The following is a 57149-nucleotide window of genomic DNA, read 5'->3' as shown; positions in this document are numbered from 1 at the left end:
AGCTGGACGCACCGTAGCAAATCATGCGGATGTTGAACGGGTCGAGCACGCCAAACACCTCTTTGCCCACGCCGCAGGCGCGCGACAGCTTGTTGCCGATGATGGCAACCAGCGCCAGGTCTTCTTCGACTTCCACGCGGCACAGCTCAGACAGCTCAATCAGCAGCGACTGCGTCAGCAGGGTATCACCGGTTGAGGTAGAGCCCGTGGTGTCCAGCGTCAGCGCAATGCTCACTTCAGAGGTGGTGATCAGATCCACGGAGATATTGTGGCGCGCCAGAATGCCAAACACTTCCGCCAGGAAACCGCGGGAGTGCAACATATTGTGGCTGTGCAGCGTCACCAGCGTCTGGCGACGGCGCAGGGCAAGGGCGCGGAACAGCGGCGGGTTTTCCGTTTTCTTGCAGACCAGCGTCCCGCCGGCTTTTGGATCTTTACTGGAGCCGACGAAGACCGGAATATCGCTACGTACGGCTGGCAAAAGGGTTGCCGGATGCAGCACTTTCGCACCGAAGGTGGCCATTTCCGCCGCTTCTTCAAACGCGATCACGTCAATACGTTTCGCCGCGGAAACAACGCGCGGGTCGGTGGTGTAAATGCCCGGAACGTCAGTCCAGATATCCACGCGCGTGGCATGCAGGGCCTCGCCCAGCAGCGCGGCGGTATAGTCGCTGCCGCCACGGCCAAGCGTGGTGGTGCGGCCCTTCGCTTCGCTGCCGATAAAGCCCTGGGTGATCACGATACCGTCAGCCAGGCGTGGTGCCAGTTGCTGATTGGTCAGCTCCGCCAGCGCCTCAACGTCCGGCTCGGCACGACCAAAGCGGTCGCTGGTACGCATGATTTTGCGTACGTCAAACCACTGCGCCTGAATGTTACGCTCGCGCATGATTTCAACAAACAGCAGGGTGGACATCAGCTCGCCGTGGCTGACCAGTTCGTCGGTCAGGGCGGTGGAGGTGGCCAGCGAGGCGGCTTCTGCCAGGGTAGTGATATTTTCCAGCAGACGTTCCACTTCCTCACGGATGACGTTCGGGTTCTGCAGACGCTCAAGAATGTCGAACTGAATTTTGCGCAGTGCATCCAGCTTCACGAAACGTTCTGTCGCTTCCAGTCCTTCAGACAGAGAAACCAGCAGGTTCGTCACGCCGGCAGATGCAGACAGCACCACCAGGCGGGTATTCGGATCGGCCAGCACCACATCGGCGCTGCGGTTCATGGCATCGTAATCGGCCACACTGGTGCCGCCAAATTTGGCGACCACAAAACTCGTCATAACAACCTCGTGTCAGGGAATGAATAAGCGACCTTGGCACAAGAGTGAAACGAAAACAGGTGCAGGCGCAAAATACGGCCCTATAAATAAAATGCGGGGGAGGTCCTGTCAATGCTGGGATTATGCGGATTTTTTATGGGGGGGTACCCCTGAGAAACAGGACTTATAACAGGGCCAGATTTTATGCTCCGTTTTAGGGCATTTTGACCGACATTTCACCGCTCCTGGAAGGCGCTTCAGCAGCTATACTTTTCGGGTCTTTTCACCTGTGTTTGATGCAGGCCAGGGCAATGGCATAAAAACCATCACAATTTTTATTTGCAGGCGCTACAATCGACCGCAGTCACAATTCTCAAATCAGAAGAGTATTGCTAATGAAAAACATCAACCCAACGCAGACCGCTGCCTGGCAGGCACTCCAGAAACATTTTGATGAAATGAAAGACGTCACCATCGCGGATCTGTTCGCGAAAGATGCCGATCGTTTCAACACGTTCTCCGCGACTTTCGACGACCTGATGCTGGTGGATTTCTCTAAAAACCGCATTACCGAAGAGACGCTGGCAAAACTGCAGGATCTGGCGAAAGAAACCGAGCTGGCGGACGCCATCAAATCCATGTTCTCCGGTGAGAAAATCAACCGCACCGAAGACCGTGCCGTGCTGCACGTCGCTCTGCGTAACCGTAGCAATACGCCAATCATCGTTGACGGCAAAGACGTTATGCCGGAAGTGAACGCGGTGCTGGAAAAGATGAAAACCTTCTCCGAAGCGATCATCTCCGGTAGCTGGAAAGGCTACACCGGCAAAGCGATCACCGACGTGGTAAACATCGGTATCGGCGGTTCTGACCTCGGCCCGTTCATGGTGACCGAAGCGCTGCGTCCGTACAAAAACCACCTCAATATGCACTTTGTGTCTAACGTCGATGGTACCCATATCGCCGAAGTGCTGAAGAACGTGAACCCGGAAACCACCCTGTTCCTGGTTGCGTCTAAAACCTTTACCACCCAGGAAACCATGACCAACGCCCACAGCGCGCGCGACTGGTTCCTGAAAACCGCGGGCGACAACAAGCACGTGGCGAAACACTTCGCGGCGCTGTCTACCAACGGTAAAGCCGTCAGCGAGTTCGGTATCGACACCGCGAACATGTTCGAGTTCTGGGACTGGGTTGGTGGCCGCTACTCTCTGTGGTCTGCAATTGGCCTGTCTATCATCCTGTCCGTGGGCTTCGACAACTTCGTTGAGCTGCTCTCCGGCGCGCACGCGATGGACAAACACTTCTCCACCACCGCGCCTGAGAAAAACCTGCCGGTGCTGCTGGCGCTGATCGGGATCTGGTACAACAACTTCTTCGGCGCTGAAACCGAAGCGATCCTGCCGTACGACCAGTATATGCACCGCTTTGCTGCGTACTTCCAGCAGGGCAACATGGAATCCAACGGTAAATACGTGGACCGTAATGGCAACGCGGTGGACTACCAGACTGGCCCAATCATCTGGGGCGAGCCGGGTACTAACGGCCAGCATGCTTTCTACCAGCTGATTCACCAGGGCACCAAAATGGTACCGTGCGATTTCATCGCGCCGGCTATCACCCATAACCCGCTGTCCGATCACCATCCGAAGCTGCTGTCCAACTTCTTCGCCCAGACCGAAGCGCTGGCGTTCGGTAAATCCCGCGAGGTGGTAGAGCAGGAATACCGCGACCAGGGTAAAGATCCGGCAACGCTGGACCACGTGGTGCCGTTCAAAGTATTCGAAGGCAACCGTCCAACCAACTCCATCCTGCTGCGCGAAATCACGCCGTTCAGTCTGGGTGCGCTGATTGCTCTGTACGAGCACAAAATCTTCACGCAGGGCGCGATCCTGAACATCTTCACCTTTGACCAGTGGGGCGTTGAGCTGGGCAAACAGCTGGCAAACCGTATTCTGCCAGAGCTGGGTGATGATAAAGCGATTACCAGCCATGACAGCTCGACCAATGGTTTGATCAACCGTTATAAAGCATGGCGTGCGTAATTAAAACGTCATGAAAACGTGCCGGCTTAATGCCGGCATTTTTTTATCGGATAATTCCTGATGTCTGTTAGTTAACTCAAATTCTGGTTCTGAGTTTAATCCGAAAAAGACGCTTAACCCGTTAATTCCCGCGGTTTATTTTAAGAAAATACGTAGAAGTCAGTTAATACCTCTATATTATAACTTATTGATTTTTATTGGTTATATATTTATTTGTTTTTCCTTTCATTTCGATTTTATCCATTAGTCCGAAAACCCTCTCCCTATTTCCCCTTACGGCAAACCCGCGGCAGTAGTTGTGTATACTCGATTCCGCCTGAAATTCTTTTCGGGCAAATCTCCATTCATTCATTGAAGGGAAATTGTTATGAAGAAAGTACTGTATGGCATTTTTGCCATATCTGCGCTTGCGGCGACATCTGTCTATGCAGCTCCGGTTCAGGTCGGGGAAGCGGCAGGGTCGGCTGCGACGTCTGCGTCTGCGGGGAGTTCTACCGCAGCCAGCGCCAGCACCGTAAGTTCAGCTGTGGGTGTCGCGCTGGCGGCAACCGGTGGCGGTGATGGCTCCAACACCGGAACCACGACCACCACGACAACCAGCACCCAGTAATAGCGGGTGTTTTAATCATAACCACACTTCGGTGTGGTTATTTCGCCCCTTCGGAGAAGAGTCGTGAAGCGACCTGCAATCATTCTGATTTGCCTGCTGCTGCAGGCGTGCTCGGCCACCACTAAAGGGCTGGGAAACTCACTGTGGGAAAGCCTGTTCGGCACACCGGGCGTGCATCTGACCGATGACGAACTTCAGAACATGCCCTATGCCAGTCAGTACATGCAGCTTAACGATGGCCCGCAACTGTTTGTGGTGCTCGCTTTCGATGAAAACGGGCAGCAGAAATGGGTGACGCAGGATCAGGCTACCATCGTGACGCAGCATGGCCGTATCGTGAAAACCCTGTTGGGCGGCGATAACCTGCTGGAGGTGAATAATATCGCCGACGACCCGCTAATCAAGCCGAACCAGATCGCCGACGGCGCAGGCTGGACGCGCACGATGGGCTGGACCGAACACAAGCAGGTGCGTTACGCCACGGCACGCTCGACCTTCCGCTGGGACGGCACCGACAGCGTGAAAGTCGGCAGCGACGAAACGCAGGTTCGCGTGCTGGATGAAGAGGTCACCACCGACCAGGCCACCTGGCACAACCGCTTCTGGATCGACGAGGATGGGCAGATCCGTCAGTCCTTACAGTATCTCGGTGCCGGTTTCTTCCCGGTCAAAACCACCCTGATCAAGGCGGCGAAATCATGAAAACGCTCATTCACGTTGCGCTTATCGCCAGTTTTGCCGCGCCGCTGGCATGGTCCGCCGGGACAGTAAAGGTCTACACGCCGGACAGTGAAAAACCCAAAACCTTAACCCACGCCGAACATCTGCTTGATCTTGTCGGACAGCCAAGGCTCGCCAACAGCTGGTGGCCAGGCGCGGTCATCGCTGAACGGCAGAAGACCGCTGAAACGGAACAGCAGCACAAGGCGCTCCTTGCCAGGCTAACGGGACTCGCGGAACAGGAAGACGGCGACGACGCGGCGGCGATTAATAGCGTCCGTCAGCAGCTGCAGGCGCTGAAGGTGACGGGCCGACAGAACGTCAATCTTGACCCGGATGACGTGCGCGTCACGGAAAACGGCAACCCGACCCTGGAAGGGGACTATACGCTCTGGCTTCCGGCGAAGCCGACGACGGTGACCGTGATGGGGCTTATCAGCAGCCCGGGTAACAAGCCCTTTACCCCTGGCCGCGACGTGGCGAGCTATCTCGATGAGCAGAGTCTGCTGAGCGGCGCGGATAACAGCTACGCCTGGGTGGTTTACCCTGACGGCCACACGCAAAAAGCCCCTGTCGCTTACTGGAATAAGCGTCATATCGAACCCATGCCGGGCAGCATTATTTTTGTCGGTTTTGCCGACCATTTCTGGACGAAGGCGTATGACGGGCTTAACGCCGATATCCTTCACTCCCTGATTCAGCGGATACCGGAATAATGAAAAGAACCTATCTCTACAGCATGCTGGCGCTCTGCGTGAGTGCCGCCTGCCATGCAGAAACGTATCCGGCACCCATTGGCCCGTCTCAGTCAGACTTCGGCGGCGTCGGTTTACTGCAAACGCCCACCGCGCGTATGGCGCGCGAGGGGGAAATTAGCCTTAACTACCGTGATAACGACCAGTATCGCTACTACTCGGCGTCGGTGCAGCTGTTCCCGTGGCTTGAAACCACGCTGCGCTATACCGACGTCCGAACGAAACAATACAGCAGCGTCGAGGCGTTCTCAGGCGATCAGACCTACAAAGATAAAGCCTTCGACGTCAAGCTGCGCCTGTGGGAAGAGAGCTACTGGATGCCGCAGGTCTCCGTGGGCGCCAAAGATATCGGCGGTACCGGCCTGTTTGATGCGGAATACATCGTGGCCAGCAAGGCCTGGGGACCGTTTGATTTCTCACTCGGTCTGGGATGGGGCTATCTCGGCACCAGCGGCAACGTGAAAAACCCGTTTTGCTCCTACAGCGATAAATACTGCTACCGCGATAACAGCTACCAGAAAGCGGGCTCCATCAACGGCGACCAGATGTTCCACGGTCCGGCGTCACTGTTTGGCGGCGTTGAATATCAGACGCCCTGGCAGCCGTTACGCCTGAAGCTGGAGTACGAGGGGAATGACTACTCGCAGGACTTCGCCGGGAAAATTGAGCAGAAGAGCAAGTTTAACGTCGGCGCCATTTATCGCGTCACCGACTGGGCCGACGTTAACCTTAGCTACGAGCGCGGCAATACGGTGATGTTTGGCTTCACGCTGCGCACCAACTTTAACGACATGCGGCCGCACTACAATGATAACGCGCGGCCTGCATACCAGCCGGAGCCGCAGGATGCGATTCTGCAGCACTCCGTGGTGGCAAACCAGCTGACGCTGCTGAAATACAATGCCGGTCTGGCGGATCCAAAAATTCAGGTGAAAGGCGATACGCTGTACGTCACCGGCGAGCAGGTGAAATACCGCGACTCGCGTGAAGGGATCGAACGCGCCAACCGGATCATCATGAACGATCTCCCGGACGGGATCCGCACGATCCGCGTGACGGAGAATCGTCTCAACCTGCCGCAGGTGACGACGGAAACGGACGTTGCCAGCCTTAAGCGCCACCTGGAAGGCGAACCGCTTGGGCATGAAACCGAGCTGGTGCAAAAACGCGTTGAGCCGATCGTGCCGGAGACCACCGAGCAGGGCTGGTATATCGACAAGTCGCGCTTCGATTTCCATATCGATCCGGTGCTGAACCAGTCCGTCGGCGGGCCGGAAAACTTCTACATGTATCAGCTGGGCGTCATGGCGACGGCGGATCTGTGGCTCACCGACCACCTGCTGACCACCGGCAGCCTGTTCGGCAACATCGCCAACAACTACGACAAGTTCAACTACACCAACCCGCCAAAAGACTCGACGCTGCCACGCGTGCGTACCCGCGTGCGTGAGTACGTGCAGAACGATGCCTACGTGAATAACCTGCAGGCCAACTACTTCCAGTATTTCGGTAACGGCTTCTACGGTCAGGTTTATGGCGGGTATCTGGAAACCATGTACGGCGGTGCGGGGGCAGAAGTGCTTTATCGTCCTGTCGACAGCAACTGGGCGTTCGGGATTGATGCCAACTATGTCAAACAGCGTGACTGGCGCAGCGCCCAGGACATGATGAAGTTCACCGACTACAGCGTCAAAACCGGTCACCTGACCGCCTACTGGACGCCGTCGTTCGCGCCTGACGTGCTGGTGAAAGCCAGCGTCGGCCAGTACCTGGCGGGCGACAAGGGCGGCACGCTGGACATCTCCAAACACTTCGACAGCGGCGTCGTGGTGGGCGGCTATGCCACCATCACCAACGTCTCGCCGGACGAGTACGGGGAAGGGGACTTTACCAAAGGGGTTTACGTGTCGATTCCGCTGGATCTGTTCTCATCCGGTCCAACCCGCAGCCGCGCGGCCATCGGCTGGACGCCGCTGACGCGCGACGGCGGTCAGCAGCTTGGACGTAAGTTCCAGCTGTACGACATGACGAGCGATAAGAATATTAACTTCCGCTGATGCTTCACGCCGGGCGGCACTGCGTTTGCCCGGCCTACGGTTTTTGTAGGCCCGGTAAGCGCAGCGCCACCGGGCGAACTACAAGCGGCGCAGCAGCCTCGCCGGGTTCCCGGCATAGACTCCTTTCTCGACGATCGATTTCGTCACCACGCTTCCCGCCCCAATCACCGCGCCGTCGCAAATGGAGACCGCCAGAATGGTGGCACCGCTGCCAATCGACACATCATTTCCGATGGTAATGTGACCCCAACTGGTCCGGTCGGCGTTTGGTTTCCCCTCACGAAACATATCATTGGCAAACATCACGCCATGGCCAACAAAGCAACGCTTACCAATGGTCACATACTCACAGATGAAGGTGTGCGACTGAATTTTGCTGTCGTCACCGATGCGCGTATTGCCCTGGATTTCAACAAACGGGCCGACGAATACGCCGTTGCCCAGTACACAGTCGTAAAGATTAGTGGGTTCATATACGGTCACATTGTCGCCGCACGTCACGTTGCGAACCCCGGTTGGTTTACGATCCATCGGTTACCTCCCTACATAAAACATAATTAAAAAATATAGATCCCCGTCACATTTTTGCGTTATACAGAAACCTCGCCCTGGAGAATGAGGTGCTGTATGACATCCCTGACTCGCCCGCGCGTTGAGTTTATCTCAACTGTCCTCCAGACCGTGCTGAACCTCGGTCTGTTGAGCCTTGGCCTGATACTGGTCGTCTTTTTGGGTAAGGAGACGGTGCATCTGGCGGATGTGCTGTTTGCCCCTGAACAAACCAGCAAATATGCGCTGGTGGAAGGACTGGTGGTCTACTTTCTCTACTTTGAATTTATCGCCCTGATTGTGAAGTATTTTCAGTCCGGCTTTCACTTCCCGCTGCGTTATTTTGTCTACATCGGGATCACCGCGATTGTGCGGCTGATCATCGTCGATCATAAATCCCCGCTCGACGTGCTGATCTACTCGGCGGCGATCCTGCTGCTGGTGATCACCCTCTGGCTGTGTAACTCGAAGCGGCTGAAACGCGAATAAAAAAATGGCGGCCCGGAGGCCGCCTAACAACAGTCACAAGTTGGGTCAATACAATACGTCTAAAGTTGAGGGTTGCAGTGGCATAACAAAATGAAACTTAACCTTTCACACCGCCCGCCGTCAGGCCGTTGACCAGCCAGCGCTGCGCCAGCAGGAACACCACGGTAATCGGGATGGCAGAGAGTACGGCCGCCGCGGCAAAGTCGCCCCACAGGTAGTTTTGCGGGTTGAGGTATTGCTGCATACCCACGGCCAGGGTGTAGCTGTTCACATCACGCAGTAACAGTGAGGCAACCGGTACTTCGGTGATCGCAGCGATAAACGACAGGATAAACACCACCGCCAGAATCGGTACCGACAGCGGCAGCAGCACCAGACGGAACGCCTGCCACGGGGTAGCCCCATCCAGCGCGGCCGCTTCTTCCAGCGAACCGTCGATGGTTTCGAAATAGCCTTTAATGGTCCACACATGCAGTGCGATACCGCCAAGGTAGGCGAAGATCACGCCGCCGTGGGTGTTCAGACCGATAAACGGAATGTACTGGCCCAGGCGGTCAAACAGGGCGTACAGCGCCACCAGCGACAGCACCGCCGGGAACATCTGGAAAATCAACATCCCTTTCAGCAGCGTCGCTTTGCCCGGGAAACGCATACGGGCAAAGGCGTAAGCGCAGGTGGTGGACAGCGCTACGATACCGATCGCAGTAATGCCTGCGATTTTCACCGAGTTCCACAGCCACAGCAGCACCGGGAACGGCGGCGGCGTGACGCGACCATCCGCGTGCTCCACGCTGAAGCCCAGCGCGAGCTTCCAGTGCTCCCAGGAGATTTCGTCCGGGATCAGGCTCCCGGTGGCGAAGTTACCCGAACGCAGGGAGATAGCGATAACCATCAGCAGCGGGAACATGATTGCCGCGATAAAAATCAGCAGGCCTAAATGCGTCGCCAGGAGGCGCAGTTTCTGAGATTTGGGTTGTACCATAGCCATGTTCAGTGCCCTCCTTAGTCAAATTTCATACGCGTGGCTTTCAGGTTCACTATCGCCAGTGCGCCTACCAGCAGGAAGATCAGGGTGGCAATCGCCGCCGCCAGACCGAAGTCCTGACCGCCGCCGCCTTCGAAGGCGATACGGTAGGTGTAGCTCACGAGCAGGTCGGTATAGCCTGCCGGCGTGGTGGTGCCCAGGCGGTCCGGGCCGCCGTTGGTCAACAGCTGAATCAGCACGAAGTTGTTAAAGTTAAAGGCGAAGCTGGCAATCATCAGCGGGGTGAGCGGCTTGATGAGCAGCGGCAGCGTAATCTTAAAGAAGTTCTGGAACGGGCCCGCACCGTCCATCGCCGAAGCTTCGTACAGGTCATCCGGGATGGCCTTCAGCAGCCCCATGCACAGGATCATCATGTACGGATAGCCCAGCCAGGTATTGACGATGATGATCATCGAGCGGGCGGTAGTTGGGTCGCTGAACCAGGCCGGTTTGATGCCGAACAGCGCGCTCAGCATCATGTTGATTTCACCGAAGCTCTGGTTAAACAGCCCTTTGAAAATCAGAATCGAGATAAACGACGGCACGGCATACGGCAGAATCAGCAGCACGCGGTAGATCGCTTTGCCCTTCAGGGATTCCCACTGGACAAGACAGGCCAGCACCATGCCCACGGCCACGGTGAGGATCACGGTCAGTACGGAGAAGACCACCGTCCAGACGAAGATGGCGAAGAACGGTTTCTGAATGCCTTCGTCGGTAAACACGCGGGTAAAGTTGTCCCAGCCGATGGTGACGGTGTAGCCCGGGCTGAGCTTGTCATCACCCCATTTGCCGTCGGCAGTAATGGACTGATAGAAACCAATGTCGTTATTCGGACGATATTTCACACCGCTCTGGTTGTTGGTCAGCGTGCCGTCATCCGCCAGGGTATAGAGCGGTTGGGTGCCTGAGAACTGGCGCAGCGAGCTCATGATCACTTTGCTTTCGTCCGGCAGCACGGCGGTGAGCTGGGTCAGCGCCTGACGGTTTTGGGTAATGACGCGCAGGTTGGCACGTTCACCTTCCGGCAGGGCTTGCGCCTCTTTTAAGGCCAGCTTCTGCTCGCCGCCAAATTTGAAGGCGTCAGAGACATAGTATTTCCCGCTTGCTTCGTCAGTGAGCGCTAACTTCCACTCGTTGCCTGCAGGATAGAGGCCGAAGTTAAAGGTCTTGCCTGCCTGGTATGAGCGGTCCAGCAGGACCTGCTGCGCGCGTTCCTGCGCAAGCTGGTTGGTGCTGCTGTAGTTGGTAAACGCAATGGCGACGGTACAAATCAACGGGAACAGGACAAACAGCCCCATCCCGGCCACGCCAGGGTAGACATAGCGCCAGGCGTAGGCTTTACGGTTGGCGAAAATATACAGGCCAGCAGAGCTTAAAATCAGCGTCATGATGGCGAACAGATATTCCCCTTGTACGTACATTAAAACAACAAGGTAACCCACCAGCAGGCACAGCAGACCGATCGCTGACCACTTCAGCGCGTCGCTTTGCCACCAGCGTTTCTTTTTAATGACATCCATGGGGTTCTTCCTCTACAACGGTGGAATCTTATTGTCAGGTGGCGCTGCGCTTACCTGACCTACGGATCGTGCCGTAGTCGTAAGGCGGGTAAGCGCACGCGCCACCCGCCGTTTTTCTGCTTACTTAGTAATACGACCCTGAGCATCTTTCAGCGCGGCATCAACGGTCTGGCGACCGCTTGCAGCGTTGATAACCGCGGTACGGGTGGCGTACCAGAATGCGGCCATCTGTGGGATGTTCGGCATGATTTCGCCTTTCTGGGCGTTATCCATGGTGGCCGCGATACGTGGGTCTTTCGCCAGCTGATCCTGGAAGGATTTCAGCGCGACGGCGCCCAGCGGTTTGTCCTTGTTCACTTCATCCAGACCCTGATCGGTCAGCAGGTAGTTTTCCAGGAACTCTTTTGCCAGTTCTTTGTTCGGGCTGGCAGCGTTGATGCCTGCGCTCAGCACGCCAACGAACGGTTTAGACGGCTTGCCTTTGAAGGTTGGCAGCAGCGTCACGCCGTAGTTGATTTTGCTCTTATCGATGTTGGTCCAGGCCCACGGACCGTTGATGGTCATCGCGGTTTCGCCTTTGTTGAACGCCGCTTCCGCGATGGAGTAATCGGTATCCGCGTTCATGTGTTTGTTCTTGATCAGGTCAACCAGGAAGGTCAGGCCCGCTTTCGCACCTGCGCTGTCGACGCCCACGTCTTTCACGTCGTATTTGCCGTTTTCAAACTTGAACGCGTAACCGCCGTCGGCAGCAATCAGCGGCCAGGTGAAGTACGGCTCTTGCAGGTTGAACATCAGGGCGGATTTACCTTTCGCCTTCAGCTCTTTATCCAGTTTCGGGATCTCTTCCCAGGTTTTCGGCGGGTTAGGGACCAGGTCTTTGTTGTAAATCAGAGACAGGGCTTCGACCGCGACAGGGTACGCGATCAGCTTGCCGTTATAGCGAACGGCATCCCAGGTGAACGGGAACAGTTTGTCCTGGAACGCTTTGTCCGGGGTGACTTCAGCCAGCAGGCCAGACTGCGCGTAACCGCCGAAACGGTCATGCGCCCAGAAGATGATGTCCGGGCCGTCGCCGGTTGCCGCAACCTGCGGGAATTTCTCTTCCAGTTTGTCCGGATGCTCTACGGTCACTTTGATGCCGGTGTCTTTCTCGAATTTTTTGCCCACTTCGGCCAGGCCGTTATAGCCTTTGTCGCCGTTAATCCAGATAACCAGTTTGCCTTCTTCAATTTTGGCGAGCGCCGGTGCGGAAATCATCATTGCTGCGAGGGCGGACAATGCGAAAACGCGTGCGCCAGTCTTGATATTCATATCTGCCATCCTTTTTGGTGATGTCTCGTGGTATGACTTCAGTGGTTCAACGTGACTCAGTCTCCTTATTTGACATCCTCTTTCCATCCTCCCAACCCCTACGCCCCACCCCCCGTTTGTGTGATCTCCGTTGCATAAATTTAAGTTATGAGTGCTGGCGCACATAAAAACCCACTGAATTTTGCAGGCGGCTTCACGAATTTTGCCCTGGCCCGCCCGTGCCGGTCGCAGAGCCTGCTCTCTCATCCTCCCGCCTCCTCCCCCATAAAAAAGCCGGGGGGTGGAGGATTCGGGAAAGTAATGGATACCCCATAGTGAACTTATCTTGAATGTTTCTGTCGGTGACAGGTTGTAACGAAGGGAGAAGGGCATGGCGAGCGTACAGCTGCGTAATGTAACGAAAGCCTGGGGTGACGTTGTGGTGTCGAAAGACATCAATCTGGACATCCACGAAGGTGAATTCGTGGTATTTGTCGGCCCATCAGGCTGCGGTAAATCAACTCTGCTGCGTATGATTGCCGGTCTTGAAACCATCACCAGTGGCGACCTGCTGATCGGTGATACCCGAATGAATGACATCCCGCCTGCCGAACGTGGCGTAGGCATGGTGTTCCAGTCTTATGCTCTCTATCCCCATCTTTCCGTCGCCGAGAACATGTCTTTTGGTCTGAAGCTGGCCGGCGCGAAGAAAGAGATCATTAACCAGCGCGTGACGCAGGTGGCGGAAGTGTTACAGCTGGCGCACCTGCTGGAGCGTAAGCCGAAAGCGCTTTCCGGCGGTCAGCGTCAGCGCGTGGCGATTGGTCGTACCCTGGTTGCCGAGCCGCGCGTCTTCCTGCTCGATGAACCGCTTTCCAACCTGGATGCCGCCCTGCGCGTCCAGATGCGTATCGAAATCTCCCGTCTGCACAAGCGTCTTGGCCGCACGATGATTTACGTCACCCACGATCAGGTCGAAGCGATGACCCTCGCCGACAAAATCGTGGTGCTGGATGCCGGCCGCGTAGCCCAGGTGGGCAAACCGCTGGAGCTGTATCACTACCCGGCAGACCGCTTTGTTGCGGGCTTCATTGGCTCGCCAAAGATGAACTTCCTGCCCGTCAAAGTGACCGCAACAGCCATTGAACAGGTACAGGTGGAGCTGCCAAACCGCCAGCAGGTGTGGCTGCCGGTCGACAGCGCCAACGTACAGGTGGGGGCAAACATGTCCCTCGGTATTCGTCCTGAGCATCTACTGCCGAGCCACATCGCCGATGTGACGCTGGAAGGTGAGGTTCAGGTCGTCGAACAGCTTGGTCACGAAACACAGATTCATATCCAGATCCCCGCCATCCGTCAGAACCTGGTCTACCGCCAGAACGACGTGGTGTTGGTAGAAGAGGGTGCCACATTCGCTATCGGCTTGCCGCCAGAGCGCTGCCATCTGTTCCGTGAGGATGGCACTGCATGTCGTCGGTTGCACAAAGAGCCAGGCGTTTAAGCAATCCCAAAAGAAGACACGAAACCGACAGGTGAAGTGTTCAAAGAAAAGCAATGATCTCAGGAGATAGAATGATGATTACTCTGCGCAAACAAGTCCCTCTGGCAATCGCCGTTGCGGCAGGCATCCTGTCTGCCCAGGCTGGTGCCGTGGACTTTAAAGGTTATGCTCGTTCCGGCATTGGCTGGACCGGGAGTGGCGGTGAACAGCAGTGTTTCCAGGCAACAGGTGCTCAAAGTAAATACCGTCTGGGTAACGAATGTGAGACCTACGCTGAACTGAAACTGGGTCAGGAAGTGTGGAAAGAGGGCGACAAGAGCTTCTACTTCGACACTAACGTTGCCTATTCCGTCTCTCAGCAGAACGACTGGGAATCCACCAGCCCAGCCTTCCGTGAAGCTAACGTGCAGGGTAAAAACCTGATTGAATGGCTGCCAGGCTCTACCATCTGGGCCGGTAAGCGCTTCTATCAGCGTCATGACGTCCACATGATCGACTTCTACTACTGGGATATCTCGGGTCCTGGTGCCGGTATTGAAAACATCGATCTGGGCTTTGGTAAACTCTCGCTGGCAGCGACCCGTTCCTCCGAGTCCGGCGGTTCTGCAACCTTCGCCGATCGTGATGCGAACGGCGACCGTATTTATGACAACGTCGTACCAAACGATGTCTTCGACGTTCGTTTAGCCGGTCTGGAAACCAACCCGGGCGGTACGCTGGAGCTGGGTGTTGACTACGGTCACACCAACATTCCAGACGATTACTACCTGCAGCCTGGTGCGTCTAAAGATGGCTGGCTGTTCACCGCTGAACACACCCAGAGCATGATGAAGGGCTTCAACAAGTTCGTACTGCAGTACGGTACGGACTCTATGACCTCTAACGGAAAAGGCATCCCACAAGGTGGTAGCGTTGATAACGACGGTTCCATGTGGCGCGTGCTGGACCACGGTGCAATCACCCTGGCAGACCGTTGGGACCTGATGTATGTCGGTATGTACCAGAACATCGATCGTGACAACAACAACGGTACCGAGTGGTGGACCGTAGGCGTTCGTCCAATGTTCAAATGGACGCCGATCATGAGCACCTTGCTGGAAGTTGGCTACGACAACGTCAAATCTCAGAAAACTGACGAGAAAAACAGCCAGTACAAAATTACCCTGGCACAACAGTGGCAGGCAGGCGACAGCATCTGGTCTCGTCCGGCAATCCGTGTCTTCGCGACTTACGCGAAGTGGGACGAGAAATGGGGTTATGCGAACAACAGTGACACTGGCTACACCTCTGGCGTGGCGTACAGCGACACTTCCGCGAAAACCTTCAGCCGCGGCGACGACGATGAGTGGACCTTCGGTGCCCAGATGGAAATCTGGTGGTAATTCGTTAGACCTGACGTAATGACCTAAAAGAGGGGCGTAAGCCCCTCTCTCCTTAGGGTGCTGCGCGCTATTGCCTGGCCACCGCAGTGCTCACGCTATCAGAGGTAATAACAATGAAAATGAAGAAAAGTCTCGTCGCGCTGTGTCTCTCTGCGGGGCTGCTGGCCTGCGTTCCGGCTGTCACCTTTGCAGACGTCAATTTCGTTCCTCAAAATACCAGCTCTGCGCCTGCCATTCCGGCGGCGGCGCTCCAGCAACTGACCTGGATACCGGTTGATCAATCCAAAACGCAATCAACCCAGCTCTCTACGGGCGGTCAGCAGTTGAATGTCCCGGGCATTACCGGCCCGGTCGCGGCTTACAGTGTTCCGGCGAATATTGGAGAGCTGACGCTGACCCTGACCAGTGAAGTGGACAAGCAAACCAGCGTCTTTGCACCGAACGTGCTGATTCTGGACCAAAACCTGACGCCTTCTGCTTTCTTCCCGAGCAGCTACTTTAGCTATCAGGAACCGGGCGTGATGAGCGCGGACCGCCTGCAGGGGGTTATGCGCCTGACGCCTGCCTTGGGACAGCAAAAGATTTACGTGCTGGTATTCACAACAGAGAAAGATTTGCAGCAGACAACAACGCTGGTTGATCCGGCGAAAGCCTATGCGAAAGGCACCGGCAACTCCGTACCGGATATTCCGGACCCGCTTGCCCGCCATACCACCGACGGCTTGGTTAAGCTGAAAGTCTCCACTAACAGCGCTTCCAGCGTGCTGGTTGGCCCGCTGTTTGGTTCGTCTGGTCCGGGGCCGGTCACCGTCGGTAATACCGCCGCTCCAGCCTATGCCGCGCCAGTTGCCGCTGCGCCAGCCTCAGCGCCCGCGCAAGCGAAAAAATCCGAGCCGGTACTGAACGACACCGAAGAATACTTCAACAACGCCATTAAGCAGGCGGTGAAGCGCGGCGATGTCGATAAAGCGCTGAAACTGCTTGATGAAGCCGAACGTTTAGGTTCAACCACTGCCCGTTCCACCTTTATCAGCAGTGTAAAAGGCAAGGGGTAACCGTTTCCCCGCAGTGCTGATTTGTTAGTCGTTTGGTGCGCCTGAGTGGGCGCACTTTTTTTCGTCTCCGTCGGGCTGTTGCACCCTTGTTGCGATCGTGATCGTTAAATAACGTTTGGCCCCCCTCAATCCGCGTTTCTGCGATACAATGCCTGTACGTTATGTATCGGAGAGTCTTGCATGTCACACCCTGCGCTTTTGCGCCTGCGTGCGCTGCGCTATTTCGACCAAATACCTGCGCTTGATCCCCAGCAGCTGGACTGGCTGTTGCTGGAAGATTCCATGACAAAACGTTTTGAGCAGCAGGGAAAAACGGTCACGGTGACCCTGATTCAGGAAGGGTTTGTCTCCGGCGATGAGATCGCCAGCGAGCTTCCGCTACTGCCGCACGAGCCACGTTACTGGCTGCGTGAAATTTTACTTTGTGCTGATGGCGAGCCGTGGCTTGCCGGGCGGACGGTGGTGCCCGAGTCCACTTTGTCCGGGCCCGAGCTGGCGCTGCAACGTCTGGGGAAAACGCCGCTGGGGCGTTACCTTTTCACCTCGTCTGAGCTTACCCGGGATTTTATTGAGATTGGTCGTGATGCCGAACTGTGGGGGCGTCGTTCCCGCCTTCGCCTGAGCGGTAAGCCGTTAATTCTGACGGAGCTTTTTTTACCGGCATCGCCGTTGTACTAAGAGGAAGAAAAAATGGAGTGGAGCCTGACGCAGAATAAGCTGTTGGCGTATCACCGCTTAATGCGTACCGATAAACCGATTGGCGCGTTGCTGCTGCTGTGGCCGACCCTATGGGCGCTGTGGGTCGCCACGCCGGGCGTGCCGCCGCTGTGGATCCTTGGCGTGTTCGTGGCTGGCGTCTGGCTGATGCGCGCGGCGGGCTGTGTAGTGAATGACTATGCCGATCGTAAATTCGACGGCCATGTTAAGCGTACTGCCGGTCGTCCGTTACCCAGCGGGCAGGTCACCGGGAAAGAAGCCCGCGTGCTGTTCATTATTCTGGTGCTGCTCTCTTTCCTGCTGGTGTTAACCCTCAACACCATGACCATTCTGCTTTCCGTGGCGGCCCTGGCCCTGGCCTGGGTTTATCCGTTTATGAAGCGCTATACCCATCTGCCTCAGGTGGTGCTGGGAGCGGCGTTTGGCTGGTCGATTCCGATGGCGTTTGCGGCGGTTAGTGAGTCCTTACCGCTCAGCTGCTGGCTGATGTTCCTGGCGAACATACTTTGGGCGGTGGCGTATGACACGCAATACGCGATGGTTGACCGCGATGACGACCTGAAAATTGGCATCAAATCCACCGCCATTCTGTTTGGCCGTCAGGACAAGCTGATTATCGGTATCCTGCAGGTCGCGGTACTGGCGCTGATGGTGGCGATCGGTCGCCTGAACGGGCTGAACTGGGAGTTTTACTGGTCCGTGCTGGTGGCGGGGCTGCTGTTTGCCTACCAGCAAAAGCTGATTGCGAAGCGCGAACGCGACGCCTGTTTTAAAGCGTTTATGAATAATAACTACGTCGGTCTGGTGCTGTTTTTAGGCCTGGCGATGAGCGACTTCTTATAAAAAAAGCCGGGTGGCGGCTTCGCCTTACCCGGCCTACGTTTTAGCAGGATATGTAGGCCCGGTAAGCGTTAGCGCCACCGGGCGTTTTTTTACCGGCGACGCAACAACCTGAGCGCGTTCGCTGTCACCAGCACCGTTGCCCCGGTATCCGCCAGCACCGCCAGCCATAGCCCGGTCATGCCCAGCAGCGTGGTCACCAGGAAAATCCCCTTCAGCCCCAGCGCGATGCCGATGTTCTGACGGATATTGGCCCGCGTCGCCCGCGCAAGATCGATCATCTGCGCCAGCCCGGTCAGGCGGTTGTGGGTCAATGCCGCGTCAGCCGTTTCCAGCGCCACGTCCGTCCCGCTGCCCATCGCAATACCGATGGTGGACGCTTTCATCGCCGGGGCATCGTTAATCCCGTCACCGACCATCGCCAGCGGCGCCTGAGCATTCAGTTCCGTTACCGCGCTGACCTTATCCGCCGGCAGTAATCCGGCTTTAAACTCCAGACCCAGCTCACCCGCAATGGAGGCGGCCGCGCGAGGGTTATCACCGGTGAGAATAACGCCCTGCACGCCCAGCTGATGGAGCGCCGCCACGGCCTCTTTTGCGTCATCGCGCAGGGTATCGCGCAGCGCCAGCATCCCTTTTGCGGTGCCGTCCTGCATCACGGTCACGACAGTTTGTCCGATCTGTTCTAACGCCTCCACCTCTGGAGTAGAAGACTTGCCCGCCGCGACAATCAGTACCTTTTTACCGTCAACGGTGGCCTCAATCCCTGACCCAACCAGCGCCCGCTGGGCGGTTGCCGGAGGGATGTTCAGCCCGCGCGCCTGCGCTTCACGCACAATCGCCTGCGCCAGCGGGTGAGTGGAGCCCTGTTCAACGGCGGCGGCCAGTGTAAGCAACGCATCTTCACTGATGTCCTGCGGATAGACGCCGGTTACCTGCGGCTTGCCGACGGTCAGCGTACCGGTTTTATCAAAGGCGATATGCTGGACCTGGCTCAGCTGCTCCAGCGCCGCGCCGCCCTTAATCAACGCCCCGCGACGTGCCGCAGCCGCCAGCCCGGACGTAATGGCCGCCGGGGTGGAAATCACCAGCGCGCACGGACAGCCGATCAGCAATAGCGTCAGCCCTTTATAAATCCAGCCCTCCCACAGCGCGCCAAAGAACAGCGGTGGGACGACGGTGACCAGCAGGGCCACCAGCATAATGGCGGGCGTGTAGATCCGGCTGAAGCGATCGATAAAGCGTTCGACCGGTGCGCGGCGCTCCTCAGCCTCTTCAATCAGCTTCAGGATACGGTCGATGGCGCTGTCGCCCGGCTCGGAAAGCACGGTGAGCTGCACCAGACGGTCGACGCTGGTGGCACCCGCAGGCACTTTTTCACCCGCGGCGCGCTCTACCGGAATGGATTCGCCGGTCAGGGCGCTTTCATCAAAGCTTGCGGTGGCGGTAAGCAGCGCGCCGTCTGCAGGCAAGCGTCCGCCTGCCGCGACTTCTATCACGTCGCCCGGACGCAGGGTCGTGATGGTGACCGTTTCTCGCGTGCCGTTTACCACGCGCGTGGCGGTTTCCGGCTTCAGCGCCATCAGCGCGCTGACCCCTTTACGCGCCCGGCTGGCTGCCCAGCCCTCAAGGCGTTCACCGATTAAGAACAGCAGTAGCACCATCGCCGCTTCTGCCGTCGCGCCAATAAACAGCGCGCCGATGGCCGCCACGCTCATCAGCGTTTCGATGGCAAACCAGCTGCCGCTTTTCATCAGGCGCAGCGCCTGAAGGGCAATCGGGAACAGACCGACCAGCGTGGTGGCGATAAACGCCAGGTTGCCAAACGGATGGTTAATCTGTTCCAGCCCCCAGCTCAGGGCCATCATGATGATGAGGGTGATGAGCGGCAGGTTTTCCCGCAGGGATGACGTTTTTTCCGCGGGCGCGGCTTCGCTACGCAGGCTGTAACCCGCCTTGCTTACCGCGGCTTCAACCTGTTTGCTGACGTCGTTTTCGGCGTTAACCAGCAGCTTTTCGGTGGCGAACAACACCTGAACGTGGCTGACGCCCGGCACCTGTTTCACCGCATTTTCTACTTTACGGGCGCAGGCGGCGCAGTCCATGCCGTTAACGACCCAGCTGTAGCGGTTGCCGCTTTCGGGCAGCCTTTCCGTTTGCGTTTCGCACGCGCCTTCGCAACAGCAGTCGTCTTGCGGCGGAACCGGACTGAGCTTAAGCGCCGAGAATTGAGGAACTTTTTTGGGTGTTTCTGGAGTCGACATGGCAGTCTCCGGCAATGATAATTTTCTCATTAACCGCAGCATACACTCTGGAGTCGACTCCAGAGTCAAGCGTTATTTAGATATACAGCGAACGCACAATCAGGAAGTGCCCGGCAAAGTAACAGGCGGCGGCAATCGCGTTATCCGCCCGGAAACGGCGGCGATAGTGGCTGCCCAGCCACACGATGTTCCCAATCAGTAGCAGCGCGGCGCCGAAGAATGCGGACATTGCCGGAGCGGTCGGACGGAAGAACCACAGCTCACCTGCCAGCCATACCATCACCAGGGTCATGGCGATAAACGTGCAGACCGGCAAACGCATCTCTTCCAGACGCGACCAGATCACCGCGATCAGAAGGGCGCCAATCACCAGCAGGACCAACGGCAGCGGCCAGAAGAAAGAGAGCGTCATCTGGCTGGCGAAGTAGATGGTATACAGCAGGTGCGACAGGAAAAATGCCCCTACGGCATACAGCAGGCGCTGGCGCGGCAGCAGGGTCAGGGCGTCGCCAATCAGAGAGGCGCACAGCCCGGCGAGCACCAGATAGCTGACGGCGTTGAACATCGGCGCTTGCCAGGCCAGCAGCAACAGGAGCAACAGCGTGACGGGTTTAAACAGCCAGCGCTGCCAGGTGGGACCACGGTACGACGCATCGACATAAAGCCATGCGGAAAAACAGACAGCGATAAATGACCAAAGCATATTAACTCCCTGTATCTGTTAAGTCTGAATAATCAGTTTCTGATCCAGTGTAGTGACGCGGGCGGGCGTTTGGCAATGCCGGGGAAGGCAGGGTATCCTGAATTCCGCATAATCTGATGGGATTGTAGAATGAGCAAGATGCCGCTGTTTTTCATTATCGTGGTGGCGATTATCGTCATTGCCGCCTCGTTCCGCTTCGTGCAGCAGCGCCGCGAGAAGGCGGATAACGATGCCGCATCGCTGATGCAAAAGCGCGTGGTGGTGACGAACAAACGCGAAAAACCGCTTAATGACCGCCGCTCGCGCCAGCAGCAGGTGACGCCTGCGGGCACAACAATGCGCTATGAAGCGAGCTTTAAGCCGGAAACGGGCGGCCTCGAGATGACCTTCCGCCTGGAGGCGCAACAGTACCACCAACTGACGGTGGGAGAGAAAGGAACGCTGAGCTACAAAGGGTCGCGATTCGAGGGGTTCAAGGCGGAATAATGCACGAACGGTTCCCTCTCCCTGTGGGAGAGGGTTAGGGTGAGGGCATCAGGCCGCACCTTACTTCTTCACCTGTGCCTTAAACTTCTTCATCCACACCAGCAGCTCAAACACGCCGAAGATAAACACGCGCAGCTGCTGCCAGCCCGTCATCTGCGGGCCGTCTTTCGGCAGGCCGTTTTTCAGCATCACCATCTGCAGGGCGTGCATGAACGAGGTGAAAATCAGCGCCACGTTAACGAAAATATTCATCGGGCGCGGGAACGGGTGCACCAGGTTGAGCAGCAAAAACGCCCAGACGCCCAGCATCAGTAAGCGTCCCAGATTAATCAGTACCGGCATCGGATCCTCCTTGTGCCTGACGGTGATACAGACGATAAGCAACCTGACCTGCGACTTTTTCACGGTGCAGATCCCAGTGGGCGGGAACCGGCGGTAAACCGTTTTCCACTTCGCTTTCAACGTAAATCAATGCGTCATCCGCCAGCCAGCCGTTTTGCTCCAGCAGGGATAACGTCTCTTCCAGCAACCCCTTGCGGAACGGCGGGTCGACAAACACCACGGTGTGTGGCGTGCCCTTTTGCGCAAGGAAGCTCAGCGTATTGGTATTCACCACTTTCGCGTTGCTCGCCTTCAGCGTCGCCAGATTTTGCTGCAGCGTCTGCGCCACGCCGCGCTCCATTTCCAGCAGCGTGGCGCTGGCAGCATAGCGCGACAGCGCTTCCAGCCCGAGCGCGCCGCTTCCGGCGAAGCAGTCCAGGCAGTGGGCGTCTACCATTGACGGGGCCAGCCAGTTAAACAGCGTCTCGCGCACGCGGTCGGTAGTGGGGCGTAAACCGGGGCTGTCCGGCACCGGTAATTTCCGGCCTCGCCACTGACCGCCGATAATACGAATTTGACCGGCCGGGGCGCGGTTGGGTTTCTTCATCTCAGGAAAGCTCTGTTAACAATTGGCCTGCGATTGCGGGCGGTGATGTCAATTAAGTAAAGTGTTAGACTATTTCATCATTTTTTTAGCTTCCATGTATATAGCGCCGCGAGGAGTGTAGTCGCAGATGGCAAAACAAAAAAAACGTGGCTTCTTTTCCTGGCTGGGCTTCGGTGAAAAAGAGCAAGAAACAGAACAGAAAACCGAAGAACAACATGCCGTTGAAGAGCCGTCGCAGCCTGAAACGCCTGTAGAAACCGCCGCGGTTGTCGAAGCGGAAGAAACGGCGCACAGCAAAGAAGAGATTGAATCCTTTGCTGAAGAGGTGGTTGAGGTCACTGAACAGGTTCAGGAGAGCGAGAAGCCAGAACCGGTTGTCGTAGAAGCCGCTATCGAAGCGCCACAGGCCGCTATCGAACACGAAGAGCTGCCGCTGCCGGAAGAGGTAAAAGCCGAAGAGGTTGCTGCCGAAGAGTGGCAGGTCGAAGCGGAAACCGTTGAAATTGTTGAAGCGGTGGAAGAAGAAGCGGCACTCGAGCCGGAGCTGACCGACGAAGAGCTGGAAGCCCAGGCGCTGGCGGCGGAAGCCGCAGAAGAAGCGGTTATCGTTGTGCCGGTAGAAGAGCAGGCCGAAGAAGAGACCGTTCAGGAGCAGGAAAAACCGACCAAAGAGGGTTTCTTCGCGCGTCTGAAACGCAGCCTGCTTAAAACCAAAGAAAACTTAGGTTCCGGATTTATCAGTCTGTTCCGCGGCAAGAAGATCGACGACGATCTGTTTGAAGAGCTGGAAGAGCAACTGCTGATTGCGGACGTGGGTGTCGAAACCACCCGTAAGATCATCACTAATCTGACCGAAGGGGCGAGCCGCAAACAGCTGCGTGACGCCGAAGCGCTGTACGGCCTGCTGAAAGACGAGATGGGTGAAATTCTCGCAAAAGTTGACGAACCGCTTAATATTGAAGGCAAAACGCCATTTGTTATTCTGATGGTCGGCGTGAACGGCGTGGGTAAAACCACCACCATCGGTAAGCTGGCGCGTCAGTTCGAGCAGCAGGGTAAATCGGTGATGCTGGCGGCGGGCGATACCTTCCGTGCGGCAGCGGTTGAGCAGCTGCAGGTGTGGGGCCAGCGCAACAACATCCCGGTCATTGCTCAGCATACCGGCGCGGATTCCGCTTCCGTGATCTTTGACGCCATCCAGGCGGCGAAAGCGCGCAACGTGGACGTGCTGATTGCCGATACCGCAGGGCGTTTGCAGAATAAATCGCACCTGATGGAAGAGCTGAAGAAAATCGTTCGCGTCATGAAGAAGCTGGACGAAGACGCACCGCATGAAATTATGCTGACCATTGATGCCAGCACCGGACAGAACGCCATCAGCCAGGCAAAACTGTTCCATGAAGCGGTAGGACTGACGGGGATCACGCTGACCAAACTGGACGGCACCGCGAAAGGCGGGGTGATCTTCTCCGTGGCCGACCAGTTCGGCATTCCTATCCGTTACATCGGTGTGGGCGAGCGTATTGAGGATTTACGTCCGTTTAAGGCGGACGACTTTATTGAGGCATTATTTGCCCGAGAGGACTAACAATGATTCGCTTTGAACACGTCAGCAAGGCCTATCTCGGTGGGAGACAAGCGCTGCAGGGGGTCACATTCCACCTGCAGCCGGGCGAGATGGCATTCCTGACCGGCCATTCCGGCGCGGGGAAAAGTACCCTGCTCAAGCTTATCTGTGGGATCGAACGGCCAAGCGCCGGGAAAATCTGGTTCAGCGGCCACGAAATCAGCCGTCTGAAAAACCGTGAAGTGCCGTTTCTGCGTCGTCAGATTGGCATGATTTTCCAGGATCACCACCTGCTGATGGATCGCACCGTTTTCGATAACGTGGCCATTCCGCTGATTATTGCCGGCGCCAGCTATGACGATATCCGCCGCCGCGTCTCTGCGGCGCTGGATAAGGTCGGGCTACTGGACAAAGCGAAGAACTTCCCGATCCAGCTCTCCGGCGGTGAACAGCAGCGCGTGGGTATCGCCCGCGCGGTGGTGAACAAGCCTGCCGTGCTGCTGGCGGATGAACCGACCGGTAACCTGGACGATGCCCTGTCAGAAGGGATTTTGCGTCTGTTTGAGGAGTTTAACCGCGTAGGGGTTACCGTATTGATGGCAACGCACGACATCGGGCTGATTTCCCGTCGTTCGTACCGCATGCTGACCCTGAGCGACGGGCATTTGCACGGAGGCCACGGTGAACAAGCGTGATGCAATAAACCAGATTCGGCAGTTCGGGAACCGGTTTGACCGTTTCCGTAAGCCGCAGGGCGGGGGTGACGGCAATCGTAATGCGCCGAAGCGCCAGAAGGCCGCGCCAAAACCGGCCTCCCGCAAAACCAACGTCTTTAACGAGCAGGTGCGCTACGCGTTCCACGGCGCGCTGCAGGACCTGAAAAGCAAACCGCTGGCGACGTTCCTTACGGTGATGGTGATTGCCATCTCCCTGACGCTGCCAAGCGTCTGCTACATGGTTTACAAGAACGTCAACCAGGCAGCGTCGCAGTATTATCCGTCTCCGCAGATCACGGTCTATCTGGATAAAGCGCTCGACGATAACGCGGCGGCGCAGGTGGTTGGGCAAATTCAGGCCGAGCAGGGCGTGGAGAAGGTCAATTATCTCTCACGTGAAGACGCGCTGGGCGAGTTCAGGAACTGGTCTGGCTTTGGCGGCGCGCTGGATATGCTCGAAGAGAACCCGCTGCCCGCCGTGGCGGTGGTGATCCCGAAGCTGGATTTCCAGGGGACCGATTCGCTTAACACCCTGCGCGATCGCATCACGCGCATTAAGGGTATTGATGAAGTGCGTATGGATGACAGCTGGTTTGCGCGTCTCTCTGCTCTGACCGGGCTGGTAGGCCGCGTCGCGGCGATGATTGGCGTGCTGATGGTGGCGGCGGTCTTCCTCGTCATCGGCAACAGCGTTCGCCTGAGCATCTTCGCCCGTCGCGACACCATCAACGTGCAGAAACTGATTGGTGCGACGGATGGCTTCATCCTCCGACCGTTCCTTTACGGTGGCGCACTGCTCGGTTTTTCCGGCGCATTTCTTTCACTGATATTGTCAGAAATTTTGGTGATGCGGCTTTCCTCTGCCGTGACTGAAGTGGCGCAGGTTTTCGGAACCAAGTTTGATATCAGCGGCTTAGGGTTCGATGAGTGCCTCTTACTGCTGCTGGTGTGTTCGATGATTGGGTGGGTGGCCGCGTGGCTGGCAACCGTTCAACATTTACGTCACTTTACTCCCGACTAATAAAAGCGTGATATAATCTTTCCCTGCACCGAGATGTTCGCTCTGCAGGGAAAGCGTCCCTGTTGTCTCTACCCCTGATATCATCTCCATGTCACATTTTGTGCGTAATTTATTCACTGTTGCACCTGGAACTTGTGGATAAAATCACTGTCTGATAAAAGAGTGAATGCTAATCTCGTTGCTCAAACGCTTTGGCATGGTTGTTGCCTGACGGGGACAACCTGGACCAGAAGAAACACTGAGAGGAATGAATGACCAAAGAAATGCAAACTTTAGCTTTAGCCCCTGTTGGTAACCTGGAATCTTACATCCGGGCTGCGAACACCTGGCCGATGTTAACGGCCGAGGAAGAAAAGGAGCTTGCTGAAAAGCTGCATTACCAGGGCGATCTGGAAGCAGCGAAAAAGCTGATCCTGTCTCACCTGCGCTTTGTTGTTCACATTGCTCGTAATTATGCGGGCTATGGCCTGCCGCAGGCGGACTTGATTCAGGAAGGTAACATCGGTCTGATGAAGGCTGTGCGTCGCTTTAACCCGGAAGTGGGTGTGCGACTCGTCTCCTTCGCCGTACACTGGATCAAAGCAGAAATTCATGAATACGTGCTGCGCAACTGGCGTATCGTGAAAGTCGCCACGACAAAAGCGCAACGCAAACTGTTCTTCAACCTGCGTAAAACCAAGCAGCGTCTGGGCTGGTTCAATCAGGATGAAGTGGAAATGGTGGCGCGCGAGCTGGGCGTATCCAGCAAAGACGTGCGTGAGATGGAATCCCGTATGGCCGCGCAGGACATGACCTTTGATATGTCCTCCGACGACGACGCATCCGACAGCCAGCCAATGGCACCGGTTCTGTATCTGCAGGATAAAACCTCTAACTTTGCTGACGGCATCGAAGAGGATAACTGGGAAGATCAGGCCGCGAACAAGCTGAGCTATGCGATGGAAGGCCTCGACGAGCGTAGCCAGGATATTATCCGCGCCCGCTGGCTGGACGAAGACAACAAGTCCACGCTGCAGGAGCTGGCCGACCGCTACGGCGTCTCTGCAGAACGTGTCCGTCAGCTTGAAAAGAACGCCATGAAAAAACTTCGCGCCGCTATCGAAGCGTAATTACCGCGAAGTACACCGAGAACCCCTGGATGCGAGTCCGGGGGTTTTGTTTTTGTAGGCCGGATAAGGCGTAGCCGCCATCCGGCAAAAGCCCGATGACGCTGCGCTTATCGGGCCTACGGGGTAGCGCTTTTTTTCATTTCTTGCTCTGGCGAATTTCTCCCCCTTGGCAAACACTTACTGATGCGCTAAGCAGGCGACTTTCTCAGGGGGACAGGGTGAAAAACAACGAACTGAACGACCGGCGTTTACAGGCGACGCCGCGTGGCATCGGCGTGATGTGTAACTTCTATGCCGATAAAGCAGAAAACGCCACGGTGTGGGACGTCGAGGGCAATGAGTACATCGACTTCGCCGCCGGTATCGCGGTGCTAAATACCGGCCATCGCCATCCAAAAGTCATTGCCGCCATCGAAAAACAACTCCACGCGTTTACCCATACGGCGTACCAGATTGTGCCGTACGAGGGCTATGTCGCGCTTGCCGAACGCATCAACCAGCGCGTGCCGATTGACGGTCCCGCCAAGACCGCCTTCTTCTCGACGGGCGCAGAAGCGGTGGAAAACGCGGTCAAAATTGCCCGCGCATATACCAAACGCCCCGGCCTTATCACCTTTGGCGGCGCCTTCCATGGCCGCACCTTTATGACCATGGCGCTGACCGGCAAAGTTGCGCCGTACAAGCTCGGCTTTGGACCTTTCCCCGGTTCGGTTTATCACGCGCAGTATCCGAATGAACTGCACGGCGTCAGCACCGCTGAGGCGTTGAAAAGCCTGGAACGCATCTTTAAAGCGGATATCGCACCCGACCAGGTCGCGGCGATTATTCTCGAACCGGTTCAGGGAGAGGGCGGTTTCAACATCGCGCCAGCCGATTTTATGCAGGCGCTACGTGCCCTGTGCGATACCCACGGCATTTTGCTCATTGCCGACGAGGTGCAAAGCGGCTTCGCCCGCACCGGCAAGCTGTTCTCAATGGAACACCACTGCGTGAAACCGGATCTGATCACCATGGCGAAAAGCCTGGCGGGCGGGATGCCGCTCTCGGCGGTGTCGGGACGTGCTGAGGCGATGGATGCGCCCGCGCCGGGCGGGCTGGGTGGCACCTACGCCGGAAACCCGCTGGCGATTGCCGCGGCGCATGCCGTGCTGGACGTGATTGACGAAGAGGATCTCTGCACGCGATCGGCGCATCTGGGCCATCACCTGGTGGAAGTGCTGAACAAAGCGAAGGAACACTGCCCGTATATCGCGGATATTCGCGCCCAGGGCTCAATGGTGGCGGTGGAGTTTAACGACCCGCAAACGGGCCAGCCTTCGCCGGAATTTACCCGCCAGGTGCAGGAGCGGGCGTTGCAGGAAGGGCTGCTTCTTCTGAGCTGCGGCGTCTACGGCAACGTCATTCGTTTCCTGTATCCGCTGACGATTCCCGAAGTGCAGTTCCGTAAAGCGCTGGACATTATCTCCGCCTCGCTGACACGTTAAAGCCATATGCCCGGCGAAAATCCCAGCCGGGCCTGGCATATATTCATTTCAAATTAGCTATTCCAAAATCATAAAAATCGGGTATGTTTTAGCAGAGTATGCTGAAAAAGCGCGAACAGCACACCTATAACTGACATAAAGCGCTGCACAACAACATCACAACAATCGTAATAACCATAATAATGGGGAATCTCAGGATGAACATGAAGGGTAAAGCGTTACTGGCAGGATGTATCGCGTTGGCATTCAGCACCATGGCGCAGGCAGACATTAAAGTGGCTGTGGTTGGCGCCATGTCCGGACCGGTAGCGCAGTACGGCGACCAGGAGTTTACTGGCGCAGAACAGGCGGTTGCAGACATTAATGCCAAAGGTGGTATTAAGGGCGAAAAACTGCAGATCGTAAAATATGATGATGCCTGTGACCCGAAACAGGCGGTCGCGGTCGCGAACAAAGTGGTGAACGACGGGATCAAATACGTTATCGGTCACCTGTGCTCTTCCTCTACCCAGCCGGCGTCTGACATCTACGAAGACGAAGGTATTCTGATGATCACCCCGGCGGCGACCGCACCGGAGCTGACCGCGCGCGGCTACAAGCTGACCCTGCGTACCACCGGTCTGGACTCTGACCAGGGCCCAACCGCGGCGAAATACATCGTTGAAAAAGTGAAGCCGAAGCGCATTGCCATCGTTCATGACAAGCAGCAGTACGGTGAAGGTCTGGCGCGTTCGGTGCAGGACAACCTCAAGAAAGCCAATGCCGACGTGGTGTTCTTCGACGGGATCACCGCCGGTGAGAAAGACTTCTCCACGCTGGTGGCGCGTCTGAAGAAAGAGAATATCGATTTCGTATACTACGGCGGCTACCACCCGGAAATGGGCCAGATCCTGCGCCAGGCGCGCGCAGCGGGTCTGAAAACCCAGTTCATGGGCCCGGAAGGCGTGGCGAACGTTTCTCTGTCTAACATCGCAGGTGAATCCGCTGAAGGCCTGCTGGTGACCAAACCGAAGAACTACGACCAGGTCCCTGCGAACAAACCTATCGTAGATGCCATCAAGGCGAAGAAACAGGATCCAAGCGGCGCGTTCGTCTGGACCACCTATGCGGCGCTGCAGTCTCTGCAGGCAGGCCTGAACCAGTCAGCCGATCCGGCTGAGATTGCCACCTGGCTGAAAGCCAACACGGTGGAAACCGTGATGGGGCCGCTCTCCTGGGACGCAAAAGGCGATCTGAAGGGATTTGAGTTCGGCGTGTTTGACTGGCATGCCAATGGCACGGCGACAGACGCAAAATAAACGCAAAAAGGCAACGCTAGTTGCCTTTTTTAATGTTTTCTCCCTCTCCCTGTGGGAGAGGGCCGGGGTGAGGGCATCAGGCCGCACCCATCAACTCTGGCGCTTCTCCCACCCGCTCTCCTGCGCCGTAAACCCTAACGCCTGCATAAACGCTGCCATCACGCCGCGGTCTTCCACGCCCACGTCGGCCATCCACCATGAGTTTACGTTCGGGTTTTCGCGGATCACTTCTTCAATTAAATACTGTCCCACGCCGCGACGACGGGTGACGTCACGTACGCGCAGCGAGTCCAGCGCCCCTTCTGTACCGCTCAGGGTGACGCGAACCGCTGCCAGCAGGCGCTCGTTAAAACGCGCGGCATAAATGCGATGGGTCTCATCCACGCGTAGCGACGAAGGAGAATATTCCGGCCAGATCTTGCCCAGGTCGATATGATCCTGGTCGCTAAAGGTCACCAGACGCACGATAGTCAGTTTCATTAGCTACTTGTCCAAATCAAATTGAGTAGAGGCAGTGTACTCAATTTATTCACTCAGGGGCTTCCTCTTTTTATTCTCATTCGCCAGGTGATTAGTTTTTTGGCAACGCGTTGGGCAGTTTGAAAACACATGGATCGAAAAATACGCAGAATTTTAACCTGATGGGTAGTGATTTATTCGGCGCTTTGTACCGTTATTTTATGCTGCAAACTGCACTTTTAGTTGTTTATCTCTGCCTGATTTCAGAATATTATCTTTGCTTAATAGCCTGAAAAATAGAGATTTTAGTCTGGTTTTTGACAAAAACATGCGCTAAACCATTAAAGGCACTGGTAAAAATAGCGTTGTTCATTAAAAGTACAGAATGCTTTTTAACCATAATAAAACAAAATATAAACACGACATCACGAATGGGGATTCAGAGATGAAAAGGAACGCGAAGACGTTAATCGCGGGGATGGTCGCACTGTCGATCTCGCATGCCGCCATGGCGGAGGACATTAAAGTTGCGGTAGTGGGTGCGATGTCCGGCCCTGTCGCCCAGTGGGGTGACATGGAGTTCAATGGTGCGCGCCAGGCCATCAAAGACATCAACGCTAAGGGCGGCATCAAAGGCGACAAGCTGGTGGGCGTAGAATATGACGACGCCTGCGATCCGAAACAGGCCGTCGCGGTCGCTAACAAAATCGTCAACGATGGCATCCAGTATGTGATCGGCCACCTGTGTTCATCCTCCACCCAGCCTGCGTCTGATATCTACGAAGACGAAGGCATTCTGATGATCACCCCGGGCGCCACCAACCCGGAGCTGACTCAGCGCGGCTACCAGCACATTATGCGTACCGCCGGTCTGGACTCCTCTCAGGGGCCAACCGCCGCCAAATACATCCTTGAAACCGTCAAGCCGCAGCGTATCGCCATTATTCATGACAAGCAGCAGTACGGTGAAGGCCTGGCGCGCTCCGTTCAGGACGGCCTGAAAAAAGGCGGCGCAAACATCGTCTTCTTCGACGGGATTACCGCCGGTGAGAAAGACTTCTCCGCGCTGATCGCTCGTCTGCAAAAAGAGAATATCGACTTTGTTTACTACGGCGGCTACTACCCGGAGATGGGGCAGATGCTGCGTCAGGCGCGCGCCACCGGTCTGAAGACCCAGTTTATGGGGCCAGAGGGTGTGGGCAATGCCTCTCTGTCCAACATCGCCGGGGATTCTGCCGAAGGCATGCTGGTGACGATGCCAAAACGCTATGACCAGGATCCGGCCAACAAGGCTATCGTGGATGCGCTCAAGGCGCAGAAGAAAGATCCGAGTGGTCCGTACGTCTGGATCACCTACGCCGCCGTGCAGTCTCTGGCCACCGCGCTGGATCGTACCGGCAGCAAAGAACCGCTGGATCTGGTGAAAGATTTAAAAGCACACGGGGCGAACACCGTGATTGGGCCGCTGAACTGGGATGAGAAAGGCGATCTGAAGGGATTTGAGTTTGGTGTCTTTAAGTGGCACGCCGACGGGTCATCCTCGGCCGCCAAATAATTATCCCACCGCCCGGACCGCCGGGCGGGTATAAAAAGGTTTGCATATGTCCGAGCAGTTTCTCTATTTCCTGCAGCAGATGTTTAACGGCGTCACGCTGGGAAGCACCTACGCGCTGATCGCCATCGGCTATACGATGGTTTACGGCATTATCGGCATGATTAACTTCGCCCACGGCGAGGTCTATATGATCGGTAGCTATGTCTCCTTTATGATCATCGCCGCGCTGATGATGATGGGCATCGACAGCAGCTGGCTGCTGGTCGCCGCCGGGTTTGTCGGCGCGATTGTGATTGCCAGCGCCTACGGCTGGAGCATCGAGCGCGTGGCCTATCGGCCGGTGCGCAGTTCCAAGCGTCTTATTGCGCTGATTTCCGCCATCGGGATGTCGATCTTCCTGCAAAACTACGTCAGCCTGACCGAAGGCTCGCGCGACGTGGCGCTGCCAAGCCTGTTTAACGGCCAGTGGATTGTGGGGGCCAGTGAAAACTTCGCGGCCTCTATCACCACCATGCAGCTGGTTATCTGGGTCGTGACCTTTATTGCGATGCTTGCCCTGACGCTGTTCATCCGCTACTCGCGGATGGGACGTGCCTGCCGCGCCTGCGCAGAAGACCTGAAGATGGCGAGCCTGCTCGGCATCAACACCGACCGCGTGATTGCCCTGACCTTCGTGATTGGCGCCGCGATGGCGGCCGTCGCAGGTGTCCTGCTCGGCCAGTTCTACGGCGTGATCAACCCGTACATCGGCTTTATGGCCGGGATGAAAGCCTTTACCGCGGCGGTGCTGGGCGGTATCGGCAGTATTCCGGGCGCGATGATTGGCGGCCTGATCCTGGGCGTGGCGGAAGCGCTCTCCTCGGCGTATCTGAGCACGGAATATAAAGATGTGGTGTCGTTTGCCCTGCTGATTCTGGTTCTGCTGGTCATGCCTACCGGCATTCTGGGCCGTCCGGAGGTAGAGAAAGTATGAAACCGATGCATTTTGCAATGGCGCTGCTCTCTGCCGCCATGTTCTTCGTGCTGGCAGGCGTCTTTATGGGCGTCCAGTTAGGTCTGGACGGGACGAAGCTGGTGGTGGACGCCGCCCCCGATATCCGCTGGCAGTGGGTGTTTATCGGCACTGCCGTGGTGTTCCTGTTTCAGCTGCTGCGTCCGCTGTTCCAGAAGTCGCTGAAAAACGTCTCCGGGCCGAAATTCATGCTGCCGGCCATCGACGGGTCTACGGTTAAGCAGAAGCTGTTCCTCGTGGCGCTGCTGGTGGCTGCCGTGGCGTGGCCGTTTGTGGTCTCTCGTGGCACCGTGGATATCGCTACCCTGACCATGATCTACGTGATCCTCGGTCTCGGTCTGAACGTGGTGGTGGGGCTCTCTGGCCTGCTGGTACTGGGCTACGGCGGCTTCTACGCCATCGGCGCCTACACCTTCGCGCTGCTGAACCACTATTACGGGCTCGGCTTCTGGACCTGCCTGCCGCTGGCGGGGCTGGTCTCAGCCGCGGCAGGCTTCCTGCTCGGTTTCCCGGTACTGCGCCTGCGCGGTGACTACCTGGCGATTGTGACCTTAGGCTTTGGCGAAATCGTCCGTATCCTGCTGCTGAACAACACCGAAGTGACCGGCGGCCCGAACGGCATCAGCCAGATCCCGAAACCAACCTTCTTCGGTCTGGAGTTCAGCCGTACCGCCCGCGAAGGCGGCTGGGACACCTTCAGTAACTTCTTCGGCGTGAAGTATGACCCGTCCGACCGCGTCATCTGGCTCTATCTGGTGGCGTTGCTGCTGGTAGTGATCACCCTGTTCGTGATTAACCGCCTGCTGCGCATGCCGCTGGGCCGCGCGTGGGAAGCGTTGCGCGAAGATGAAATCGCCTGCCGCTCCCTGGGCCTGAACCCGACCCGCATCAAGCTGACCGCGTTCACCATCAGCGCCGCGTTTGCTGGTTTCGCTGGAACGCTGTTTGCCGCGCGTCAGGGCTTCGTCAGCCCGGAATCCTTCACCTTTGCCGAATCCGCTTTCGTGCTGGCGATTGTGGTGCTCGGCGGGATGGGCTCGCAGTTTGCCGTTATCCTCGCGGCCATCCTGCTGGTGGTCTCGCGCGAGCTGATGCGCGACTTTAACGAATACAGCATGTTAATGCTGGGTGGTTTGATGGTGCTGATGATGATCTGGCGTCCGCAGGGCTTGCTGCCGATGACCCGTCCACAGCTGAAGCTGAAGAACGGGCAAGCGAAAGGAGAGCAGGCATGAGTCAGCCATTATTATCCGTTAACGGTCTGATGATGCGTTTTGGCGGCCTGCTGGCGGTCAACAATGTGTCACTGGATCTGCACAAGAAAGAGATTGTCTCCCTGATTGGCCCGAACGGCGCGGGGAAAACCACGGTCTTTAACTGCCTGACCGGTTTTTACAAGCCGACGGGCGGCACCATTATGCTGCGCGACAAGCATCTTGAAGGGCTGCCGGGCCAGCAGATTGCCCGCATGGGCGTGGTGCGTACCTTCCAGCACGTGCGTCTGTTCCGCGAGATGACGGTGATTGAGAACCTGCTGGTCGCGCAGCATCAGCAGCTGAAAACCGGGCTGTTCTCCGGCCTGCTGAAAACCCCGGCCTTCCGCCGCGCCCAGGATGAAGCGCTCGATCGCGCCGCCACCTGGCTCGACCGCATTGGCCTGCTGCAGCACGCCAACCGTCAGGCGAGCAACCTGGCCTACGGCGACCAGCGTCGTCTGGAGATTGTGCGCTGCATGGTGACCCAGCCGGAGATCCTGATGCTCGACGAACCGGCGGCGGGCCTCAACCCGAAAGAGACCAAAGAGCTGGACGAGCTGATTGCCGAGCTGCGCGATCACCACGACACCACCATTCTGCTGATTGAGCACGACATGAAGCTGGTGATGGGCATTTCCGACCGTATCTACGTGGTTAACCAGGGCACGCCGCTGGCAAACGGCACGCCGGAAGAGATCCGCAACAACCCGGACGTGATCCGCGCATACCTGGGTGAGGCATAAGATGGAAAAAGCGATGTTAACGTTCGACAAGGTCAACGCGCACTACGGCAAGATCCAGGCGCTGCACGATGTCAGCCTGCATATCAATCAGGGTGAAATCGTGACCCTGATTGGCGCCAACGGTGCGGGCAAAACCACGCTGCTCGGCACCCTGTGCGGCGACCCGCGCGCCACCAGCGGGCGGATTGTGTTCGATGGTAAGGACATTACCGACTGGCAGACGGCCAGAATCATGCGTGAGGCGGTGGCGATTGTCCCGGAAGGGCGCCGCGTTTTCTCCCGCATGACGGTGGAGGAGAACCTGGCGATGGGCGGTTTCTTCGCCCATCGCGATGAATACCAGACCCGCATCAAGTGGGTATACGAACTCTTCCCGCGCCTGTGGGAGCGTCGCATTCAGCGTGCGGGCACCATGTCCGGCGGTGAACAGCAGATGCTGGCAATTGGCCGCGCGCTGATGAGCCAGCCGCGTCTTCTGCTGCTGGACGAGCCGTCGCTCGGTCTTGCGCCGATCATCATCCAGCAGATATTCGACACCATCGAGCAGCTGCGTAAAGAGGGGATGACCATCTTCCTCGTCGAGCAGAACGCCAACCAGGCGCTGAAGCTCGCTGACCGTGGTTACGTGCTGGAGAACGGCCGCGTGGTGCTGGAAGACACCGGCGATGCGCTGCTGGCGAATGAGGCGGTGCGGAGCGCGTACCTCGGAGGCTAAGCCGTCTGTGTTGCCCGGTGGCGCTGCGCTTACCGGGCCTACACGCTTTTCTCCCTCTCCCTGTGGGAGAGGGCCGGGGTGAGGGCAACAGACCGCTCCTAACCCCCTTCACACAACCATCATCCCCCTGACCCTTTACTGTCACTTATCTGTAAACAAACAGTTATTTTTCTGTCATTCGAGCATGTCATGTTACCTCGCGAGCATAAAACGCGTGATATCGCGCATCCGGCACAATAAGAGAGATGACAATGACATCGTTACGACACACAGCTTTGGGTCTGGCACTGGGTCTGGCTTTTGCGACGAACGCAATGGCTGTGACGACCATTCCGTTCTGGCATTCCATGGAAGGGGAGTTGGGTAAAGAAGTTGACTCCCTGGCGCAGCGTTTCAACGACACCCATCCGGATTACAAAATTGTGCCGGTGTACAAAGGCAACTACGAGCAGAGCCTGAGCGCGGGCATCGCCGCCTTCCGTACCGGCAACGCGCCTGCACTGTTACAGGTTTATGAAGTGGGCACCGCCACCATGATGGCCTCCAAAGCTATTAAGCCGGTTTATGAAGTGTTCAAAGAGGCGGGTATCAACTTCGATGAATCCCAGTTTGTGCCGACCGTGGCGGGTTATTACACCGATTCCAAAACCGGACATCTGCTGTCTCAGCCGTTTAACAGCTCCACGCCGGTGCTGTACTACAACAAAGACGCCTTCAAAAAGGCCGGTTTAGACCCGGAGCAGCCGCCAAAAACCTGGCAGGACCTGGCCGAATACACCGCGAAGCTGAAAGCGGCGGGGATGAAGTGCGGCTACGCCAGCGGCTGGCAGGGCTGGATCCAGATTGAAAACTTCAGCGCCTGGCACGGCCTGCCGGTGGCGACCAAAAACAACGGCTTCGACGGCACCGATGCGGTACTGGAGTTCAACAAGCCGGAGCAGGTGAAGCACATCGCGCTGCTGGAAGAACTCAACAAGAAGGGCGACTTCAGCTACTTCGGGCGTAAAGACGAATCCACCGAGAAGTTCTACAACGGCGACTGCGCCATTACCACCGCCTCGTCCGGCTCGCTGGCGGATATCCGTCACTACGCCAAATTCAACTATGGCGTGGGCATGATGCCGTATGACGCTGACGTGAAGGGCGCGCCGCAGAATGCCATCATCGGCGGGGCGAGTCTGTGGGTGATGCAGGGTAAAGACAAGGGCACCTATAAAGGTGTGGCCGAATTCCTCGACTTCCTGGCGAAGCCGGAAAACGCAGCCGAATGGCACCAGAAGACCGGCTACCTGCCGATCACCAAAGCCGCGTATGACCTGACCCGCGAGCAGGGCTTCTACAGCAAGAACCCGGGCGCGGATATCGCGACGCGTCAGATGCTGAACAAGCCACCGTTGCCGTTCACCAAAGGCCTGCGCCTGGGCAACATGCCGCAGATCCGCACCATCGTGGATGAAGAGCTGGAAAGCGTGTGGACCGGGAAGAAAACGCCACAGCAGGCGCTGGATTCCGCAGTAGAGCGCGGGAATCAGCTGCTGCGCCGTTTTGAGCAGTCGACCAAATCGTAAAAAAAGGTGAATGCGGCCTGATGCCCTCACCCCAACCCTCTCCCACAGGGAGAGGGAGAAAACCGTAGCCGCCACCCGGCATTGCTCAGGAACCCAATCTCAATGTCATCATCCCGTCCGGTGTTCCGTTCCCGCTGGCTGCCGTACCTGCTGGTCGCGCCTCAGCTGATCATCACCGTTATCTTCTTTATCTGGCCTGCGGGCGAAGCGCTGTGGTACTCGGTACAAAGCGTCGATCCGTTTGGGCTCTCCAGCCAGTTTGTCGGGCTGGACAACTTTACCGCGCTGTTCCATGACAGCTACTACCTGGACGCCTTCTGGACGACGATCAGGTTCAGCGCGCTGGTGACCGTCAGCGGTCTGGTTGCCTCGCTGTTTTTCGCCGCGCTGGTGGATTACGTGGTGCGCGGCAGCCGCCTGTATCAGACCCTGATGCTGCTGCCGTACGCCGTGGCACCCGCCGTCGCCGCCGTCCTGTGGATTTTCCTGTTTAACCCCGGTCGCGGGTTGATTACCCATTTCCTGGCAGAGTTCGGCTACGACTGGAACCACGCCCAGAACAGCGGTCAGGCCATGTTCCTGGTGGTGTTCGCCTCGGTGTGGAAGCAGATCAGCTACAACTTCCTGTTCTTCTTTGCCGCGCTGCAGTCCATCCCGCGTTCGCTGGTGGAGGCCGCCGCCATTGACGGCGCAGGGCCGATTCGTCGCTTCTTCAGGCTGTCGCTGCCGCTGATTGCCCCGGTGAGCTTCTTCCTGCTGGTGGTTAACCTCGTGTACGCCTTCTTCGACACCTTCCCGGTGATCGATGCGGCCACCGCAGGCGGCCCGGTGCAGGCGACCACCACGCTTATCTATAAGATCTACCGCGAAGGCTTCGCCGGGCTGGATCTCTCGGCCTCCGCCGCGCAGTCGGTGGTGCTGATGTTCCTCGTCATCATCCTCACGGTGGTGCAGTTCCGCTATGTTGAAAGTAAGGTGCGCTACCAATGATTGAGAACCGTCGCGGGCTGACGATTTTCAGCCACACCATGCTGATTTTAGGGATTATCGTCATTCTGTTCCCGCTGTACGTGGCCTTTGTCGCCGCCACGCTGGACACCAAAGCGGTGTTCGATACGCCGATGACGCTGATCCCAGGCGGGCATCTTTTCGAGAACATGAAGACCATCTGGACCCAGGGCGTAGGCGCCAACAGCGCGCCGTTCTGGCTGATGATGCTCAACAGCTTCATCATGGCGTTCGGCATTACGGTCGGCAAAATTACGGTGTCGATGCTCTCGGCCTTCGCCATCGTCTGGTTCCGTTTTCCGCTGCGCAACCTGTTTTTCTGGATGATTTTTATCACCCTGATGCTGCCGGTGGAGGTGCGTATCTTCCCGACGGTGGAAGTGATCGCCAACCTGAAGATGCTCGACAGCTACGCGGGCTTAACCCTGCCGCTGATGGCCTCGGCGACCGCCACCTTCCTGTTCCGCCAGTTCTTTATGACCCTGCCGGACGAGTTGATCGAGGCGGCGCGCATTGATGGCGCATCGCCGCTGCGCTTCTTCCGCGACATCGTGCTGCCGCTGTCGAAAACCAACCTTGCGGCGCTGTTTGTGATCACCTTTATCTACGGCTGGAACCAGTACCTGTGGCCGCTGCTGATTATTCAGGACGTCAATCTCGGCACCGCTGTGGCGGGCATCAAAGGCATGATCGCCATCGGCGAAGGCACCACCCTCTGGAACCAGGTGATGGCGGCAATGCTGCTCACCCTTATCCCACCCGTAGTCATTGTTTTAGCCATGCAGCGCGCGTTTGTCCGCGGCCTGGTCGATAGCGAGAAATAAGATGGCAGGTTTAAAACTTCAGGCAGTAACCAAAAGCTGGGACGGCAAAACCCAGGTGATTCAGCCGCTCACGCTCGACGTGGCGGACGGGGAGTTTATCGTGATGGTCGGCCCGTCCGGCTGCGGCAAATCCACCCTGCTGCGCATGGTGGCGGGGCTGGAGCGCGTAACCTCCGGGGATATCTGGATTGACCGCCAGCGCGTCACCGAGATGGAGCCGAAAGACAGAGGCATCGCGATGGTGTTCCAGAACTACGCTCTCTATCCGCACATGAGCGTGGAAGAGAACATGGCCTGGGGGCTGAAAATCCGCGGCATGGGCAAAGGCCATATCGAGGAGCGCGTGAAAGAAGCCGCCCGAATTCTGGAGCTGGACGGCCTGCTGAAGCGCCGCCCGCGCGAGCTTTCAGGGGGCCAGCGTCAGCGCGTGGCGATGGGGCGCGCCATCGTACGCGATCCGGCGGTATTCCTGTTCGACGAGCCGCTCTCTAACCTCGACGCCAAGCTGCGCGTGCAGATGCGTCTTGAGCTGCAGCAATTGCACCGTCGTCTGAAAACCACCTCCCTGTACGTGACCCACGATCAGGTCGAGGCCATGACCCTCGCCCAGCGCGTGATGGTGATGAACAAAGGCGTTGCCGAGCAGATTGGCACCCCGGTGGAAGTGTATGAGAAACCGGCCACCCGCTTCGTGGCAAGCTTTATCGGCAGCCCGGCGATGAACCTGCTGGAAGGGCGCATCAGCAGCACGGGCACGCACTTTGAGCTGGAAAGCGGGATGGCATTGCCAATCAACTGGTACTATCGTGGCTACGCCGGGCGTAAGATGACGCTCGGTATCCGCCCGGAACATATCGGTTTAACCTCTCAGGCGGAAGGCGGCGTGCCGCTGGTGATGGACACGCTGGAGATGTTGGGTGCAGATAACCTGGCGCACGGGCGCTGGGGCGAGCAAAAGATGGTGGTGCGTCTGGCGCATCAGGAGCGCCCTAAAGCAGGCAGCACGCTGTGGCTGCACCTGCCGGAAAATCATCTGCACCTGTTTGACGGTGAAACAGGACAACGAGTATGAGCAACTGGCCTTATCCCCATGTCGTCGCCCACCGGGGCGGCGGTAAGCTGGCGCCGGAAAACACGCTGGCGGCGATTGACGTCGGCGCGCGCTACGGTCACACGATGATCGAGTTCGACGCCAAGCTGTCGAAAGACGGCGAAATTTTCCTGCTGCATGACGATAACCTCGAACGCACCAGCAACGGCTGGGGCGTGGCGGGCGAGCTGCCGTGGCGCGATCTGCTGAAAGTCGACGCCGGAAGCTGGTACAGCGGCGAATTCAAAGGCGAACCGCTGCCGCTGCTGACGGAAGTAGCCGATCGCTGTCGCCAGCACGGCATGATGGCCAATATCGAAATCAAACCGACCACCGGCACCGGGCCGCTGACCGGCAAAGTGATTGCCCTTGCCGCGCGCGAGCTGTGGGAAGGGATGACCGCGCCGCTGCTCTCCTCGTTTGAAATTGACGCACTGGAAGCGGCACAGGCGGCCGTACCGGAGCTGCCTCGCGGGCTGCTGCTGGACGAATGGCGCGAGGACTGGCGCGAGCTGACGACGCGCCTGGCGTGTGTCTCTATCCATCTTAATCACAAGCTGCTGGATGAGGCGCGGGTGAAGATGCTGAAAGACGCGGGCCTGCATATTCTGGTTTACACCGTCAATAAACCCCAGCGTGCGGCCGAACTGCTGCGCTGGGGCGTGGACAGCATCTGTACCGATGCGATTGACCTGATCGGCCCGGACTTTAGTTCTGCGGATTAAGCATACTGCCATTCGACTGCGGCGGCAGCATATGCTGCTGTCCGCTGCCTGACGAGGTCATTCCCCCTAACATTCCGCCGTTTTTGTTCGGCAGCGGCTGCTCGCGCACCTGCCCCTGCTGCACGCGCTGGGTGTTGGCGTTCATCTGATTTTGCAGGCTTTGCTGCTGCATCTGGGTCTGCGTTCTCAGTTGCTGATTCAGCATCCCTTTTTGCTGCTGTTGCTGGCTCATCATCTCGGTCTGCATACGCTGCTGGCTCGGGATGACATAACCCTGCTGGTTCGGGTTGTTCATGGTGTTGAGTGGCTGTGCGAGCGCGGCAAACGGGATCAGCGCCGTAAGAATCATCAAGCGTTTCATTGTCATTTCCTCCTCTTGAGGTCTCTCTTAAGTTTACCCTGATTTCACCATGACGATGATTTTTTAGGAGTTGTGAACCAGGCTTAAGCGGGGAATATGGATCCCTTCACCTGGAGAACAATAATGATGAAACCAACGTTTTTGCGCTGGGTCGCCCTCGCCGCGCTGATGGCAGGCGGTACATTTAGCGTGGCGGCCAACCCGCCCGCGGCGCCTCCGGTCTCTTACGGCGTGGAGGAAGATGTTTTTCATCCCGTGCGGGCAACCCACGGCATGGTGGCATCCGTGGATGCGCTGGCGACCCGCGTGGGCGTCGATATTCTCAGGCAGGGCGGTAACGCGGTGGATGCGGCGGTCGCCGTCGGCTATGCGCTGGCGGTGACGCACCCGCAGGCGGGGAACCTGGGCGGCGGCGGCTTTATGATGCTGCGTACCAAAGACGGGAAAACCACCGCCATCGACTTCCGTGAAATGGCGCCTTCTCAGGCGTCACGGGACATGTTCCTCGACGACCAGGGGAACCCGGACAGTAAAAAATCCCTGACCTCGCATCTCGCGTCCGGCACGCCGGGCACCGTTGCGGGCTTCTCGCTGGCGCTGGAAAAATACGGCACCCTGCCGCTGAATAAAGTGGTGCAGCCTGCCATCAAGCTGGCGCGGGAGGGCTTTGTGGTAAACGACGCGCTGGCAGATGACCTCAAAACCTACGGCAGCGAAGTCATTCCGAATCACGAAAACAGCAAGGCTATCTTCTGGAAAGACGGTGAACCGCTGAAGAAGGGCGACAAGCTGGTGCAGAAGAACCTCGCTAAAAGCCTGGAGCTTATTGCGGAGCACGGTCCGGACGCCTTCTACAAAGGGGCGATTGCCGACCAGATTGCGCAAGAGATGCAGAAGAACGGGGGGCTCATCACCAAAGCGGATCTGGCGGACTACAAGGCGGTAGAGCGCGAGCCGATTAGAGGCACCTACCGCGGGTACGAGGTCTTCTCCATGCCGCCGCCGTCTTCCGGGGGCATTCACATCGTGCAGATCCTCAACATTCTTGAAAACTTCGATATGCACAAGTTCGGCTTCGGCAGCGCGGATGCCATGCAGGTGATGGCGGAAGCGGAAAAACGCGCCTACGCCGACCGCTCGGAATATCTCGGCGATCCGGACTTCGTGAAGGTACCGTGGCAGGCGCTGACCAACAAAGCGTATGCCAAATCTATTGCCGATCAGATCGACATCAACAAGGCTAAGCCGTCGAGCGAGATCCGCCCCGGCAAGCTGGCGCCGTATGAAAGCAACCAGACCACCCACTTCTCGGTGGTGGATAAAGATGGTAACGCGGTGGCGGTGACCTATACGCTCAACACCACGTTTGGCACCGGGATTGTGGCGGGTAACAGCGGCATTCTGCTGAATAACGAGATGGATGACTTCTCTGCCAAGCCGGGCGTGCCGAACGTCTACGGGCTGGTCGGCGGCGATGCGAACGCGGTAGGGCCGAAGAAACGTCCGCTGTCGTCCATGTCGCCCACCATCGTGGTGAAAGAGGGCAAAACCTGGCTGGTAACCGGTAGCCCGGGCGGCAGCCGGATTATCACCACCGTATTGCAGATGGTGGTGAACAGCATCGACTTTGGGATGAACGTCGCCGAAGCCACCAACGCCCCGCGTTTCCACCACCAGTGGTTGCCGGACGAGCTGCGCGTCGAGAAGGGCTTTAGCCCGGACACCATTAAACTGCTTGAGCAGCGTGGGCAGAAGGTGGCGGTGAAAGAGGCGATGGGCAGCACCCAGAGCATTATGGTGGGGCCGGACGGAGCGCTGTTTGGCGCATCAGATCCGCGTTCGGTTGATGATTTGACGGCGGGGTATTGATGTATTGCCCGGTGGCGCTGCGCTTACCGGGCCTACAACTGCACGAACGTAGGCCGGGTAAGGCGAAGCCGCCACCCGGCAAATCACTACTTCATTCTCGCCATATAATACGCGTCCACATATTCGCCGTTGCGCAGGGCATAGCGCTTGCCGGTGCCTTCAATTTCGAACCCGTATTTTTTGTACACCGCAATCGCCGGCTCGTTATCGACAAACACCGTCAGCTCAATGCGGTCAACGCGCAGCCAGTTATCGCACATATCAATCATGGTACGCATCAGCGCGCTGGCTACGCCCCGGTTTTGCCACTGTGCGCCGACACAAATCCCAAAATCAGCCACATGGCTGCGGCGTGGCCGTTGCGCGACGGCGATGCACAGATGCCCGGCGACATGACCGTCTATACAGGCGACCAGTTGCTTAATGCCAGGCTGGTCGGATAGCCGTTCTTGCCACATGTGTTCAGAGGGGTGAGGAACCTGTAGTGTGTTGTGGTACACCTCCGGTTGGGCGTGGATCTGACGAATGGCGTCATAATCTTTCGGTTCCGCATGGCGTATCACTATCTCACTCATTCCTTGTTCCTCAGTCAGTTAAAAGTCCCTTCCAACATCAATGACTTTAAAATTTGAGTCAACCGCTATTTTTTGCAAAAAGTATTGGACAAGTGCGAATGAGAATGATTATTATTGCTCTGCATTCAGGAAGACCCCTACGGGAACCTGAAAGCACGACATTGCTCACATTGCTTCCAGTATTACTTTAGCCAGCTTTTAGCTGGCTTTTTTTTTGTTATGGTTAGACTCAGTAACCTTCCAAAAGGACTGAGCTATGACACTACATTGCGCATTTATTGGATTTGGTAAAAGTACGATCCGCTATCACCTGCCGTATGTTCTTAACCGCAAAGACAGCTGGCATGTGGCCCATATCTACCGCCGCCGCGCGAAGCCGGAAGAGCAATCTCCGCAGTACTCCCACATCCACTTCACCAGCGATCTCGATGAGGTACTTAACGACCCTCAGGTCAAACTGGTTGTTGTCTGCACCCACGCCGACAGCCATTTTGACTATGCCAAACGCGCGCTAAATGCGGGTAAAAACGTGCTGGTAGAAAAGCCGTTCACCCCGACTATTGCCGAAGCGAAAGAGCTGTTCGCGCTGGCGAAAAGCAAAGGCCTGACCGTCACGCCGTATCAGAACCGTCGCTTTGACAGCTGCTTCCTGACGGCGAAAAAAGCGATTGAAAGCGGCAAGCTCGGCAACATCGTGGAAATCGAAAGCCACTTCGATTACTACCGTCCGGTGGCGGAAACGCAACCCGGACTGCCTCAGGATGGTTCGTTCTATGGTCTGGGCGTGCACATCATGGACCAGATCATCTCCCTGTTTGGCCGCCCGGACCACGTGGCGTATGACATTCGCAGCCTGCGCAACAAAGCCAACCCGGACGATACCTTCGAAGCCCAGCTGTTCTACGGCGATCTGAAGGCCATCGTCAAAACCAGTCACCTGGTGAAGATCGACTACCCGAAATTTATCGTTCACGGCACTAAAGGTTCGTTTATCAAATACGGTATCGACCAGCAGGAGACCAGCCTGAAGGCCAATATCATGCCGGGTGAACCAGGCTTTGCCGCGGACGATTCCGTGGGCGTGCTGGAGTATGTGAACGACGAGGGCGTAACGGTCAAAGAAACGCTGAAGCCGGAAACCGGCGACTATGGCCGCGTCTATGATGCGCTGTTTGAGACCCTCACAAACGGCATGGCGAATTACGTCAAGGAATCTGACGTTCTGACCAACCTCGAAATCCTTGAACGGGCCTTCGAACAGGCTTCTCCTGCCACGATAACCCTCGCAAAATAAGCAAAAACGGCTCCTCTGCACTTGTTCACAATTTTTGAACAGAGGAGTCAATTTTCACCCCCTATGATCCCAGGCCGTTTGCGTCCACACTTACTCCATCGAAACGAACTGAGGGTGAAAACAATGATCTACTTACGCAAAGCAAACGAACGTGGTCACGCGAATCATGGCTGGCTGGACTCATGGCATTCATTCTCGTTTGCCGACTACTACGACCCGAACTTCATGGGCTTCTCCGCACTGCGCGTGATTAACGATGACGTGATTGATGCGGGCCAGGGCTTCGGTACCCACCCGCACAAAGATATGGAAATCCTGACCTATGTGCTGGAAGGCGCGGTTGAGCACCAGGACAGCATGGGCAACAAAGAGCAGGTTCCGGCGGGCGAGTTCCAGATTATGAGCGCGGGTACCGGGGTGCGTCACTCTGAGTACAACCCAAGCAAAACGGAAAAACTGCACCTGTATCAAATCTGGATCATTCCAGAAGAGACCGGCATCACGCCGCGCTACGAGCAGCGCCGCTTCGACGCGAAACAGGGGAAACAGCTGGTTCTCTCCCCGGATGCGCGTGAAGGCTCCCTGAAAGTGCATCAGGATATGGAGCTGTACCGTTGGGCGCTGGCGAAAGAGGAGCAGTCCGTGCATCAGATTGCCGCTAACCGCCGCGTCTGGATCCAGGTGGTGAAAGGCGACGTGTCCATCAACGGGACCAAAGCGACAACCGCCGATGGTCTGGCCATCTGGGACGAGCAGGCGATCTCCGTGCATGCCGACAGCGAAAGCGAAATTCTGCTGTTTGACCTGCCGCCGGTGTAATAAAACATAAATAAATCCCCATCCTTCCCTTTGACAGGGGAAGGATGGGCTTTGTCCGTGGTAAACTGAGCAAATCTCTCACTTCAAGATTTCTCAGGACGATGAAAAAGAAACGCCCCGTACTTCAGGATGTCGCCGATCGCGTCGGTGTGACCAAAATGACGGTCAGCCGTTTTTTACGTAACCCGGAACAGGTTTCCGTGGCGTTACGTGTCAAGATTGCCGCTGCCCTTGATGAACTGGGTTACATCCCCAACCGTGCGCCCGATATTCTCTCCAATGCGACCAGCCGCGCGGTGGGCGTTCTGCTTCCTTCTTTGACCAACCAGGTTTTCGCCGAAGTATTACGTGGAATTGAAAGCGTCACCGATGCGTTTGGCTACCAGACCATGCTCGCCCACTACGGGTACAAGCCGGAACTCGAAGAGGAACGTCTTGAATCGATGCTTTCCTGGAACATTGACGGCCTGATTTTAACCGAACGAACCCACACTGCCCGCACGCTCAAAATGATTGAAGTGGCCGGTATTCCGGTCGTCGAGCTGATGGACAGCCAGTCGCCGTGCCTCGACATCGCCGTGGGGTTTGATAACTTCGAAGCGGCGCGTCAGATGACGGCGGTTATTATCGCCCGCGGGCATCGTCATATCGCCTATCTGGGTGCGCGTCTTGATGAACGTACTATCATCAAACAGAAGGGATACGAGCAGGCGATGCTCGACGCGAACTTAACCCCGTACAGCGTGATGGTGGAGCAGTCCTCCTCCTATACGTCGGGTATTGAGCTGATGCGTCAGGCACGACGCGAGTATCCGCAACTGGACGGTATTTTCTGTACCAACGATGACCTGGCGGTTGGCGCGGCGTTTGAGTGTCAGCGTCTGGGGCTGAAGATCCCTGATGATATGGCGATCGCCGGTTTCCACGGCCACGACATTGGCCAGGTGATGGAGCCGCGTCTGGCGAGCGTCCTGACCCCGCGTGAACGTATGGGCCGCATTGGTGCAGAACGCCTGCTGGCGCGCATTCGTGGCGAGACGGTGACCCCGAAAATGTTAGATTTAGGTTTCACCTTGTCACCGGGTGGATCTATTTGAACTGACAAATTTGAAGTAGCTCACACTTATTCACTTCGCGCACGTTTGGATATTGCTTCTCTTTTGCCCCGGCAGGACAATGTTACCGATAACTGTTACCCGTAACAATTGACTGAGGGACACCCTTTGAGCACGACTAATCACGATCACCACGTCTACGTCCTGATGGGCGTTTCCGGTAGCGGGAAATCAGCCGTGGCCAGCGAAGTGGCGCATCAACTCCAGGCTGCGTTTCTTGATGGCGACTTCCTCCATCCGCGCAGCAACATCATGAAAATGGCCTCCGGCGAGCCACTGAACGATGACGACCGCAAACCGTGGTTACAGGCGCTGAATGACGCCGCGTTCGCGATGCAGCGCACCAACAAAGTCTCCCTGATCGTCTGCTCCGCGCTGAAAAAAACCTACCGCGATCTGCTGCGTGACGGCAATCCGAACCTCTCTTTCATCTACCTGAAAGGGGATTTCGAGGTGATTGAAAGCCGCCTGAAGGCGCGTAAAGGTCACTTCTTCAAAACCCAGATGCTGGTAACGCAGTTCGAAGCGCTGCAGGAGCCGGGTGAAGACGAGAAAGACGTCTTAGTGGTTGATATCGATCAGTCACTGGAGGGTGTTGTTGCCAGCACCATCGAGGTCATTAATAAAAGGCAGTAAGTTTTGAGTACATTAACGCTAGTTTTGACAGCAGTGGGTTCGGTATTGCTGCTGCTGTTTTTAGTGATGAAGGCGCGTATGCACGCCTTTGTTGCTTTGATGGTGGTTTCTATTGGTGCAGGTCTCTTTTCCGGTATGCCGCTCGACAAGATCGCCGCGACGATGGAAAAAGGGATGGGCGGTACGCTGGGCTTCCTGGCGATTGTGGTCGCGCTGGGCGCGATGTTTGGCAAGATTTTGCACGAGACGGGTGCGGTCGACCAGATTGCCGTCAAGATGCTGAAATCCTTTGGCCACAGCCGTGCACACTACGCGATTGGTCTGGCCGGTCTGATTTGCGCGCTGCCGCTGTTCTTCGAAGTGGCCGTTGTGCTGCTGATAAGCGTCGCATTCTCCATGGCGCGCCATACCGGTACTAACCTCGTGAAGCTGGTCATTCCGCTGTTTGCGGGTGTGGCGGCGGCTGCGGCGTTTCTGCTCCCGGGACCGGCCCCGATGCTGCTGGCGTCCCAGATGCACGCTGACTTTGGCTGGATGATTCTGATTGGCCTGTGCGCGGCAATTCCGGGGATGATTATCGCCGGTCCGCTGTGGGGCAACTTCATCAGCCGTTACGTTGAGCTGCACATTCCGGATGACATCACCGAGCCGCACCTGGGCGAGGGCAAAATGCCATCCTTCGGCTTCAGCCTGTCGCTGATCCTGCTGCCGCTGGTGCTGGTGGGTCTGAAAACCATCGCCGCGCGCTTTGTGCCGGTGGGGTCCACTGCCTACGAGTGGTTTGAGTTCATCGGTCACCCGTTCACGGCGATCCTGGTGGCGTGCCTGGTGGCGATTTACGGCCTGGCGATGCGTCAGGGGATGCCAAAAGACCGGGTGATGGAGATCTGCGGTGCGGCGCTGCAGCCTGCGGGGATTATCCTGCTGGTGATCGGTGCAGGCGGCGTGTTCAAGCAGGTGCTGGTGGATTCCGGCGTAGGCCCGGCTCTGGGTGAAGCGCTGACCGGGATGGGCCTGCCGATTGCGGTCACCTGCTTTGTGCTGGCTGCAGCGGTGCGTATCATCCAGGGTTCCGCCACCGTGGCGTGTTTAACCGCCGTGGGTCTGGTGATGCCGGTGATTGAACAGCTGAACTACTCCGGTGCCCAGATGGCCGCGCTTTCTATTTGTATCGCGGGCGGTTCGATTGTGGTCTCTCACGTAAACGACGCCGGCTTCTGGCTGTTCGGTAAATTTACCGGCGCCACCGAAGCGCAAACCCTGAAAACCTGGACGCTGATGGAAACCATTCTCGGCACGACGGGTGCGATTGTCGGGATGATTGCTTTTACGCTGCTCAGCTAAATGCGGTGATTTAACAAGGCTAAAAATAAGGCCCGGTAGCGTCAGCGCTTACCGGGCCTTTTTATTATCCAGGGCGTCAGGCCGGGCCATAACCCGGCATTGTGTTACTCGCCCTGCGTGGCGCTCTCAATCGTCAAGCGCACGTCCGAGGTAATCAGCTCTGCCAGCATCTGGTACACCTTCAGCGTCTCTTCCGGCTCGGCATCACCCGTATCGCTGATGAAGCCTTCATCACGCAGCGTCAGCACCAGGGAACTGAAGACCGCTTTGTCGAAGAATTCAGGGGCGTTAATGCCGTGCAGAACGGACAGGCGCTGGGCCAGCGTCCGGCTCTCTTTCTCCAGCGTACCGCGGTTGATAGACGGATTCGCGCTCAGCAGCCAGAACGTAATGGCGTAGCGCTGCAGCGTTTCGCGCGCACCGGCCGCCAGCAGCTGCAGGGTGCGGGAGCGTGACGGATTGATGTGCAGCTCGTCGTTGTTCAGGGTAATCAGCCCCTGGCGACGCATCTCTTCCGTCATCTTATCCAGTTCTGTCGCAAGCTCATCCTTACTCCAGCGCAGGAACAGCTCCGCTTTCAGCATCGGATAGATGGTCTCAAGATGGCGCAATAGCTCCTGACGGGAGATATGACGATGCTGGGTAATAATGGCGGCCATGAGCGACGGCAGCATCAGCATATGCGTGATGTTGTTGCGGTAGTAGGTCATCAGCACTGCCTGCTCGCGCGGCAGAATGATGATGTCGCCGATCGTGTCCTTCTCCACTTCAAACTTGTTCATCTGCAACGCGTGATCGATAAGTTCACTGGCGGTTGCAGAAGGCACGGTCGAATCAACCGAGTACGGCACGTTACGCATCATATCCAGATAGCAATCCAGCTGCTCCGTGAGCTGTTCACGGGTCAGCGAGCGCTGACGTGAAGCCAGAAGTGCCGTACAGCACAGGTTCATGGCGTTAGCCGCACCGGCGTTGTTAATGCGCACCATCAGCTCGGATGCGATGCCGTTAACCGTTGGCGTCAGCCAGGCCGGACGCACCGCTTCGATAGGATCGATGGACTCGCGCCACTCCGGAACGTGATGGTTCAGGTACGTCATCAGCGGCATCGGCTCACCGAAGTTCACGTAGCCCTGACCGAGATTGCGCAGCTTGCTCAAGCCGCGCAGCATCTGCGGCAGGCTCTCTTTCTCTTTGGTCGCACCACGCAGCTCTTTCGCGTACGTGCCCACTTCCATCACGTGCTCGTAGCCGATGTAGATAGGCACCAGCGTGATCGGACGGGTACCTCCGCGCAGCATCGCCTGGATGGTCATCGACAGCGTGCCGGTCTTCGGATCGAGCAGACGTCCGGTACGGGAACGACCGCCCTCCACGAAGTACTCCACGGAATAGCCGCGGCTGAACAGCTCGCCAAGATACTCGCGGAACACGGTGGAGTAGAGCTTGTTGCCCTTGAAGGTACGACGAATAAAGAACGCGCCCAGGCGGCGGAAAATCGGACCTGCTGGCCAGAAGTTCAGGTTGATACCGGCTGCGATGTGCGGTGGTACCAGCCCCTGATGATAGAGCACGTAGGAAAGGAGCAGGTAGTCCATGTGGCTGCGGTGGCAGGGAACATAGACAATCTCATGGCCATCATGCGCCAGCTGACGCACGCGCTCGGCGTTATGGACGTTGATGCCCTGATAGAGGCGGTTCCACGTAAAGCCGAGAATACGATCGGACAGGCGAATCATCTCGTAAGAGAAGTTCGCTGCAATCTCTTCCATCAGCGCAATGGCGTTCTGCTGGGCTTTCTCATGCGAAATTTTCTTGCTGCGCGCTTCATCTTCAACGGCGCGGGCAATCGCTTTGGAGGCCAACAGCTTGTTGAACAGATCCTGACGCGCCGGGAGGCGTGGCCCTACGGCAGCCAGGCGCTGACGGGCGAAGTGCATACGCGCCACGCGCGCCAGTTTTTGCGCGATGATCTTGTCGGTGCCGTGCTCGTCCGCCATGCGACGCAGCGAAACGGAAGGGGAGAAACGCACAAAGCTGTCGCGTCCCAGCCAGGAGACCGCGAAGAACTTCTGGATGCCGTTAAGCATGCGCAACGGCGGATTCTCTTCGCCTTTTTCACGGCCCGGACGACGACCAAACATCACCGATACCGGCACCATCTGCACATCCAGATCGGGGTTGCTGCGGTGCAGATCGAGATAGTCATGGAACAGCTTGATGGACTCTTCTTTTGGCGTGTAATAGGTAAACACGCGCGGTCCACCGTGAATGAACACGTAGCGCGGCAGTAGCGTACCGTCAACTTCCAGCGGTTCAAGCGGGTCAGGTAAGTCATGCGCCAGACACTGGGCGCGAAGCGTCAGTAAGTCAGCCTTCGAGTTATAAGGCAAAACGTACATAATGGGGCGTGACGTATCGAGCCCCAGTTCCAGCGCGGGTTCTGCTGGGATAGACTTGCTTTTTACCAGGATGCTTAATGGTAAATTAAGTAATTTGTAGTAAATTCGTGGCCAGCCGGACATAAACGATGTAAAGCCTCTGGTTAATAATGCAATTGCGGCGCAAGGATAACAGAAAGCGCGCAAAATTTCTGTTGTTACCCGTCATACTTCAGGCTGTAGCGAAACGCGCTACGGCTCCTGTTATTGACGCTCTTTTTTAAAAAAGGTTCTTTTAATGGCCAATAATACCACTGGGTTAACACGTATCATCAAAGCCGCCGGCTATTCATGGAAAGGTTTCCGTGCCGCATGGGTCAACGAAGCCGCCTTTCGCCAGGAGGGCGTCGCCGCTATCATCGCGGTGATCGTCGCCTGTTTCCTTGATGTTGATGCGATTACCCGCGTACTGCTTATCGGTTCCGTTCTTCTGGTGATGATAGTGGAAATTCTTAATAGCGCTATTGAGGCCGTTGTGGATCGCATTGGTTCCGATTTCCATGAGCTTTCTGGCCGTGCAAAAGACATGGGCTCTGCTGCCGTGTTGCTGGCGATTATCACTGCCGTTATCACCTGGGTCACCCTGCTTTGGTCACATTTCCGATGAGCCTCGAGGAATAATTAAGTCCCTGGTTTTTTGTGCAGTTTTTGGTTCCAAAATCGCCGTTGACTGTATATACTCACAGCATAACTGTATATACACCCAGGGGGCGGAATGAAAGCGTTAACGACCAGGCAGCAAGAGGTGTTTGATCTCATCCGGGATCATATCGGCCAGACGGGTATGCCACCCACGCGTGCGGAAATCGCGCAGCGTCTGGGTTTCCGTTCTCCAAATGCTGCCGAAGAACACCTGAAAGCGCTGGCGCGTAAGGGCGTGATTGAGATTGTCTCGGGCGCGTCACGGGGTATTCGCCTGCTGGTGGAAGAAGAGACGGGCATTCCGCTGATAGGGCGTGTTGCTGCCGGTGAGCCTTTACTGGCTCAGCAGCATATTGAAGGTCACTACCAGGTCGATCCTGGCATGTTCAAACCGAGCGCTGACTTCCTGCTGCGCGTCAGCGGCATGTCGATGAAAGACATCGGTATTCTTGATGGCGATCTGCTTGCGGTGCATAAAACACAGGATGTGCGAAACGGCCAGGTGGTGGTGGCGCGCATTGATGACGAAGTGACCGTTAAGCGTCTGAAAAAACAGGGTAACAGCGTACAGTTGCTGCCTGAAAACAGCGAGTTTTCACCCATTGTGGTCGATCTCCGCGAACAGAACTTCTCTATCGAAGGACTGGCGGTCGGGGTGATTCGCAACGGTGAATGGCTGTAACCTCTTCCTGACAGGCTATGGCACCGCTGTAGCCTGATTCATTCCCCACTCCCGGTATCTTTCATGTCACTGCTGACGGCATCCGATAAGGCATTGTGGCGTCTTGCTCTGCCGATGATTTTCTCCAATATTACCGTGCCCTTGCTGGGGCTGGTTGATACTGCCGTTATAGGCCATCTTGATTCACCGGTTTATCTTGGCGGCGTGGCGATTGGCGCGACGGCAACCAGCTTCCTGTTTATGCTGCTGCTCTTTTTGCGCATGAGTACCACCGGTCTTACCGCACAGGCTTATGGCGCGAAAGATCCGCTGCGTCTGGCGCGCGCACTGGTGCAGCCGCTGATCCTCGCGCTTGGCGCGGGTGCGTTAATCGTTGTATTGCGGGCCCCCCTGATCGATCTTGCGCTTCATATTGTCGGTGGCAGCGAAGCGGTACTGGCGCAGGCGCGACGGTTCCTGGAAATCCGCTGGCTCAGCGCACCCGCCTCGCTGGCAAATCTGGTTCTGCTGGGGTGGCTACTGGGCGTGCAGTACGCCCGCGCGCCCGTGATTTTGCTGGTGGTGGGTAATCTGCTCAACATTGTTCTGGACGTCTGGCTGGTCATGGGTCTGCATATGAACGTGCAGGGCGCGGCGCTGGCGACGGCGATTGCCGAATACGGGACCTTTATCATTGGCTTGTGGATGGTCCGGCGTGTGCTGGCCATGCGCGGGATCTCCCTGGCGCTGCTCAAAACCGCATGGCGCGGCAATATCCGTAAGCTGCTGGCGCTCAACCGTGACATCATGCTGCGCTCGCTTCTTCTTCAGCTCTGCTTCGGCGCGCTGACGGTTTTCGGGGCTCGACTGGGGCCGGAAATCGTTGCGGTGAATGCGGTATTGATGACGCTTCTGACCTTTACCGCCTATGCGCTGGACGGATTTGCCTACGCGGTTGAAGCGCATTCCGGGCAGGCGTACGGCGCGCGCGAAAGCGGGCAGCTTCGGGAGGTGTGGCGGGCTGCCTGCCGTCAGTCGGGGCTGGTGGCGCTGGCCTTTGGTCTGGTTTACGCCTGCTTCGGTGAGCAAATCGTTGCATTGCTTACCTCTCTCCCTGCGCTGCGCGAGCTGGCGAGCCACTATCTCATCTGGCAAGTCGTCTTACCGGTGGTTGGCGTCTGGTGTTATCTGCTGGACGGCATGTTTATTGGGGCGACGCGCGGAGCCGAAATGCGCAACAGTATGGCTGTCGCGGCGGCCGGATTTGGCCTGACGCTCCTGACGCTCCCCTCGCTGGGGAATCATGGTTTATGGCTGGCCCTGGCCGTCTTCCTCTCGCTGCGCGGATTATCGCTGGCGTTTATCTGGCACCGACACTGGCAAAACAATACCTGGTTTCCCTCGCGCTCCGATATATCGTGACGGTTAAAGATTCCGAATATGAAATTAACCACGGAATCCTTAACTACAATAATTATCACGTCCAGCAGAAAAGAACGTAACGGACGTTACGACCCGACGCTTAACGAAGAGGACACGATGATGAATAAAGACGAAATCGGCGGCAACTGGAAGCAGTTCAAAGGTAAAGCGAAAGAACAGTGGGGTAAGCTGACGGATGACGACATGACCGTCATCGAAGGTAAGCGCGATCAGCTTGTCGGTAAAATCCAGGAGCGTTACGGCTACGCAAAAGACCAGGCGGAAAAAGAAGTGGGCGACTGGGAAAAACGCAATGACTACCGCTGGTAACGCTGAATAACCCACAGGGCGGCTTTAAGCCGCCTTTTCTTTTGCCGTTAACGCGGCTTTTTCTTCACCAGAATAGAGTGGTCGTGCTGACACGCGTCCTGATGACGACAGGCTTCCACCTCCACGCACGCGGAACAGAGCCCGTGCGCCTCAATCACGTTATGACGCAGGGCAAAACCCATTTTCGCTGCCAGCGTATGCATAATATCTTCCACGCCTTCCGCAGCCTCTTCTTTCACCACGCCGCAGCGGTCACAGATAAACATCGCCGATGTGTGGGTGGGCTGATCGAACAAATGGCACAGCACATAGCTGTTAGTGGATTCCACCTTGTGCACAAACCCTTGTTCAAGCAGGAAATCCAGTGCGCGATAGACCGTCGGCGGCTTTGCCTGCGGTTCGCTTTCGCGCAGCAGATCCAGCAGATCGTAGGCGCTGATGGCACCCTGTTGCAGGCTCATCAGGCGTAAGACTTCAAGGCGCTGCGGAGTCAGGCGCACATTGCGTTGCGCACACAGCTTTTCGGCCTGCGCTAACAGCTCTTTTGTGGACTTATCCATGTAGCACCCCGAATGTGATAGGACGGAAAACCCTCACTTTATCATGTTCTGCTAAAAACACCGAGATCCGCCAGTCTGTGCTATACCTGACCCATCGCAAACCGGGAGATGCATAATGAAAAGACCTGACTGTATTCGACACTGGCGCGACGTGGAAGGCGCGGATGACTCGACCTACCCCGACAGCGATGAGCTGTTTTCTATTGGTGCACCGCTGGCTCGCAGGCTTGGGCTCGGGCGTATTGGCATCCATCATGAGCGCCTGCCGCCTGGGCGCAGAACGTCCTATCCGCATGCGGAGAGCGACGAAGAAGAGTTTATTTACGTGCTCGAAGGTTACCCTGAAGCCTGGATTAACGGCTACTTGTGGAAGCTGGAGCCTGGCGACAGTGTAGGTTTTCCCGCCGGAACCGGCATCTGTCATACCTTTATCAACAACACGTACGACGAGGTTCGGTTACTGGTCGTTGGCGAGGCCAATAAGAAGCACAACCGCATCTACTACCCGCTCAACCCCGTGTATGCCGCCACGCGGGAAGATCGCTGGGTAGACCATCCCCCACAGTTTTTTGGGCCGCATGATGGAAAACCTGGGAAAAAATAATTTCCTCTTCTATAAATATTGAGGGCCGTCACAAAATATAACAGGCCGTAAGGGAGTTTTACTTAGGGAAAGAAATAGCGTGTCTTTTACTACTTATTCACAGCAATAGTTCGTTCCTGTTTGGGTGATAACAGACAGGGGTTATTTCATAACAGACTATAACGGGCATACTGTGAAAAAAAATTTTAAATTTTCGGTGGTTAGCATTGCTGTCTCCTTGTTTATGGCAAATCAGGCGGGAGCAGCCAATACCTGGACAGAATCACGCAGCGACGCCATGGGTGGCACCGGCGTGGCTTCGGGAAGCTATGGTAGTGGGGCGTTAATCAACCCCGCGCTGCTGGCAAAGGCAAAACCGGACGATGATGTGACGGTCATATTGCCTTCGGTTGGCGCGCAAATCACGGATGAAGACAATCTTCAGGACGAGATTGATAACATCAACGACAAAATCAATCACTACAAGGATGTGGTTGATAATCTCACGCCACGAGAAATTATCACCAATCCGTTAGGTTCCATTAATCAATTCCAGGGCGCGGCCAAAGATCTGGCCGATGAGCTGGACTATCTCAAAGGCAAAACCGCACGCGCAACGGCGGGTGCAGGGCTTGCGGTGAGTATCCCTAACGATGTCCTTTCCGTCGCCTTCATGGCGAAAGGTTATGCACATGGCCGGGTGAGCTCGTCTATCGATCAGCAAGATATTGATTATCTGCGTGGTATTCAACGAAGTAATGTGGTGGCGGCCGGTGTTGCGCTGGATGCTGCGCTGAACGGTACGGATCAGATCACCAAAAATCTCAACTCAACGGCGTCCGGCCGGGCGGCGATTGTCTCCGACTACGGTGTTGCCGTTGCCCGTCAGTTTGATCTCGGCGGCGTTCCGGTGTCCGTGGGCGTAACGCCAAAACTGCAAAAAACCTGGGTCTATAACTACACCACGTCAATCTACGATTACGACAGTAACAAGTGGAACGACAGCCGTTACCGCACTGACGATACGGGCTTCAACGTGGATGCCGGTATTGCGGCCGATTTCGGCGAACACTGGACCGTGGGCGTGAGCGGACAAAACCTGATGTCGCGCGATATCGACACCAAAGATATCCGCATCCGCAATGGGCGTACGGGGGAAGTGGTGAGCTATAAAGACACCTACCAGATCCGTCCGCTGGTGACCGCGGGCGCTGCCTGGCACAACGATCTGGTGACCCTGACCGCCGATGGCGATCTGACCGAAACCAAAGGCTTTAAGAGCGAAGATACGTCGCAGTATGTTGGGGTCGGTGCTGAAGTGACTCCGCTGAGCTGGCTGGCGGTGCGTGCCGGTTATCGTGCGGATATGAAAGGGAACGACAGCAACGTCTTTACCGGCGGTGTCGGTTTCGCGCCGTTTAGCACCGTGCATGTTGACCTGATGGGCCTGTACGGTGAAGACGAAACCTGGGGCGCAGGGGCGCAGCTGAGCATGACGTTCTAAATACAAAGGGCACCGTGGCTGGTGCCCATTACACTTATCCGTGTGCTGCTTTCGCCAGTGTATCGTTGATCCATTGGTTCACGCTTTTACCTGACACTTCAGCGGCAATGTTTATCGCTGAATGGACTTCTGGCGAGATGCGCAAACTGATTTTTCCGCTAGCTGGTCGCAGAGGCTCCCGGCCCTGCTCAGCACAATAAGCCAGATAATCATCAACTGCCTCTTCAAACGCTTTACGCAGGGCAGCGACGTTATCAGCATGAAAACCGATAACATCTCTTATGCCAGCAACATGCCCAACGAAGCACAGATCTTCGTCGCTGTAATCTATTTTTGCGGCATAACCTTTATAAGTCATAGTGTTAATCATGGAGATACCCCTGTTGCGATGAGAAAAGCCATTGCGTCGCGAACCTGATAAACCTTCGCTTCTTTATCCGGATGAGGACGATGAAACGAAGCCACAACTCCATTGATTTCGAATCTTACCCTTGAGCCGTTGCCTTCTGAGGCTTTCGCACCCAATGCGATAAAAAGCGCTTCAATCCTGCGCCATTCCAGAGAACTGGGTGTTGGCACAGAGAAAATCAACTGCAATGTTTTTTGGTGGCGGGCGTTCAATGTTTTCATAGTTGATAGATTCCATTTTTATT

Annotated in this window: 56 protein-coding genes (1 of these 56 only partly in view); 40 read left to right on the top strand and 16 right to left on the bottom strand. The window is 56.7% G+C overall.

Going from position 1 to position 57149, the window contains the following annotated elements; translation table 11 throughout:
• Positions 1-1273 carry the 5' portion of a lysine-sensitive aspartokinase 3 gene (gene lysC / locus CWR52_RS11230; protein ID WP_104949681.1) on the bottom strand. 77 nt of this gene lie to the left of the window's left edge, so 1273 of the gene's 1350 nt are visible here — the first part of the coding sequence; its start codon is at positions 1271-1273; its stop codon lies beyond the left edge, outside the window.
• Positions 1274-1647: 374 nt separating this feature from the next.
• Here lysC and pgi point away from each other — a divergent pair, with 374 nt between their 5' ends.
• The 5 genes from pgi (at position 1648) to CWR52_RS11205 (ending at position 7439) form a co-directional block, all read left to right on the top strand.
• Positions 1648-3297 (top strand): glucose-6-phosphate isomerase, encoded by a 1650-nt coding sequence (pgi, locus tag CWR52_RS11225; RefSeq protein ID WP_104949680.1) that lies wholly within the window; start codon positions 1648-1650, stop codon positions 3295-3297.
• Positions 3298-3664: 367 nt separating this feature from the next.
• Positions 3665-3907: an exopolysaccharide production protein YjbE gene (gene yjbE, locus CWR52_RS11220; protein ID WP_008503423.1), complete on the top strand. Its 243-nt coding sequence runs from the start codon at positions 3665-3667 to the stop codon at positions 3905-3907.
• Between the two features lie 63 nt (positions 3908-3970).
• Positions 3971-4609 carry a YjbF family lipoprotein gene (locus tag CWR52_RS11215; RefSeq protein ID WP_104949679.1) on the top strand — a complete coding sequence of 213 codons (639 nt, stop codon included), beginning with the start codon at positions 3971-3973 and terminating at the stop codon, positions 4607-4609.
• Positions 4606-5343, top strand: a complete 738-nt coding sequence (locus CWR52_RS11210; RefSeq protein WP_104949678.1) for a capsule biosynthesis GfcC D2 domain-containing protein — start codon at positions 4606-4608, stop codon at positions 5341-5343. The genes CWR52_RS11215 and CWR52_RS11210 overlap by 4 nt, the downstream gene beginning before the upstream one ends.
• Complete coding sequence (locus CWR52_RS11205; protein ID WP_023345255.1) at positions 5343-7439, top strand: YjbH domain-containing protein; 2097 nt, start codon at positions 5343-5345, stop codon at positions 7437-7439. The genes CWR52_RS11210 and CWR52_RS11205 overlap by 1 nt, the downstream gene beginning before the upstream one ends.
• A gap of 78 nt (positions 7440-7517) precedes the next feature.
• On the opposite strand, the gene CWR52_RS11200 is transcribed toward CWR52_RS11205, so the two are convergent.
• Positions 7518-7970 carry an acyltransferase gene (locus CWR52_RS11200; protein WP_047362612.1) on the bottom strand — a complete coding sequence of 151 codons (453 nt, stop codon included), beginning with the start codon at positions 7968-7970 and terminating at the stop codon, positions 7518-7520.
• 96 nt (positions 7971-8066) lie between these two features.
• Between CWR52_RS11200 and psiE the strand changes: the two genes are divergently transcribed.
• Positions 8067-8477, top strand: a complete 411-nt coding sequence (gene psiE, locus CWR52_RS11195) for a phosphate-starvation-inducible protein PsiE (protein ID WP_021242727.1) — start codon at positions 8067-8069, stop codon at positions 8475-8477.
• A 97-nt stretch (positions 8478-8574) separates the two neighbouring features.
• Here the strand turns inward: psiE and malG are convergent, their stop codons facing one another.
• The 3 genes from malG to malE form a co-directional block, all read right to left on the bottom strand.
• On the bottom strand, positions 8575-9465 hold the full coding sequence (gene malG / locus CWR52_RS11190; protein ID WP_008500077.1) for a maltose ABC transporter permease MalG: 891 nt from the start codon (positions 9463-9465) through the stop codon (positions 8575-8577).
• Positions 9466-9479: 14 nt separating this feature from the next.
• Positions 9480-11024 (bottom strand): maltose ABC transporter permease MalF, encoded by a 1545-nt coding sequence (gene malF / locus CWR52_RS11185; RefSeq protein WP_048030187.1) that lies wholly within the window; start codon positions 11022-11024, stop codon positions 9480-9482.
• 120 nt (positions 11025-11144) lie between these two features.
• Positions 11145-12335, bottom strand: a complete 1191-nt coding sequence (gene malE, locus CWR52_RS11180) for a maltose/maltodextrin ABC transporter substrate-binding protein MalE (RefSeq protein ID WP_045909150.1) — start codon at positions 12333-12335, stop codon at positions 11145-11147.
• Positions 12336-12705: 370 nt separating this feature from the next.
• On the opposite strand from malE, the gene malK reads away from it, so the two are divergent.
• The 5 genes from malK to ubiA all read left to right on the top strand — a co-directional run bounded on the left by malK (position 12706) and on the right by ubiA (position 17812).
• Complete coding sequence (gene malK, locus CWR52_RS11175) at positions 12706-13815, top strand: maltose/maltodextrin ABC transporter ATP-binding protein MalK (RefSeq protein WP_104949677.1); 1110 nt, start codon at positions 12706-12708, stop codon at positions 13813-13815.
• Positions 13816-13886: 71 nt separating this feature from the next.
• On the top strand, positions 13887-15197 hold the full coding sequence (locus tag CWR52_RS11170; RefSeq protein WP_023293542.1) for a maltoporin: 1311 nt from the start codon (positions 13887-13889) through the stop codon (positions 15195-15197).
• 113 nt (positions 15198-15310) lie between these two features.
• Positions 15311-16252 (top strand): maltose operon protein MalM, encoded by a 942-nt coding sequence (malM, locus tag CWR52_RS11165; protein ID WP_104949676.1) that lies wholly within the window; start codon positions 15311-15313, stop codon positions 16250-16252.
• A gap of 180 nt (positions 16253-16432) precedes the next feature.
• Positions 16433-16930 (top strand): chorismate lyase, encoded by a 498-nt coding sequence (gene ubiC, locus CWR52_RS11160; protein WP_104949675.1) that lies wholly within the window; start codon positions 16433-16435, stop codon positions 16928-16930.
• Positions 16931-16942: 12 nt separating this feature from the next.
• The gene (ubiA, locus tag CWR52_RS11155) at positions 16943-17812 is read left to right on the top strand and encodes a 4-hydroxybenzoate octaprenyltransferase (protein ID WP_104949674.1); all 870 of its coding nucleotides are present in this window, start codon (positions 16943-16945) and stop codon (positions 17810-17812) included.
• Between the two features lie 89 nt (positions 17813-17901).
• On the opposite strand, the gene zntA is transcribed toward ubiA, so the two are convergent.
• Both zntA and CWR52_RS11145 read right to left on the bottom strand, forming a co-directional pair.
• Positions 17902-20073, bottom strand: coding sequence for a Zn(II)/Cd(II)/Pb(II) translocating P-type ATPase ZntA (gene zntA / locus CWR52_RS11150; protein WP_104949673.1), 2172 nt, complete (start codon positions 20071-20073; stop codon positions 17902-17904).
• 76 nt (positions 20074-20149) lie between these two features.
• Positions 20150-20776 (bottom strand): lysoplasmalogenase, encoded by a 627-nt coding sequence (locus CWR52_RS11145; RefSeq protein ID WP_045909154.1) that lies wholly within the window; start codon positions 20774-20776, stop codon positions 20150-20152.
• Between the two features lie 129 nt (positions 20777-20905).
• Between CWR52_RS11145 and CWR52_RS11140 the strand changes: the two genes are divergently transcribed.
• A complete protein-coding gene (locus tag CWR52_RS11140) occupies positions 20906-21262 on the top strand; it encodes a DUF2500 domain-containing protein (RefSeq protein WP_104949672.1) in 357 nt (118 codons plus the stop codon).
• 60 nt (positions 21263-21322) lie between these two features.
• Here CWR52_RS11140 and CWR52_RS11135 read toward each other — a convergent pair whose 3' ends face one another.
• Both CWR52_RS11135 and rsmD read right to left on the bottom strand, forming a co-directional pair.
• Positions 21323-21604, bottom strand: a complete 282-nt coding sequence (locus CWR52_RS11135) for a DUF1145 family protein (RefSeq protein WP_008500088.1) — start codon at positions 21602-21604, stop codon at positions 21323-21325.
• Positions 21588-22190 (bottom strand): 16S rRNA (guanine(966)-N(2))-methyltransferase, encoded by a 603-nt coding sequence (rsmD, locus tag CWR52_RS11130; RefSeq protein ID WP_104949671.1) that lies wholly within the window; start codon positions 22188-22190, stop codon positions 21588-21590. The genes CWR52_RS11135 and rsmD overlap by 17 nt, the downstream gene beginning before the upstream one ends.
• A gap of 127 nt (positions 22191-22317) precedes the next feature.
• Between rsmD and ftsY the strand changes: the two genes are divergently transcribed.
• The 6 genes from ftsY (at position 22318) to livJ (ending at position 29385) form a co-directional block, all read left to right on the top strand.
• Positions 22318-23778: a signal recognition particle-docking protein FtsY gene (gene ftsY, locus CWR52_RS11125; protein WP_104949670.1), complete on the top strand. Its 1461-nt coding sequence runs from the start codon at positions 22318-22320 to the stop codon at positions 23776-23778.
• A 2-nt stretch (positions 23779-23780) separates the two neighbouring features.
• Positions 23781-24452, top strand: a complete 672-nt coding sequence (gene ftsE, locus CWR52_RS11120) for a cell division ATP-binding protein FtsE (protein WP_013099140.1) — start codon at positions 23781-23783, stop codon at positions 24450-24452.
• Positions 24439-25494, top strand: a complete 1056-nt coding sequence (ftsX, locus tag CWR52_RS11115; protein WP_045909157.1) for a permease-like cell division protein FtsX — start codon at positions 24439-24441, stop codon at positions 25492-25494. Before ftsE ends, ftsX begins: the two co-directional genes overlap by 14 nt.
• A gap of 251 nt (positions 25495-25745) precedes the next feature.
• Positions 25746-26603, top strand: coding sequence for an RNA polymerase sigma factor RpoH (gene rpoH / locus CWR52_RS11110; protein WP_008500093.1), 858 nt, complete (start codon positions 25746-25748; stop codon positions 26601-26603).
• A 218-nt stretch (positions 26604-26821) separates the two neighbouring features.
• Complete coding sequence (locus tag CWR52_RS11105; RefSeq protein ID WP_104949669.1) at positions 26822-28087, top strand: 4-aminobutyrate--2-oxoglutarate transaminase; 1266 nt, start codon at positions 26822-26824, stop codon at positions 28085-28087.
• 197 nt (positions 28088-28284) lie between these two features.
• Positions 28285-29385, top strand: a complete 1101-nt coding sequence (livJ, locus tag CWR52_RS11100) for a branched chain amino acid ABC transporter substrate-binding protein LivJ (protein ID WP_072163886.1) — start codon at positions 28285-28287, stop codon at positions 29383-29385.
• Positions 29386-29475: 90 nt separating this feature from the next.
• On the opposite strand, the gene panM is transcribed toward livJ, so the two are convergent.
• On the bottom strand, positions 29476-29865 hold the full coding sequence (gene panM / locus CWR52_RS11095) for an aspartate 1-decarboxylase autocleavage activator PanM (RefSeq protein WP_104949668.1): 390 nt from the start codon (positions 29863-29865) through the stop codon (positions 29476-29478).
• Between the two features lie 424 nt (positions 29866-30289).
• On the opposite strand from panM, the gene livK reads away from it, so the two are divergent.
• The 10 genes from livK (at position 30290) to ugpQ (ending at position 40340) form a co-directional block, all read left to right on the top strand.
• The gene (gene livK / locus CWR52_RS11085; RefSeq protein ID WP_008500098.1) at positions 30290-31399 is read left to right on the top strand and encodes a high-affinity branched-chain amino acid ABC transporter substrate-binding protein LivK; all 1110 of its coding nucleotides are present in this window, start codon (positions 30290-30292) and stop codon (positions 31397-31399) included.
• Between the two features lie 46 nt (positions 31400-31445).
• Positions 31446-32372, top strand: coding sequence for a high-affinity branched-chain amino acid ABC transporter permease LivH (gene livH, locus CWR52_RS11080; protein ID WP_008500099.1), 927 nt, complete (start codon positions 31446-31448; stop codon positions 32370-32372).
• Positions 32369-33646 carry a branched chain amino acid ABC transporter permease LivM gene (livM, locus tag CWR52_RS11075; protein ID WP_104949667.1) on the top strand — a complete coding sequence of 426 codons (1278 nt, stop codon included), beginning with the start codon at positions 32369-32371 and terminating at the stop codon, positions 33644-33646. Before livH ends, livM begins: the two co-directional genes overlap by 4 nt.
• Positions 33643-34410, top strand: coding sequence for a high-affinity branched-chain amino acid ABC transporter ATP-binding protein LivG (gene livG / locus CWR52_RS11070; RefSeq protein ID WP_024906698.1), 768 nt, complete (start codon positions 33643-33645; stop codon positions 34408-34410). Before livM ends, livG begins: the two co-directional genes overlap by 4 nt.
• A gap of 1 nt (position 34411) precedes the next feature.
• On the top strand, positions 34412-35125 hold the full coding sequence (gene livF / locus CWR52_RS11065) for a high-affinity branched-chain amino acid ABC transporter ATP-binding protein LivF (RefSeq protein ID WP_008500102.1): 714 nt from the start codon (positions 34412-34414) through the stop codon (positions 35123-35125).
• Between the two features lie 251 nt (positions 35126-35376).
• Positions 35377-36693: a sn-glycerol-3-phosphate ABC transporter substrate-binding protein UgpB gene (gene ugpB / locus CWR52_RS11060; protein ID WP_021242738.1), complete on the top strand. Its 1317-nt coding sequence runs from the start codon at positions 35377-35379 to the stop codon at positions 36691-36693.
• A gap of 102 nt (positions 36694-36795) precedes the next feature.
• Positions 36796-37683 (top strand): sn-glycerol-3-phosphate ABC transporter permease UgpA, encoded by an 888-nt coding sequence (gene ugpA / locus CWR52_RS11055; protein WP_104949666.1) that lies wholly within the window; start codon positions 36796-36798, stop codon positions 37681-37683.
• Positions 37680-38525, top strand: a complete 846-nt coding sequence (gene ugpE, locus CWR52_RS11050; RefSeq protein ID WP_104949665.1) for a sn-glycerol-3-phosphate ABC transporter permease UgpE — start codon at positions 37680-37682, stop codon at positions 38523-38525. Before ugpA ends, ugpE begins: the two co-directional genes overlap by 4 nt.
• 1 nt (position 38526) lies before the next feature.
• Positions 38527-39597: a sn-glycerol-3-phosphate import ATP-binding protein UgpC gene (locus CWR52_RS11045; RefSeq protein WP_008503354.1), complete on the top strand. Its 1071-nt coding sequence runs from the start codon at positions 38527-38529 to the stop codon at positions 39595-39597.
• Positions 39594-40340 carry a glycerophosphodiester phosphodiesterase gene (gene ugpQ, locus CWR52_RS11040; protein WP_104949664.1) on the top strand — a complete coding sequence of 249 codons (747 nt, stop codon included), beginning with the start codon at positions 39594-39596 and terminating at the stop codon, positions 40338-40340. Before CWR52_RS11045 ends, ugpQ begins: the two co-directional genes overlap by 4 nt.
• On the opposite strand, the gene CWR52_RS11035 is transcribed toward ugpQ, so the two are convergent.
• Positions 40324-40701, bottom strand: a complete 378-nt coding sequence (locus CWR52_RS11035) for a DUF2756 family protein (RefSeq protein WP_023326493.1) — start codon at positions 40699-40701, stop codon at positions 40324-40326. The two genes, ugpQ and CWR52_RS11035, sit on opposite strands and share 17 nt — an antisense overlap.
• Before the next feature lie 123 nt (positions 40702-40824).
• Between CWR52_RS11035 and ggt the strand changes: the two genes are divergently transcribed.
• Positions 40825-42570 carry a gamma-glutamyltransferase gene (gene ggt / locus CWR52_RS11030; protein ID WP_201268154.1) on the top strand — a complete coding sequence of 582 codons (1746 nt, stop codon included), beginning with the start codon at positions 40825-40827 and terminating at the stop codon, positions 42568-42570.
• Between the two features lie 86 nt (positions 42571-42656).
• Here the strand turns inward: ggt and yhhY are convergent, their stop codons facing one another.
• Positions 42657-43145 (bottom strand): N-acetyltransferase, encoded by a 489-nt coding sequence (gene yhhY / locus CWR52_RS11025; RefSeq protein ID WP_104949663.1) that lies wholly within the window; start codon positions 43143-43145, stop codon positions 42657-42659.
• Positions 43146-43401: 256 nt separating this feature from the next.
• On the opposite strand from yhhY, the gene CWR52_RS11020 reads away from it, so the two are divergent.
• The 5 genes from CWR52_RS11020 (at position 43402) to gntU (ending at position 48353) form a co-directional block, all read left to right on the top strand.
• The gene (locus CWR52_RS11020; RefSeq protein ID WP_104949662.1) at positions 43402-44439 is read left to right on the top strand and encodes an oxidoreductase; all 1038 of its coding nucleotides are present in this window, start codon (positions 43402-43404) and stop codon (positions 44437-44439) included.
• A gap of 123 nt (positions 44440-44562) precedes the next feature.
• On the top strand, positions 44563-45258 hold the full coding sequence (locus CWR52_RS11015) for a pirin family protein (protein WP_104949661.1): 696 nt from the start codon (positions 44563-44565) through the stop codon (positions 45256-45258).
• Between the two features lie 101 nt (positions 45259-45359).
• Positions 45360-46355, top strand: coding sequence for a gluconate operon transcriptional repressor GntR (gntR, locus tag CWR52_RS11010; protein ID WP_104949660.1), 996 nt, complete (start codon positions 45360-45362; stop codon positions 46353-46355).
• 126 nt (positions 46356-46481) lie between these two features.
• Entirely contained in the window at positions 46482-47009 is a 528-nt protein-coding gene (gene gntK, locus CWR52_RS11005) for a gluconokinase (protein ID WP_008503362.1), read from the top strand.
• Between the two features lie 3 nt (positions 47010-47012).
• The gene (gntU, locus tag CWR52_RS11000; RefSeq protein WP_014833577.1) at positions 47013-48353 is read left to right on the top strand and encodes a gluconate transporter; all 1341 of its coding nucleotides are present in this window, start codon (positions 47013-47015) and stop codon (positions 48351-48353) included.
• Between the two features lie 104 nt (positions 48354-48457).
• Here the strand turns inward: gntU and plsB are convergent, their stop codons facing one another.
• A complete protein-coding gene (plsB, locus tag CWR52_RS10995) occupies positions 48458-50878 on the bottom strand; it encodes a glycerol-3-phosphate 1-O-acyltransferase PlsB (protein WP_021242749.1) in 2421 nt (806 codons plus the stop codon).
• A gap of 154 nt (positions 50879-51032) precedes the next feature.
• Here plsB and CWR52_RS10990 point away from each other — a divergent pair, with 154 nt between their 5' ends.
• The 4 genes from CWR52_RS10990 (at position 51033) to CWR52_RS10975 (ending at position 53849) form a co-directional block, all read left to right on the top strand.
• Positions 51033-51401, top strand: a complete 369-nt coding sequence (locus CWR52_RS10990) for a diacylglycerol kinase (protein WP_021242750.1) — start codon at positions 51033-51035, stop codon at positions 51399-51401.
• Positions 51402-51509: 108 nt separating this feature from the next.
• Complete coding sequence (gene lexA / locus CWR52_RS10985; RefSeq protein WP_045909165.1) at positions 51510-52118, top strand: transcriptional repressor LexA; 609 nt, start codon at positions 51510-51512, stop codon at positions 52116-52118.
• A 63-nt stretch (positions 52119-52181) separates the two neighbouring features.
• Entirely contained in the window at positions 52182-53519 is a 1338-nt protein-coding gene (gene dinF / locus CWR52_RS10980; protein ID WP_104949659.1) for an MATE family efflux transporter DinF, read from the top strand.
• Between the two features lie 120 nt (positions 53520-53639).
• Positions 53640-53849, top strand: a complete 210-nt coding sequence (locus CWR52_RS10975; protein WP_014830284.1) for a CsbD family protein — start codon at positions 53640-53642, stop codon at positions 53847-53849.
• Between the two features lie 47 nt (positions 53850-53896).
• On the opposite strand, the gene zur is transcribed toward CWR52_RS10975, so the two are convergent.
• Positions 53897-54409 (bottom strand): zinc uptake transcriptional repressor Zur, encoded by a 513-nt coding sequence (gene zur, locus CWR52_RS10970; RefSeq protein WP_008503369.1) that lies wholly within the window; start codon positions 54407-54409, stop codon positions 53897-53899.
• 115 nt (positions 54410-54524) lie between these two features.
• Between zur and CWR52_RS10965 the strand changes: the two genes are divergently transcribed.
• Entirely contained in the window at positions 54525-55013 is a 489-nt protein-coding gene (locus CWR52_RS10965) for a cupin domain-containing protein (RefSeq protein ID WP_104949658.1), read from the top strand.
• Positions 55014-55185: 172 nt separating this feature from the next.
• Entirely contained in the window at positions 55186-56496 is a 1311-nt protein-coding gene (traF, locus tag CWR52_RS10960; RefSeq protein ID WP_104949657.1) for a conjugal transfer protein TraF, read from the top strand.
• A 34-nt stretch (positions 56497-56530) separates the two neighbouring features.
• Here the strand turns inward: traF and CWR52_RS10955 are convergent, their stop codons facing one another.
• A complete protein-coding gene (locus CWR52_RS10955) occupies positions 56531-56866 on the bottom strand; it encodes a type II toxin-antitoxin system HicB family antitoxin (RefSeq protein ID WP_201268153.1) in 336 nt (111 codons plus the stop codon).
• Positions 56863-57126 carry a type II toxin-antitoxin system HicA family toxin gene (locus tag CWR52_RS10950; RefSeq protein WP_072163882.1) on the bottom strand — a complete coding sequence of 88 codons (264 nt, stop codon included), beginning with the start codon at positions 57124-57126 and terminating at the stop codon, positions 56863-56865. Before CWR52_RS10950 ends, CWR52_RS10955 begins: the two co-directional genes overlap by 4 nt.
• Between the last annotated feature and the right edge of the window lie 23 nt (positions 57127-57149).

The organism is Enterobacter sp. SGAir0187, from assembly GCF_002952735.2.
GTDB lineage: Bacteria > Pseudomonadota > Gammaproteobacteria > Enterobacterales > Enterobacteriaceae > Enterobacter > Enterobacter quasiroggenkampii.
Note: the sequence above shows the minus strand (reverse complement) of the source record. Positions and strands in the feature narration are given on the sequence as shown.

Excerpts from the sequence above, each read along its gene's own strand:
- pgi (WP_104949680.1), top strand. The coding sequence starts at position 1,648 with ATGAAAAACATCAACCCAACGCAGACCGCTGCCTGGCAGGCACTCCAG.
- yjbE (WP_008503423.1), top strand. The coding sequence starts at position 3,665 with ATGAAGAAAGTACTGTATGGCATTTTTGCCATATCTGCGCTTGCGGCG.
- CWR52_RS11210 (WP_104949678.1), top strand. The coding sequence starts at position 4,606 with ATGAAAACGCTCATTCACGTTGCGCTTATCGCCAGTTTTGCCGCGCCG.
- CWR52_RS11205 (WP_023345255.1), top strand. The coding sequence starts at position 5,343 with ATGAAAAGAACCTATCTCTACAGCATGCTGGCGCTCTGCGTGAGTGCC.
- CWR52_RS11200 (WP_047362612.1), bottom strand. The coding sequence starts at position 7,970 with ATGGATCGTAAACCAACCGGGGTTCGCAACGTGACGTGCGGCGACAAT.
- psiE (WP_021242727.1), top strand. The coding sequence starts at position 8,067 with ATGACATCCCTGACTCGCCCGCGCGTTGAGTTTATCTCAACTGTCCTC.
- malG (WP_008500077.1), bottom strand. The coding sequence starts at position 9,465 with ATGGCTATGGTACAACCCAAATCTCAGAAACTGCGCCTCCTGGCGACG.
- malF (WP_048030187.1), bottom strand. The coding sequence starts at position 11,024 with ATGGATGTCATTAAAAAGAAACGCTGGTGGCAAAGCGACGCGCTGAAG.
- malE (WP_045909150.1), bottom strand. The coding sequence starts at position 12,335 with ATGAATATCAAGACTGGCGCACGCGTTTTCGCATTGTCCGCCCTCGCA.
- malK (WP_104949677.1), top strand. The coding sequence starts at position 12,706 with ATGGCGAGCGTACAGCTGCGTAATGTAACGAAAGCCTGGGGTGACGTT.
- CWR52_RS11170 (WP_023293542.1), top strand. The coding sequence starts at position 13,887 with ATGATGATTACTCTGCGCAAACAAGTCCCTCTGGCAATCGCCGTTGCG.
- malM (WP_104949676.1), top strand. The coding sequence starts at position 15,311 with ATGAAAATGAAGAAAAGTCTCGTCGCGCTGTGTCTCTCTGCGGGGCTG.
- ubiC (WP_104949675.1), top strand. The coding sequence starts at position 16,433 with ATGTCACACCCTGCGCTTTTGCGCCTGCGTGCGCTGCGCTATTTCGAC.
- ubiA (WP_104949674.1), top strand. The coding sequence starts at position 16,943 with ATGGAGTGGAGCCTGACGCAGAATAAGCTGTTGGCGTATCACCGCTTA.
- zntA (WP_104949673.1), bottom strand. The coding sequence starts at position 20,073 with ATGTCGACTCCAGAAACACCCAAAAAAGTTCCTCAATTCTCGGCGCTT.
- CWR52_RS11145 (WP_045909154.1), bottom strand. The coding sequence starts at position 20,776 with ATGCTTTGGTCATTTATCGCTGTCTGTTTTTCCGCATGGCTTTATGTC.
- CWR52_RS11140 (WP_104949672.1), top strand. The coding sequence starts at position 20,906 with ATGAGCAAGATGCCGCTGTTTTTCATTATCGTGGTGGCGATTATCGTC.
- CWR52_RS11135 (WP_008500088.1), bottom strand. The coding sequence starts at position 21,604 with ATGCCGGTACTGATTAATCTGGGACGCTTACTGATGCTGGGCGTCTGG.
- rsmD (WP_104949671.1), bottom strand. The coding sequence starts at position 22,190 with ATGAAGAAACCCAACCGCGCCCCGGCCGGTCAAATTCGTATTATCGGC.
- ftsY (WP_104949670.1), top strand. The coding sequence starts at position 22,318 with ATGGCAAAACAAAAAAAACGTGGCTTCTTTTCCTGGCTGGGCTTCGGT.
- ftsE (WP_013099140.1), top strand. The coding sequence starts at position 23,781 with ATGATTCGCTTTGAACACGTCAGCAAGGCCTATCTCGGTGGGAGACAA.
- rpoH (WP_008500093.1), top strand. The coding sequence starts at position 25,746 with ATGACCAAAGAAATGCAAACTTTAGCTTTAGCCCCTGTTGGTAACCTG.
- livJ (WP_072163886.1), top strand. The coding sequence starts at position 28,285 with ATGAACATGAAGGGTAAAGCGTTACTGGCAGGATGTATCGCGTTGGCA.
- panM (WP_104949668.1), bottom strand. The coding sequence starts at position 29,865 with ATGAAACTGACTATCGTGCGTCTGGTGACCTTTAGCGACCAGGATCAT.
- livK (WP_008500098.1), top strand. The coding sequence starts at position 30,290 with ATGAAAAGGAACGCGAAGACGTTAATCGCGGGGATGGTCGCACTGTCG.
- livH (WP_008500099.1), top strand. The coding sequence starts at position 31,446 with ATGTCCGAGCAGTTTCTCTATTTCCTGCAGCAGATGTTTAACGGCGTC.
- livM (WP_104949667.1), top strand. The coding sequence starts at position 32,369 with ATGAAACCGATGCATTTTGCAATGGCGCTGCTCTCTGCCGCCATGTTC.
- livG (WP_024906698.1), top strand. The coding sequence starts at position 33,643 with ATGAGTCAGCCATTATTATCCGTTAACGGTCTGATGATGCGTTTTGGC.
- livF (WP_008500102.1), top strand. The coding sequence starts at position 34,412 with ATGGAAAAAGCGATGTTAACGTTCGACAAGGTCAACGCGCACTACGGC.
- ugpB (WP_021242738.1), top strand. The coding sequence starts at position 35,377 with ATGACATCGTTACGACACACAGCTTTGGGTCTGGCACTGGGTCTGGCT.
- ugpA (WP_104949666.1), top strand. The coding sequence starts at position 36,796 with ATGTCATCATCCCGTCCGGTGTTCCGTTCCCGCTGGCTGCCGTACCTG.
- ugpE (WP_104949665.1), top strand. The coding sequence starts at position 37,680 with ATGATTGAGAACCGTCGCGGGCTGACGATTTTCAGCCACACCATGCTG.
- CWR52_RS11045 (WP_008503354.1), top strand. The coding sequence starts at position 38,527 with ATGGCAGGTTTAAAACTTCAGGCAGTAACCAAAAGCTGGGACGGCAAA.
- ugpQ (WP_104949664.1), top strand. The coding sequence starts at position 39,594 with ATGAGCAACTGGCCTTATCCCCATGTCGTCGCCCACCGGGGCGGCGGT.
- CWR52_RS11035 (WP_023326493.1), bottom strand. The coding sequence starts at position 40,701 with ATGAAACGCTTGATGATTCTTACGGCGCTGATCCCGTTTGCCGCGCTC.
- ggt (WP_201268154.1), top strand. The coding sequence starts at position 40,825 with ATGATGAAACCAACGTTTTTGCGCTGGGTCGCCCTCGCCGCGCTGATG.
- yhhY (WP_104949663.1), bottom strand. The coding sequence starts at position 43,145 with ATGAGTGAGATAGTGATACGCCATGCGGAACCGAAAGATTATGACGCC.
- CWR52_RS11020 (WP_104949662.1), top strand. The coding sequence starts at position 43,402 with ATGACACTACATTGCGCATTTATTGGATTTGGTAAAAGTACGATCCGC.
- CWR52_RS11015 (WP_104949661.1), top strand. The coding sequence starts at position 44,563 with ATGATCTACTTACGCAAAGCAAACGAACGTGGTCACGCGAATCATGGC.
- gntR (WP_104949660.1), top strand. The coding sequence starts at position 45,360 with ATGAAAAAGAAACGCCCCGTACTTCAGGATGTCGCCGATCGCGTCGGT.
- plsB (WP_021242749.1), bottom strand. The coding sequence starts at position 50,878 with ATGTCCGGCTGGCCACGAATTTACTACAAATTACTTAATTTACCATTA.
- CWR52_RS10990 (WP_021242750.1), top strand. The coding sequence starts at position 51,033 with ATGGCCAATAATACCACTGGGTTAACACGTATCATCAAAGCCGCCGGC.
- lexA (WP_045909165.1), top strand. The coding sequence starts at position 51,510 with ATGAAAGCGTTAACGACCAGGCAGCAAGAGGTGTTTGATCTCATCCGG.
- dinF (WP_104949659.1), top strand. The coding sequence starts at position 52,182 with ATGTCACTGCTGACGGCATCCGATAAGGCATTGTGGCGTCTTGCTCTG.
- CWR52_RS10975 (WP_014830284.1), top strand. The coding sequence starts at position 53,640 with ATGAATAAAGACGAAATCGGCGGCAACTGGAAGCAGTTCAAAGGTAAA.
- zur (WP_008503369.1), bottom strand. The coding sequence starts at position 54,409 with ATGGATAAGTCCACAAAAGAGCTGTTAGCGCAGGCCGAAAAGCTGTGT.
- CWR52_RS10965 (WP_104949658.1), top strand. The coding sequence starts at position 54,525 with ATGAAAAGACCTGACTGTATTCGACACTGGCGCGACGTGGAAGGCGCG.
- CWR52_RS10955 (WP_201268153.1), bottom strand. The coding sequence starts at position 56,866 with ATGATTAACACTATGACTTATAAAGGTTATGCCGCAAAAATAGATTAC.
- CWR52_RS10950 (WP_072163882.1), bottom strand. The coding sequence starts at position 57,126 with ATGAAAACATTGAACGCCCGCCACCAAAAAACATTGCAGTTGATTTTC.